39 protein-coding genes, 1 tRNA gene, 1 pseudogene and 2 CRISPR repeat arrays (1 of these 43 only partly in view) are annotated in these 57671 nt (G+C 49.5%); of the genes and pseudogenes, 24 read left to right on the top strand and 17 right to left on the bottom strand.

Features of this window, described 5'->3' with window-relative positions:
• Positions 1–21: 21 nt before the first annotated feature.
• Positions 22–1594: a CRISPR direct-repeat array (repeat unit 33 nt; unit sequence GTCGCACCCCGCTCGGGGTGCGTGGATTGAAAC).
• A gap of 1083 nt (positions 1595–2677) precedes the next feature.
• The 7 genes from cas9 to ACO4R2_RS01740 all read left to right on the top strand — a co-directional run bounded on the left by cas9 (position 2678) and on the right by ACO4R2_RS01740 (position 16043).
• Positions 2678–6958 (top strand): type II CRISPR RNA-guided endonuclease Cas9, encoded by a 4281-nt coding sequence (gene cas9 / locus ACO4R2_RS01710; protein WP_484768930.1) that lies wholly within the window; start codon positions 2678–2680, stop codon positions 6956–6958.
• On the top strand, positions 6955–7899 hold the full coding sequence (gene cas1 / locus ACO4R2_RS01715; RefSeq protein ID WP_484768931.1) for a type II CRISPR-associated endonuclease Cas1: 945 nt from the start codon (positions 6955–6957) through the stop codon (positions 7897–7899). Before cas9 ends, cas1 begins: the two co-directional genes overlap by 4 nt.
• Positions 7896–8228, top strand: coding sequence for a CRISPR-associated endonuclease Cas2 (gene cas2, locus ACO4R2_RS01720; RefSeq protein ID WP_311489766.1), 333 nt, complete (start codon positions 7896–7898; stop codon positions 8226–8228). Before cas1 ends, cas2 begins: the two co-directional genes overlap by 4 nt.
• A 103-nt stretch (positions 8229–8331) precedes the next feature.
• A CRISPR array of direct repeats spans positions 8332–9452; the repeat unit is 47 nt; unit sequence GTTGTGAACGATAATGCAAAGATACGATTCTGAAAGCAATTCACAAC.
• Between the two features lie 2183 nt (positions 9453–11635).
• Complete coding sequence (locus tag ACO4R2_RS01725; protein WP_311489765.1) at positions 11636–12121, top strand: DUF805 domain-containing protein; 486 nt, start codon at positions 11636–11638, stop codon at positions 12119–12121.
• A gap of 278 nt (positions 12122–12399) precedes the next feature.
• Entirely contained in the window at positions 12400–13641 is a 1242-nt protein-coding gene (locus tag ACO4R2_RS01730) for a D-alanyl-D-alanine carboxypeptidase/D-alanyl-D-alanine-endopeptidase (RefSeq protein WP_484768932.1), read from the top strand.
• A gap of 131 nt (positions 13642–13772) precedes the next feature.
• On the top strand, positions 13773–15038 hold the full coding sequence (gene hflX, locus ACO4R2_RS01735) for a GTPase HflX (protein WP_484768933.1): 1266 nt from the start codon (positions 13773–13775) through the stop codon (positions 15036–15038).
• 90 nt (positions 15039–15128) lie between these two features.
• The gene (locus ACO4R2_RS01740; RefSeq protein ID WP_484768934.1) at positions 15129–16043 is read left to right on the top strand and encodes a tRNA threonylcarbamoyladenosine dehydratase; all 915 of its coding nucleotides are present in this window, start codon (positions 15129–15131) and stop codon (positions 16041–16043) included.
• A gap of 175 nt (positions 16044–16218) precedes the next feature.
• Here ACO4R2_RS01740 and ACO4R2_RS01745 read toward each other — a convergent pair whose 3' ends face one another.
• Positions 16219–17862, bottom strand: a complete 1644-nt coding sequence (locus ACO4R2_RS01745) for a fumarate hydratase (protein ID WP_484768935.1) — start codon at positions 17860–17862, stop codon at positions 16219–16221.
• A gap of 236 nt (positions 17863–18098) precedes the next feature.
• Here ACO4R2_RS01745 and ACO4R2_RS01750 point away from each other — a divergent pair, with 236 nt between their 5' ends.
• Complete coding sequence (locus tag ACO4R2_RS01750; RefSeq protein WP_484768936.1) at positions 18099–21587, top strand: glycoside hydrolase family 95 protein; 3489 nt, start codon at positions 18099–18101, stop codon at positions 21585–21587.
• 475 nt (positions 21588–22062) lie between these two features.
• Entirely contained in the window at positions 22063–24195 is a 2133-nt protein-coding gene (locus ACO4R2_RS01755) for a TlpA family protein disulfide reductase (RefSeq protein ID WP_484768937.1), read from the top strand.
• 103 nt (positions 24196–24298) lie between these two features.
• Here the strand turns inward: ACO4R2_RS01755 and ACO4R2_RS01760 are convergent, their stop codons facing one another.
• Both ACO4R2_RS01760 and ACO4R2_RS01765 read right to left on the bottom strand, forming a co-directional pair.
• Entirely contained in the window at positions 24299–27469 is a 3171-nt protein-coding gene (locus ACO4R2_RS01760) for a TonB-dependent receptor (RefSeq protein ID WP_484768938.1), read from the bottom strand.
• A 244-nt stretch (positions 27470–27713) separates the two neighbouring features.
• Positions 27714–28097 (bottom strand): rhodanese-like domain-containing protein, encoded by a 384-nt coding sequence (locus ACO4R2_RS01765; RefSeq protein ID WP_484768939.1) that lies wholly within the window; start codon positions 28095–28097, stop codon positions 27714–27716.
• A gap of 447 nt (positions 28098–28544) precedes the next feature.
• Here ACO4R2_RS01765 and ACO4R2_RS01770 point away from each other — a divergent pair, with 447 nt between their 5' ends.
• The 4 genes from ACO4R2_RS01770 to ACO4R2_RS01785 are packed head-to-tail and all read left to right on the top strand — an operon-like array spanning position 28545 to position 30859.
• Positions 28545–29066 carry an RNA polymerase sigma factor gene (locus tag ACO4R2_RS01770; protein ID WP_484768940.1) on the top strand — a complete coding sequence of 174 codons (522 nt, stop codon included), beginning with the start codon at positions 28545–28547 and terminating at the stop codon, positions 29064–29066.
• Positions 29059–29487, top strand: a complete 429-nt coding sequence (locus ACO4R2_RS01775; RefSeq protein WP_484768941.1) for a hypothetical protein — start codon at positions 29059–29061, stop codon at positions 29485–29487. Before ACO4R2_RS01770 ends, ACO4R2_RS01775 begins: the two co-directional genes overlap by 8 nt.
• Before the next feature lie 4 nt (positions 29488–29491).
• Positions 29492–29938, top strand: a complete 447-nt coding sequence (locus tag ACO4R2_RS01780) for a DUF6108 family protein (protein ID WP_484768942.1) — start codon at positions 29492–29494, stop codon at positions 29936–29938.
• Positions 29939–29971: 33 nt separating this feature from the next.
• Positions 29972–30859, top strand: a complete 888-nt coding sequence (locus tag ACO4R2_RS01785) for a hypothetical protein (RefSeq protein WP_484768943.1) — start codon at positions 29972–29974, stop codon at positions 30857–30859.
• Positions 30860–31249: 390 nt separating this feature from the next.
• On the opposite strand, the pseudogene ACO4R2_RS01790 reads toward ACO4R2_RS01785, so the two are convergent.
• Positions 31250–31390: pseudogene (locus ACO4R2_RS01790) on the bottom strand (IS5 family transposase); the annotation flags it as partial.
• 243 nt (positions 31391–31633) lie between these two features.
• Here ACO4R2_RS01790 and ACO4R2_RS01795 point away from each other — a divergent pair.
• The gene (locus ACO4R2_RS01795) at positions 31634–33064 is read left to right on the top strand and encodes a hypothetical protein (protein WP_484768944.1); all 1431 of its coding nucleotides are present in this window, start codon (positions 31634–31636) and stop codon (positions 33062–33064) included.
• A 339-nt stretch (positions 33065–33403) separates the two neighbouring features.
• Here the strand turns inward: ACO4R2_RS01795 and ACO4R2_RS01800 are convergent, their stop codons facing one another.
• The 7 genes from ACO4R2_RS01800 to ACO4R2_RS01830 form a co-directional block, all read right to left on the bottom strand.
• Entirely contained in the window at positions 33404–34216 is an 813-nt protein-coding gene (locus ACO4R2_RS01800) for a hypothetical protein (protein ID WP_484768945.1), read from the bottom strand.
• Positions 34217–34236: 20 nt separating this feature from the next.
• The gene (locus ACO4R2_RS01805) at positions 34237–35652 is read right to left on the bottom strand and encodes an alkaline phosphatase (RefSeq protein WP_484768946.1); all 1416 of its coding nucleotides are present in this window, start codon (positions 35650–35652) and stop codon (positions 34237–34239) included.
• Positions 35653–35655: 3 nt separating this feature from the next.
• Complete coding sequence (locus ACO4R2_RS01810) at positions 35656–37920, bottom strand: RelA/SpoT family protein (protein ID WP_484769014.1); 2265 nt, start codon at positions 37918–37920, stop codon at positions 35656–35658.
• Between the two features lie 55 nt (positions 37921–37975).
• Positions 37976–39439, bottom strand: a complete 1464-nt coding sequence (locus tag ACO4R2_RS01815; RefSeq protein WP_484768947.1) for a lytic transglycosylase domain-containing protein — start codon at positions 39437–39439, stop codon at positions 37976–37978.
• A gap of 68 nt (positions 39440–39507) precedes the next feature.
• The gene (locus tag ACO4R2_RS01820; RefSeq protein ID WP_484768948.1) at positions 39508–40317 is read right to left on the bottom strand and encodes a DUF5683 domain-containing protein; all 810 of its coding nucleotides are present in this window, start codon (positions 40315–40317) and stop codon (positions 39508–39510) included.
• Between the two features lie 22 nt (positions 40318–40339).
• Positions 40340–41236, bottom strand: a complete 897-nt coding sequence (locus ACO4R2_RS01825; protein ID WP_311489744.1) for a ParB/RepB/Spo0J family partition protein — start codon at positions 41234–41236, stop codon at positions 40340–40342.
• A 77-nt stretch (positions 41237–41313) separates the two neighbouring features.
• Complete coding sequence (locus ACO4R2_RS01830; protein WP_315091197.1) at positions 41314–42093, bottom strand: ParA family protein; 780 nt, start codon at positions 42091–42093, stop codon at positions 41314–41316.
• Positions 42094–42243: 150 nt separating this feature from the next.
• Between ACO4R2_RS01830 and surE the strand changes: the two genes are divergently transcribed.
• The 10 genes from surE to ACO4R2_RS01880 all read left to right on the top strand — a co-directional run bounded on the left by surE (position 42244) and on the right by ACO4R2_RS01880 (position 49316).
• The gene (surE, locus tag ACO4R2_RS01835; RefSeq protein ID WP_484768949.1) at positions 42244–43011 is read left to right on the top strand and encodes a 5'/3'-nucleotidase SurE; all 768 of its coding nucleotides are present in this window, start codon (positions 42244–42246) and stop codon (positions 43009–43011) included.
• A gap of 65 nt (positions 43012–43076) precedes the next feature.
• Positions 43077–44225: a lipid-A-disaccharide synthase gene (gene lpxB / locus ACO4R2_RS01840; RefSeq protein ID WP_484768950.1), complete on the top strand. Its 1149-nt coding sequence runs from the start codon at positions 43077–43079 to the stop codon at positions 44223–44225.
• A 163-nt stretch (positions 44226–44388) separates the two neighbouring features.
• Complete coding sequence (gene pyrE / locus ACO4R2_RS01845; protein WP_484768951.1) at positions 44389–45024, top strand: orotate phosphoribosyltransferase; 636 nt, start codon at positions 44389–44391, stop codon at positions 45022–45024.
• A 206-nt stretch (positions 45025–45230) separates the two neighbouring features.
• The gene (locus tag ACO4R2_RS01850; RefSeq protein ID WP_183696239.1) at positions 45231–45701 is read left to right on the top strand and encodes a hypothetical protein; all 471 of its coding nucleotides are present in this window, start codon (positions 45231–45233) and stop codon (positions 45699–45701) included.
• On the top strand, positions 45698–46261 hold the full coding sequence (locus tag ACO4R2_RS01855) for a hypothetical protein (RefSeq protein WP_484768952.1): 564 nt from the start codon (positions 45698–45700) through the stop codon (positions 46259–46261). Before ACO4R2_RS01850 ends, ACO4R2_RS01855 begins: the two co-directional genes overlap by 4 nt.
• A 375-nt stretch (positions 46262–46636) precedes the next feature.
• On the top strand, positions 46637–47275 hold the full coding sequence (locus tag ACO4R2_RS01860) for a hypothetical protein (protein WP_484768953.1): 639 nt from the start codon (positions 46637–46639) through the stop codon (positions 47273–47275).
• Between the two features lie 210 nt (positions 47276–47485).
• Positions 47486–47570 (top strand) — tRNA-Leu (locus ACO4R2_RS01865).
• 146 nt (positions 47571–47716) lie between these two features.
• Positions 47717–48094 (top strand): hypothetical protein, encoded by a 378-nt coding sequence (locus ACO4R2_RS01870; protein WP_484768954.1) that lies wholly within the window; start codon positions 47717–47719, stop codon positions 48092–48094.
• A gap of 13 nt (positions 48095–48107) precedes the next feature.
• Positions 48108–48596, top strand: a complete 489-nt coding sequence (locus ACO4R2_RS01875) for a 3'-5' exonuclease (protein ID WP_484768955.1) — start codon at positions 48108–48110, stop codon at positions 48594–48596.
• Positions 48597–48731: 135 nt separating this feature from the next.
• Entirely contained in the window at positions 48732–49316 is a 585-nt protein-coding gene (locus tag ACO4R2_RS01880) for an isochorismatase family protein (RefSeq protein WP_484768956.1), read from the top strand.
• A 426-nt stretch (positions 49317–49742) separates the two neighbouring features.
• Here the strand turns inward: ACO4R2_RS01880 and sufB are convergent, their stop codons facing one another.
• The 6 genes from sufB to nrdG all read right to left on the bottom strand — a co-directional run.
• The gene (sufB, locus tag ACO4R2_RS01885) at positions 49743–51185 is read right to left on the bottom strand and encodes a Fe-S cluster assembly protein SufB (protein WP_315091216.1); all 1443 of its coding nucleotides are present in this window, start codon (positions 51183–51185) and stop codon (positions 49743–49745) included.
• A 23-nt stretch (positions 51186–51208) separates the two neighbouring features.
• Complete coding sequence (locus ACO4R2_RS01890) at positions 51209–51808, bottom strand: CvpA family protein (protein ID WP_484768957.1); 600 nt, start codon at positions 51806–51808, stop codon at positions 51209–51211.
• A gap of 172 nt (positions 51809–51980) precedes the next feature.
• Positions 51981–54812 (bottom strand): translation initiation factor IF-2, encoded by a 2832-nt coding sequence (infB, locus tag ACO4R2_RS01895; RefSeq protein WP_484768958.1) that lies wholly within the window; start codon positions 54810–54812, stop codon positions 51981–51983.
• Positions 54813–55015: 203 nt separating this feature from the next.
• Positions 55016–56278: a transcription termination factor NusA gene (nusA, locus tag ACO4R2_RS01900; protein ID WP_484768959.1), complete on the bottom strand. Its 1263-nt coding sequence runs from the start codon at positions 56276–56278 to the stop codon at positions 55016–55018.
• Between the two features lie 243 nt (positions 56279–56521).
• Positions 56522–56989, bottom strand: coding sequence for a ribosome assembly cofactor RimP (gene rimP, locus ACO4R2_RS01905; RefSeq protein WP_484768960.1), 468 nt, complete (start codon positions 56987–56989; stop codon positions 56522–56524).
• A gap of 281 nt (positions 56990–57270) precedes the next feature.
• Positions 57271–57671, bottom strand: the 3' portion of a protein-coding gene (gene nrdG, locus ACO4R2_RS01910; RefSeq protein ID WP_484768961.1) for an anaerobic ribonucleoside-triphosphate reductase activating protein. It continues 94 nt past the right edge of the window; 401 of the gene's 495 nt are visible here — the last part of the coding sequence; its start codon lies beyond the right edge, outside the window; the stop codon is at positions 57271–57273.

The following is a 57671-nucleotide window of genomic DNA, read 5'->3' on the forward strand; positions in this document are numbered from 1 at the left end:
TGCTGAAGCCAGGGTTGAGGGGTCGCACCCCGCTCGGGGTGCGTGGATTGAAACTACAAGGGTTTCCTTATCTGCGCCGGGCAGTTGCGTCGCACCCCGCTCGGGGTGCGTGGATTGAAACTTCCGTATTGAGTGTTATCAATGCTGTTCAGGGGTCGCACCCCGCTCGGGGTGCGTGGATTGAAACTTCCGTATTGAGTGTTATCAATGCTGTTCAGGGGTCGCACCCCGCTCGGGGTGCGTGGATTGAAACTGGGGATAAATTGCTTGCCCGCGTTAATTCAGGCGTCGCACCCCGCTCGGGGTGCGTGGATTGAAACTAAAATGTCGCTGTAAGTGCTAACGACTGCATCTGTCGCACCCCGCTCGGGGTGCGTGGATTGAAACCCTTTTATTGAGTTCGCATTTAGCCTTCCTTTTGGTCGCACCCCGCTCGGGGTGCGTGGATTGAAACACTGTCAGTAGGGAACTCCGTGGAAGTTTTGGATGTCGCACCCCGCTCGGGGTGCGTGGATTGAAACCATGGGTACGCGTCGCAATCCTTTAACCTTGATTGTCGCACCCCGCTCGGGGTGCGTGGATTGAAACACTAGTTATTTGTGAGTCTACGGTCTTTCCCTGTCGCACCCCGCTCGGGGTGCGTGGATTGAAACTTCTAACAAAAAAGCATCTGAGGAGAAATGAATTGTCGCACCCCGCTCGGGGTGCGTGGATTGAAACGTGTTGAAGAGAATTCTGCTACTTGATTTTATTAAGTCGCACCCCGCTCGGGGTGCGTGGATTGAAACAATTGCGCGCCGGCTTGCGTGGGGTCCTGAAACTTAGTCGCACCCCGCTCGAGGTGCGTGGATTGAAACTTTGCAGCCACGCAAGCCGATGCTAGACGCAGGGTCGCACCCCGCTCGGGGTGCGTGGATTGAAACACATCCAGATTTGCCGCATAATCCATTTTATTCGTCGCACCCCGCTCGGGGTGCGTGGATTGAAACTGAAAAGAACGTCCGCAAGTTGTCTCGCAGTTGTCGCACCCCGCTCGGGGTGCGTGGATTGAAACTGTTATTAACAGTCCTGTATCCTGCGCGGATCATATGTCGCACCCCGCCCGGGGTGCGTGGATTGAAACCCTCTTTAGGGCGGAGATACGGTTACGGCGGATGCGGTCGCACCCCGCCCGGGGTGCGTGGATTGAAACCCACTTGGGAGTTTAGATATTTCACCTCTGTAAGTCGCACCCCGCCCGGGGTGCGTGGATTGAAACACGAGATGAACGCCAATTTGCTTTTGCCCTTGCGGTCGCACCCCGCCCAGGGTGCGTGGATTGAAACTTAATCCGTATGGATTTGTCAAGGCAATGAATGAGTCGCACCCCACCCGGGGTGCGTGGATTGAAACGTGAGCGGTCAGACCATGACCATTCCCAATGGCGTGTCGCACCCCACCCGGGATGCGTGGATTGAAACTGCATGGGCATTTGGCACAATGAGACTGGCGGAGTCGCACCCCACCCGGGGTGCATGGATTGAAACATCCTTAAACCATCGTCTAGACCATCAAAGCCATAGTCGCACCCCACCCGGGGTGCGTGGATTGAAACTCCGTGCTAACTGGTTTGTAAGAGGTCAGCCTCAACGTCGCACCCCACCCAGGGGGCGTGGATTGAAACTTCTGAACTATATGCGATTTGGTTGCGTGGTGAAGGTCGCACCCCACCCGGGGTGCGTGGATTGAAACCAGTATCTACAACTCATTCATTGAAAAACAAGGAAGTCGCACCCCGCCCGGGGTGCGTGCATTGAAACTGAGGTTGAACAGACACTACAGAGCCAGGAAAAGGGCGCATCCCGCGACAAAGATATTCTCTTATTCAATTTAATGGGGCTTTTCATTATCGGTATTAATAAGCACAATTTCCCCTTTTTCTCTTTATTAGCAATTTTTTACACAACGTTTTAGAAATAGCGTTAACTACTTCACATTCTCAAATTCTCCTTTCTCAAATTCCATATTAATTGAAAGGTCGTGTTATAAAAATTATACACCACAATACCTATTAAGACGTTTACAATAAAGTTTAAGCTAAGTTACTTTGACAACAAGGCCGATCAAAGGAGAAGGAATTTTGTGTATGTGAGCAATAAGTTCAAGTTTATCATTCTCCTCAACTATGAGATGAAACTCAAGAATGGGAAAACAAAGATCGTAAACTTCATCACGACACAAAAATTGAACAAGAATAAGAGGTTTGAAGGGAACAGGTTTGACAGAATATAAAACTCAGCATGGCGGGGCTATCGACACCCTCATAAGGCTAAGCCTCCTCCGTTCCAAGCTATCACGTCTCTACCATGCTGAACTTTACATTGCAAATGTAAAGAGAATATTCGATAAAAGTAAATTATAGCCGTTGGACGTTATGGCAAAACCAAACTACATTTACGATAATGATACTTTCTATCAGATGGTACAAGATAGTGCATACAGACATTACCATCCTTGCAGTTTTTTGTTTTATTTCGTATGTTTGCAATAGTTATCTAAAAGAAATAAAAAAACTCCCACGTTAAACCGCGGGAGCAAGAAATCTTCGGCTTATAGCCTTGTTGTGAAAAGTCTTTCACATCGTATCTGCCGCAAAGATACAGAATAATTTAAAATACAAACATAAAAACCTTAAAAAATGGAACAAAAGACACTCGGACTTGATCTTGGTACCAACTCTATAGGCATTTCTCTACGCAATCCCGCCCTTGGAGATAATCTCAAGGAACAACTAGAATATTTCTCTTCAGACATCTTTGAAGCAGGTGTAGGAACGGACAAAAGCGGAGAATTCTCCTACGCAGCACAGCGCACGACATTTAGAAGTGCTCGCCGCCTCAAACTACATCGCCGCCGACGCCTGCAGGCCACGTTGCGCCTATTGATGGACCACAATCTGTGTCCGCTTTCAGAAGAATCCTATAAACAATGGAGCGTTTATGATAAAACACAAAATCTGAAACGTGAATATCCTATTGGAGATGAAGGTTTCAATCGCTGGATAAAACTTGACTTCAATGCAGATGGTAAACCCGACTACACCAGTCCGTACCAATTGCGCTGCGAATTGGCTACCACGCAACTCGACTTCTCTTCTCCCGAAAACAAATTCAAACTCGGGCGCGCACTCTATCATATTGCTCAACGGAGAGGTTTCAAGAGCAGCAAGGGGGAGACGATTGCTGAACAGGAGAAAAATGAGAAGTTCAGCGCTAATAGCGACGATCTCGAACAAGAAATGAAGAAATCGGAGATGAAGCGCTCAAAAGGTCTTCGAGAACTGCTTGAAACACAAGGCTTGAAGACTATCGGCCAAGCATTTGCCTACTTAGAATCGCAAGGTACGCGCATCCGCAACAATGAAGATATCCAAGCAACGCGCGATCTCTACGAAAAAGAGATTACATACATTTTTAACTTCCAGAAAGAACTCAGCATAGAGAGCGAACTCTACAAACGGCTTGTCAGCACAAAGAAGGGCGAAGGTACCATATTCTATAAGAACCCCTTGCGGTCTCAAAAGGGACTTGTTGGGAAATGTACTCTCGAGCCGAAGAAGGGACGCTGCCCCATCGGCCATCCCGAATTTGAGAAGTTCCGCGCGTGGGCGTTTATTAACAACATACGCTATCGCCGCACTATTGATAGCGATTGGCAAGAGCCTACAACAGAAATGAAAGAAAGACTCTATCGCGAGATCTTCACCGCCCGCGTCAAAGCAGATTTCCTCTTCTCTGAAATTCGTAAGTGGCTTGAAAAAGAACTTGAAGTCCAACTCCATTGGGATAACAATAAGAGCCTCCGCACCATCAACTATGCAGACAAACAGAATGTTGCAGGATGCCCCGTCACCGCTCGCCTCGTCAAACTCTTAGGTACCGATTGGGAAAGATTCCAACAAGAAGGAAGGAAAGAACACAAGACACACAGCAAACAACATCCCACAAAACACACGGTTTGCTACAGTGCCTTAGATATTTGGCACGTCTGTTTCCAAGCAGATGAGTTGGAAGATATGCAAAGTTTTGCCAAAGATTCGCTCCAATGGGACGACGAGAAGTGCAAACTATTGCTACGCGTATGGACGAGTATTCCGCAAGGCTATGCCATGCTAAGTCTCAAAGCCATCCGCAACATCAATCGTATGCTGTGCCGCGGACTAAAATATAGTGATGCTGTAATGCTCGCGAAAGTGCCTGAGATTGCTGGCATGAACGAGAACGAGATTGACACACTCATCGAAACTTTCAGCAAAGACCTCAAAACAGAAGTTGATCGCACGAAAGACATTTATATCATCACAAACTCGCTCATCGCTGATTATAAATCACTCTCCTTCGAAGATCGATTTGCAGAACACGATACAAGCTATTGCTTGCAGGAGAGTGATAAAGAAGACATCGTTCAACATATCATCAAACATTTTGGAGAAGTCACTTGGGGGCTCATGGACGCTGAAGAGCAGGAAACGCTGATGAACGAAGTGGAACAGCTCTATCAAAACTTTTTCAGCAAAACGAAGCGTAATTTCTATGATATCCCAACCTATGCTAGTACGCTCCGCACGTTCCTTTGTGAAAAGTTCCCTCATGTTGACGAACAGGCATGGGCAAGGCTCTATCATCCCTCGCAGATTGCATCCTATCATCCAGAACGCGATAAGAACTGTCCCGATTCATGGCGTTTAGGTACACCAAACATTGAAGCCATTCGCAATCCTGTTGCTCTACGCACACTCAACATACTGCGCCGAAAAATCAACGCGTTGTTAGATGCCAATATGATTGATCCCCTGGAGACTCGCGTTGTGGTAGAGACAACACGAACTCTCAACGACGCCAATATGCGCTGGGCCATCAATCGTTTCCAAAAAGAGCGCGAAGAACAAAATAAAACCATTCGTAGTATTCTTGAAAAAGAATACACAACACGCGCTATCAGTGAGACAGACATCAACACTGCTCGCTATATTCTCGAACAACGCGAAGAACATATCTATCGGACAGAAAAAACAGGAGAACTTCAGCATGGATTCAGCTTCAACATTGATGCAAAGCGTTATAAGCTCTGGTTGGAGCAAGGCGGAATCTGTTTCTATACAGGAAAAGTCATCAACCTCACCAACCTCTTCGATGATAACGCCTTTGATATCGAACACACCCTGCCACGCAGCAAATCGTTCGACAACTCAGACGCCAACCTCACCATTTGCGACGCACATTATAATAGGTACATCAAGAAGAACATTCTCCCCGCACATCTGCCCAACTTCGAGCATGACCAGACCATCAATGGTACACTCTACACCGCCATTAAGCCACGTTTGGAAATGTGGAGAAAGCGTGTTGAACGACTCAAAGTTAATGTAGATTTTTGGAAGAACCGTACACGCCGTGCACAAGACAAAGATACACGCGACTATTGTATCCGCCAACGCCACCTCTGGCAAATGGAGCTGAACTATTGGCACGAAAAACTATCCCATTTCGAGATGGAAGAAATCAAAGAAGGTTTCCGCAATAGTCAGTTAGTGGACACAGGCATCATCACACGCCATGCAGCACTTTTCCTCAAGAGCCTCTTCAAAAATGTGGAGGTACAGAAAGGAAGTGTCACAGCTGATTTCCGAAAAATACTGGGAATCCAGAGCGTTAATGAAGCAAAGAATCGCGACAAACACTCCCACCATGCCATTGATGCCACCATCCTAACAACTATACCTATTGCTGCTAAACGCGATCGTATGTTAGAAATCTTTCTTAGAATTAAAGAACTCAAGAAGATTCTTTGTTTCTCTAAGGACACAAATAAACAGCAAGAGATTATAAGTCTCAACCAAAAATTACAATATGAAATAAATAGTTGTCATTTAGGTAACGACATCGCATCTCTTCCATCGTACATTGAAAACAATATTATCATTCGACATCTTCGCAAAGAACAGACACAACAAAACAGCCGTCGCACTATTCGTATCAGAGGAAAGAAAATTTATGTAACCGATCATCATGGAAACAAACATAAAAAGTGGAGTTCTGGTGACTCTATAAGAGGAGAACTTTCAGGTCAATCATTCTATGGTGCTATTACTCAATGGAAAAAAAAGACAAATCGTAACGAAACAACTAATCAGAAGGAACAGAACATAATTGATCCAACCATCTATTATGTCATCCGAAAACCATTAGTTTTCAAAAACAATACCAGTGCTCCAGGCTTCTCTAGTTGGGAAGATCTTGAAAAACAGATTGTGAACAAAGCACTCATACCAATGATGAAAAGTCAGTTTTGCGAAGGAACTTCCTTTAAAGAAGCATGTGGACAGCCTATATATATGCTTAACAGAAAGGGAGAAAAAATAAATGTATTACGCCATATTAGATGCTACGTTCGTATTAAAAATCCTATTGCAGTAAAGCAGCACACCTTTCTATCAAATAAACCATATAAACAGACTGTTTATGCAAGTGTAGGAAGTTTATATGCAGCTGCAGAATACACAAATGGGAATAAAAGACAATTCGTCATATATTCTTTGAAAGATATTGCGCAAAACAAGAAAAAGAACAATGAAATAATTCCTAGCAAAATTCTTAATGGGACGAAAACACTAACACTTCAGCGGCTCTTACACGCTAAAGACTCAATTTTAATATATGAGGAATCTCCTGAAGAATTAAAGAAACTTTCAATGACAGAACTTTCAAAACGGCTGTATGTAATTAAAGGTTTTGAAGCTGCAATAACACGTATTAAAGCAGTTAATCATCTTTACAATATAGACGAAACAGGAGAAACTATAACTGACTATCAAAATTTGCCTATCACAATCAGATTAAGTCTTAATAAACTCAAGTTCCTTCTTCATGGTTATGATTTTAAATTTACAACAAGTGGTTTAGAATTCTTAGATAAATGATCAAGAAAACGCTCTACTTTGGAAATCCTGCTTACCTCAACCTCCGCGACAGACAGCTTGTTCTCCGTCTGCCCGAGGTTGAGCAGGCTTCCAATCTCTCTGCCACCTTCAAGCAAAAAGCGGAAAGGACCATCCCGATTGAAGACATCGGCATCGTCGTATTAGATCATCAGCGCATCACCATCACACAAGGCCTATTGGCAAAACTTCTCGACAATGAATGCGCCGTAATCACCTGCGACGAACGGCGTATGCCTACAGGACTGCTTCTTCCTCTCACTGGCAACACACTACAAAGCGAACGCTTCCGCCAGCAAATTGAATCATCTCTCCCGCTCCGCAAACAATTATGGCAACAAACCATCCAGCAGAAAATCCTAAACCAAGCCGCTGTTCTGCAACGCTGTAGCCACTACGAAACACGATGTATGAAAGTTTGGAGCGAAGAAGTAAAGAGCGGCGACACATCCAACTTAGAAGCTCGTGCTGCTGTCTACTATTGGCAACACTTCTTCCCCACTCATCCTCTTTTCGTTCGCGACAGAGAAGCAACAGATCCTAACCAACTTTTCAATTACGGCTACGCCATCCTGCGCGCAGTCATAGCCCGCGCTCTCGTAGTAAGTGGACTTCTCCCCACTCTCGGCCTTCACCACCACAACCGGTATAATGCCTACTGCTTGGCCGATGATATCATGGAACCTTATCGCCCCTTTGTCGATGAATTGGTATTTCAGTTAGTAGCTCAATACGATTTCTGGGCAGAAAACGCAATACTAACAACAGAACTCAAACGAGAGTTGCTCTCTATCCCAACGCTAGATGTCATCATCGGAGGTAAGCGCAGCCCACTGATGGTGGCAGCTGGCATCACGACAGCCTCACTCGCCAAATGCTTTGCAGGAGAACAACGCAAACTGATCTTTCCGCAATTCGCATGAAACGCTTTAGTGAATATCGCATTATGTGGGTATTAGTATTCTTCGATCTCCCTACGCTGACAAAAGAAGAAAAGAAAGCATACACCGAATTCCGCAAAAATCTCCAGCGGGATGGTTTCATAATGTTCCAATTATCCATCTATGCCCGCCACTGCTCCAGCATTGAGAATGCAAAAGTTCACATCAAACGTGTCAAATCTTTCCTCCCCGAATCTGGAAATGTTGGCATTATGAGTATCACAGACAAACAGTTTGGAGCTATCGAAATTTTCCAAGGAGCACGCTACAAAGCTCCAAACGCTCCAGGACAGCAACTCGAATTATTCTAACAAAAAAGGTCCCACCCTAATGGTGAGACCTTTTTTTGCATCATTTTTCTTTTTCTGCAACTAACACTTATTTGATTATAAATCAAACTCTTGCAAGCATCCAGTTGTGAACGATAATGCAAAGATACGATTCTGAAAGCAATTCACAACACCAGCGTCGGGGAGTTCTCCGTCGCTCGCGTTGTGAACGATAATGCAAAGATACGATTCTGAAAGCAATTCACAACCTTTTTGTAATTCTAATATTGTCATATTTAGTTGTGAACGATAATGCAAAGATACGATTCTGAAAGCAATTCACAACAGGTCGGGTACATTGAATGCACCGTTGCAAGTTGTGAACGATAATGCAAAGATACGATTCTGAAAGCAATTCACAACCGCGCGGCCGAATAGAAGAATTATCTCATGTTGTGAACGATAATGCAAAGATACGATTCTGAAAGCAATTCACAACTCCTCTGAATAATATTTCTCTTTTCATGTTGTTGTGAACGATAATGCAAAGATACGATTCTGAAAGCAATTCACAACCTCGAAGACAACCGCCTCACCTCCTTGCTTGTTGTGAACGATAATGCAAAGATACGATTCTGAAAGCAATTCACAACCGTTATCTATTTTGTCTGCAAGTGAACCAAGTTGTGAACGATAATGCAAAGATACGATTCTGAAAGCAATTCACAACGAGGTTAAAAGTTATTTGCTTGGGACAATCGTTGTGAACGATAATGCAAAGATACGATTCTGAAAGCAATTCACAACTATGATGCCTCCTGTTTTCTTTTAGGGCAAGTTGTGAACGATAATGCAAAGATACGATTCTGAAAGCAATTCACAACACAGACAAAGACATCTTGGCATAGAGCAAGTTGTGAACGATAATGCAAAGATACGATTCTGAAAGCAATTCACAACTATTGTGAGACAATCAAGACAGAGACAATGGTTGTGAACGATAATGCAAAGATACGATTCTGAAAGCAATTCACAACATGGCGCAGCCTTGGCAAGCAGTCCGAGATGTTGTGAACGATAATGCAAAGATACGATTCTGAAAGCAATTCACAACGATATGTTATCGGATAAAATCAAACAAGAGTTGTGAACGATAATGCAAAGATACGATTCTGAAAGCAATTCACAACAGCATTTCTTTTGCATGTTCAAACTCTTCGTTGTGAACGATAATGCAAAGATACGATTCTGAAGGCAATTCACAACCAAATCTTTTATGATCGTCATCGAAGGAAAGACAAAACCTACACTTACGATGAGATTTCCACAAATGGCTTAAAAATAAGACAGGCAGACTTGATATAATCACGACTGCCTGAATGTAGGGTCCAAACCTCTTACGAGGAATGATCCAGTGCAAAGATAATAACACTTCTTCAAAATCAAGTAATTATGAAGAAATTTATCGAAATTTTCAAAGAATCAAATCACTACAAGCATCTTTTAGGTAGTTTCGGGATCGGTCTGTGCTAAAGTTGTCCTGATTATGGTCTTTCTCCATACGTCCGATAATGCCAGAAAGTTGATGCCGCATGAGTTCTCTCAGTCTCCTTTGCTCCTACTCTATGAGTTTTACGAAATCTTTTGCGTCCACTTATTTTTCAAAATAAATTGTATATTTGCATGGGATTTACAGAGAATTCATTCTCTTGTACTTCCACCTGCGCCGGGGTGTTCCATGAAAAACCCGGCTTTTTTTATTCTTTTTGATAGATGAGACTCATCCATGATGAATAGTACTATGCCCCATTCTAAACAACTGCATCTGGTATTCATTTTCAAGGTGATCGATGTAAGCCCTCCGAAGAAGCGTTCGGCATTCGGTCCATCATGGGATTACTTTTCTTTAGAAATGAGAGTATTTTGTTCGTAACTTGTTATGTTGCAAAATATTGTTATCTTTGCAGCGTGTGAATGTCGAAGATTCGGCGCGATAACTTCAAGCTTTCCTTTCACACTTTCAAAGGTGGCTTCGGTCACCTTTTTATTTTTTCTAATTCAGTCCTTATTATTTCATTCGTTTGCCTCGCCTCTCCAGAAAAGAAATCATAGCCTTGTCAGTGTATATTACATAGCACTACTCACTTATGTATGATGCAGCGTGCAAACTCATACGCCAGCAGCATACAGGAAGAAGAGAAGAAGAGGAAGCAAGGGAGGAAGAATAAAACACCGACATGTGAAAATCCGCATCGCTCTCTCTGCAAAGAGAGCAATAACTTTTCAAAACACAAAAAGTCATAAAGTGCAACGGAAACTTCATGTACATCCCTACGAGGATATAAAAAAAGAAAAGCAATGATCCGTCGCCTTCCTCGTGTGTCTCGCGATAAACGCGAGACGAAGGATAACTTGATACATTGCTTTAGGGCAAAAGTAGCAATAACTTTTCAAAACACAAAAAGTTATAAAGTAAAACAGAAACTTCATGTACATCCCTACGAGGATATAAAAAAAAGAAAAGCAATGATCCGTCGCCTTCCTCGTGTGTCTCGCGATAAACACGAGACGAAGGATAACTTGATACATTGCTTTAGGGCAAAAGTAGCAATAACTTTTCAAAACACAAAAAGTTACGAATAAAATTCTCTCTTTTCTAAAGCGCTAAACAATAATGCACACAAAGATACGCCCCCGAAAGTAGCTCACAACAAAAAACCCAGCGATGAAGCTGGGAGTTGAGCGAGGGACGGTCTCTGAAGGTTAACCGCACCCCTCGCACTGCAAATATACGGAAAAATCTGTGTAATCTTCCTTTTTTGCAATTTTGATTGTCTTCAGCAGAAAAAGGCGAAAAAAACATATCTTTTATTTCATCGTCCATAGCCTTATTGCGTTTGAGAACAGAATAAGGCTGTCAGCTGATAGCCTTATTCTGTCAGCCGACACCCTTATTGTAGCGAAGCTGATGATAAGGAAAGCCGAAGCGAAGAGGATACATTCTCCTCTCTCTGCTTTGTTTTCATGCCGTCACGTCGTCACGTTGTCACACTTCCATTATAACAAACTGGAAACATGCATGGTGCGCGGGTGACAACAGCGTGACAACAAAATCAAAACACAAATCGTTGCCACACGTCTAAACTCCTGTTTATCAACCCATCAGCACTTCCGTGACAACGTGACAACAAAACAAATAGTTTCGTACGTGGAGGAAAAAAACGACAATATCCCATGCAGCATTCTGTGTCCTCTCCACGCTACACACATACAGCTCTAATGTAAATATATAGGGCGCAAAAGAGATGAAAGATAGAAAGGAGGAGAGGATGATAAAGTTTTTTTACGATTTTATTGCAGATTTTGTTAACTTTACTTGGCATAATAAAATATAGTATATATATTTGCCTATCCCAACTAAAGTTAACATCTATACAACTACTTAAATCATGCAAACAACACCGATGCTTTCGGCTCCGAAAGCAATAAAAAAGGCATTCCGCGACTACGCCGTCTTCAGTGGACGCTCGCGCCGGTCGGAATTCTGGTGGTTCGCACTATTCAACACGGTTGTGACCATGGGTTTGCAGTTTGCATTTTTCACGATCTCTGTTATCACGGGACTTGTTTGGGTAAAATTCCTTGTTTATCTCTATTCTTTGGCAACACTCATTCCGTCCTTCGCCGTCGCGGTGCGACGCTTACATGACACGGGACGGAGCGGCGGTTGGACTGTCGGGCTTTTCTTCTCGGCAATTCCAATGATACCTACTCTCCCTTTAGCCGTATGGAATGGCTATATCTGGGCAGTAGTGATTCTCTCTCTTTGCGCTCTGATCTGCTTAGCTCTCAGCATCACCATCTTGGTGTTCTGCGCCAGCGATTCGAGTACATACAGCAACAAGTATGGGCCTTCGCCCAAATATATAGACTAATATCTACAAAAGTCAATCAAAATTTAATTGTTTCGGAGGAGCGCTACATTGCGAAATGTGGCCTCCTCTTTTTCTTTCTAAGAAATGATACATTTAGGAAGGAACTGAAAGAGAGAAAAAACGGACAAAAGAGTCAGAGATACTACTTTCTTCTGTGTCAAAATAGTTGGAGACATACGCTTCTGTAGGAATCCATGTGCTCCGCATCTAAAATTCTTTAATTCCTCAAAGCTACCGTTTTTTTGGTGTATTTTTGCGTAAGACTTAACGCACAAAAAATGTTTCACAGACTTTTTCTATATCTCCCCGCCCTTCTGCTGCTGCTCGCCAGTTGCAGCAGTGGCAAAAATCAGCACAATAAAGACAAGCAGCAAAGCCCTGCCGATACCGTGGTGGACGAGGCCCTCCGCCGACAGCTGGCGGACTACATCAAGCAGAAGCCACAAGCCGACCATTTGGGGCTTTATGTCTACGACCTCACGGCCGACAAACCCGTTTTTGGCTATCGCGAACAAACCCCGATGCCACCGGCTTCGTGCATGAAACTCATCAGTGGCGTGGCGGCTATGCACCTGCTCACAGACAAATACTTCTACCGCACCACGCTCTACACGAAAGGACGCATCCTCAACGGCGTATTGCAAGGCGATGTAGTGCTACAAGGCAGTCTCGACCCGCAACTCTACGCTCCCGACCTCGCTATGTTCACCAACGCCCTGAAGCGTCGCGGCATCCAGGAGGTGGAGGGCAATGTCTTCTTCGCGCCCGTCCACGATGAAGTACCCACGCCTGAGCAACATTGGGGCCCTGGCGATGTAGTGCTCCCTCAGTACGGACTCTTCTACCAACCGCGCCCCACCATCTTGCGCGCCCTCCGCAACGCACTGCAGCGCGCCGGCATCAAAGTGGACGCCGCACGAGTGGGCATAGGCACAGTGCCCCATGGAGCGCGCCGAATCTTCCGCTTCAGCCGCCAAATGGGCCTCGTCCTCGGGCGCGCATGGCACAACAGTAGTAACACGCAGAGCAACGGCCTCCTCTATACCCTCGGCTTAGAGTCGGCGCCCAGTGCATCCGCAAATCCCGACCGCCACGACCTGCGCCAGCGCGGCGTGGACTATATACACCGCTTTGTGCGTGAGCAGCTCGATAGCACTGGAACAAATACCATCCACGACGCTTGCGGCCTCTGCTCCGAAAACCGCGTCACAGCCCAGCTCCTCGTTAAGACCCTGCGCTACGCTTACCACCATCCCGACATCTACCGCATGATGCGCGCCCACCTTCCTATCTCGGGCACCAGCGGCTCTTTCCGCCACATGATGGAACGCAGCACAGCGCGCGGTAAGATTCAGGCCAAAACCGGCACACTCACTCGCCCCTACGGTATCTCCACACTATCGGGCTTTTGCCGCGGACAAAACGGCCATCTCTTGGCTTTCGCCATTCTCAATAGCCAGATGTCTATCCTCGATGCCCGCCCCATTCAGCAACGGCTCTGCGAAATCATGATTCAGTAGGGAGAAGGGAAACAATGGAAGAAGCAGAAGGAAAAGCCCAAAGGCTTTGCCTAAAAATCCGCCCGCTCTGCCGATAGGCTTATTTGGCGTTTTTATCACAATATCGTATTTTTGCAGTCAAACCAATCATTATGTTCGAAATAGAAAAAATAGAGAACCGCGTGGAAAAGGCGGTGCTCGTTGCGCTCATCACCAAAACGCAGGACGAACGCCAAGCTAACGAATACCTCGACGAGCTGGCTTTTCTGGCCGAAACGGCTGGCGCGGAATGCGTCAAACGCTTCACGCAGAAGCTCGATGGACCCAATTCTGTCACTTATGTGGGCAAAGGAAAGCTCGAAGAGATGCGCAGCTGGATCGAGTCCGAACTCGAAGCGGAGCGGGATGTAGATATGGTGATCTTCGACGACGAACTCAGCGCGAAGCAGATCCGCAACATTGAGAACGAGCTGAAAGTGCGCGTCATCGACCGCACACAACTCATCCTCGACATCTTCGCCATGCGCGCCCAGACGGCCAACGCCAAGACGCAAGTGGAGCTGGCTCAATACAAATATATGCTGCCGCGCTTGCAGCGCATGTGGACCCACCTCGAACGTCAGGGTGGCGGCTCTGGCTCGGGCGGTGGAAAAGGTTCGGTAGGCCTTCGCGGTCCGGGTGAGACACAGCTCGAGATGGACCGCCGAATCATCCTCAACCGTATGGCACTGCTCAAAAGTCGCTTGGCGGAAATCGACAAACAAAAGCGCACGCAGCGTTCCAACCGCGGCCGCATGATTCGCGTGGCTCTTGTGGGCTATACGAACGTGGGAAAATCCACGCTCCTCAACCTCATGGCCAAGACGGAGGTGTTCGCCGAAAACAAACTCTTCGCCACGCTCGACACGACGGTCCGAAAGGTGGTTATCGACAATCTGCCGTTCCTCCTCTCCGACACCGTGGGCTTCATCCGCAAGATTCCCACCGACCTCGTTGATTCATTCAAATCCACCCTTGATGAGGTGCGCGAGGCCGACCTCCTGCTCCACGTTGTCGATATTTCGCACCCCGATTTCGAGGAGCAAATCGAGGTGGTCAACCGCACGCTGGCCGACTTGGGTTGTGCGGAGAAACCTGTCATTATCGTGTTCAACAAAGTGGACGCTTACACCTGGACGGAGAAAGAGGCTGACGATCTCACGCCGGCAGGTAGCGAGAACGTAAGCCTTGTGGAACTCCAACAAACTTGGATGAACAAGATGAGCGAGAACTGTATTTTCATCTCCGCCCGAGAGCGCCTCAACATCGACGAACTCCGCGACTTGCTCTATAATCGTGTGCGTCAGCTCCACGTTCAGAAATATCCCTACAACGATTTTCTTTTCAATCAGTACGACAGCGACGGCCGTCCGCTCTGATTCATTCTCTCATATCCCTAAAAGCCGAGCCAGTTTGCAGCACCTTCTCTCGTTTCCGTGCTGCCGCGGCTCGGCCTTTTCCCACCCATTATGCAAGAACAACATTCTCGAACCCAACTCCTCTTAGGTCGTCCGGCCATCGATACGCTCGAAGGTAGCAGCGTGGCGGTTTTCGGCGTAGGTGGCGTAGGCGGCTACGTTGTGGAAGTACTCGCCCGCAGCGGTGTGGGCGAACTCGCTCTTTTCGACAACGACCGCGTGTGTCTCTCCAATCTGAACCGACAAATCGTGGCCCTTCATTCCACTGTGGGACAATATAAAGTGGATGCGGCCGAGGCACGTATCCACGACATCAACCCGCATTGCATTGTCCATAAATATCCCACTTTTTATCTTCCCTCAAATGCCGACGACTACGACTTGAGCCAGTACGACTATGTGGTGGATTGTATCGACACGGTCACGGCAAAAATCGAACTCATCAAGCGCTGCCATCAGCTCCACGTACCTATCATTTCAAGCATGGGAGCTGCCAACAAAATGGATGCAACGGCCTTTCGCGTGACGGATATTACCAAGACAACAATGGACCCTCTGGCGAAAGTTATCCGCAAGAAACTTCGCACTCTGCGCATACCTCATCTCAAAGTGGTGTATAGCGAGGAGAAACCGCTCCGCCCGCTCATCGAGGAGATGCCCGCCGATGCAACCCAGAACACTTCCGCTGCTACTCAGACTCCTGCCACCGCCTCCCCCACTCCCTCTGCTGATGCGAAGATGCCCACCACTGCGGAGCGGCGCTCCGTCCCCGCCAGCAATGCTTTCGTACCTGCTGCTGCGGGTCTCATCGCGGGCGGCGAAGTGGTGAAGGATCTCCTCCGTTTGGCCGACACCTATCGCATCGCGCCTGCCGACATGGCCAACAGTCCTGCCGCCCAAGCTGCGGCCGAACGGGCCAAAGCCCACCGCGAACGTGTCAGCAAAATCCACAACAAAGGAGAATAAAAAAGCTGCCTGCTTCTCCGACCAGTCTGACTAATCCGACCAGTCAGACAAGTCTGACCCGTCCGACCCGTCCGAATTGTCCGACAAGTCCAATTCTTCAAAGCACCATCTATTCAAAAGAAAGCCCCGAGCATTCAGCGAATGTTCGGGGCTAAAATTATGGAGTTGTCAGAGATTACTTGCAGCTGCCGCAAGTGGGTTTGATTTGTTTGAAGAAATCATTGCCCTTATCGTCGACAAGGATAAAGGCGGGGAAATCTTCCACGCGAATCTTCCACACGGCTTCCATACCGAGTTCGGGATATTCCACACACTCGATGCTCTTTATATTATTATAGGAGAGGATAGCTGCTGGACCGCCAATCGAACCGAGGTAGAAACCGCCGTGCTTCTTGCAGGCATCGGTCACCACTTGCGTGCGGTTGCCCTTGGCAATCATCACCATCGAACCGCCCATACTCTGGAAGAGGTCTACATAGGGGTCCATGCGGTTGGCAGTTGTCGGACCCATAGATCCGCAGGCCATACCCTTCGGCGTCTTTGCCGGACCAGCGTAGAGCACAGGGTGGTTCTTCAAATAATCAGGGATACCTTCACCGGCATCAATGCGGGCTTTGATCTTAGCGTGGGCAATGTCGCGCGCCACAATGATGGTGCCACTCATGCTCAAGCGCGTGCTCACGGGATACTTAGTGAGTTCCTTGAGCACTTCTTCCATCGGTTGGTCGAGGTCGATTTTCACACCGCCACCTTCGCCGGCGTTGCGGAGTTCCTCCGGAATCCAACGCGTAGGATTATCGTCGAGTTTCTCAATCCAAATACCGTCCTTATTGATCTTACACTTAATGTTACGGTCGGCCGAGCAACTCACGCCGATGCCTACAGGCAGACTTGCGCCGTGGCGGGGCAAACGAACCACACGAATATCGTGGGCAAAATATTTACCGCCAAACTGAGCACCAAGTCCTATCTTATAGGCCTCTTCGAGCAACTGTTTCTCCAGTTCGAGGTCGCGGAAAGCGCGGCCGGTCTCGTCACCCGTAGTGGGGAGGTTATCGTAATAGTGAGTAGAAGCCAGTTTCACGGTCATCAAGTTCTTCTCCGCACTCGTACCACCGATGACGATACCGATATGGTAAGGCGGGCAGGCAGCCGTACCGAGGCTCTTCATCTTTTCAATGAGGAACGGAATGAGCGTAGGCTCGTTGAGAATGGCTTTCGTTTCCTGGAAGAGATACGTCTTATTGGCCGAACCGCCACCCTTCATCACGCAGAGGAATTTATACTCGTCGCCTTCCTCAGCTTCGATGTCGATTTGTGCGGGCAGGTTGCAGCGCGTATTCACCTCCTCAAACATAGAGAGCGGCGCATTCTGTGAGTAGCGGAGATTCTCCTCCGTATAAGTTTTATAGACACCGTGTGCGATAGCCTCAGCATCGTCGAAATCAGTCCAAACGCGCTGTCCCTTTTCTCCGTGAACGATGGCCGTACCCGTATCTTGGCAGATGGGGAGCTGACCCTTCGCTGCAATTTCTGCATTGCGCAGGAACGTGAGTGCCACGTATTTGTCGTTGTCAGAAGCCTCCGGGTCGCTCAGAATCTTGGCCACTTGTGCGTTGTGGGCGGGGCGGAGCAGGAAAGCCACATCGCGGAAGGCCTGATTGGTCATGCGTGTCAGGGCTTCGGGTGTTACTTTCAGGATTGTCTTACCTTCGAACTCGCTGGTGCTGACGCCTTCTTTCGTCAGCAGATAGTACTCCGTGTCGTCCTTGCCGAGCTGGAACATAGGAGCATACTTGAATTCCGGTGTTTGTGCCATAATGCTATGAGTTATTTAATGATTATGTTGCTGCGAAATTAAGTATTATAATTCAAATAGGAAAGATGGCGCGGAGAAAAGAGGCAGAAACGCACAAGTGTACACACAGTAAAGACAATCCGGCAGAAACGACACATCTGTAAAGGCTTTTCCTTATTGTATTTCTGCTTTTTATGAAAATTTTGTATCTTCGCCACCATAATTCATTTAACAAATTACTAAACACCAACAAATCTATGAGAAAATTGTTACTCTTGCTGCTTGTTTTGCTGGGCGTCAGCTCGCTGCAAGCGCAGGTTTTGCCGTCGTTCTCTACGGCCGACAATCCAGTTTGGTACCACGTTCAGTTTAAGACGGGTTCCAACTGCTTGGCAGACCAAGGGCGCGGCAACGCACTCAAAACTGCGACAAAAGCAAATGTCGATGCGCAGAAATGGGCCTTTATTGGCACGAAGGACAACTTTGTGTTGCTCTCCAAGAAAGGCAACTACGTTAATTTCAATAGCTCAAACTTCACCACCTCCGCTACTGGTGTTGCGCTGAAGATGGTGGAGAGCACCAACGCTGCGGCTTCCGACTGTTGGGAGATACAGCGCAAGACTTCGTCACAAAGTATGAACCAATGGGGCGGTACGTCGGCTGGCGTGAACCTCGGAGAGTGGACCGCCGGCGACAACAACAATCCCGTTCGTTTTGTGGCTACTGAGGCCAAACTGCCTGTGTTTAGCACCGAAACATCCTCTACTTTCTATTTCGTAAAGTTCTGCCAAGGTGGCGGCTTTTTGGCCGACCAGGGTGCAGGCAACAGCGTTCAGACAGCAGCTGCCGACCCCATACCAACGCAGAAGTGGAAACTCGTGGGCACTCAAAGCAATTTCCAACTCGTCAACGAGGCCGGGCTCTACGCCTACGTGGACGGAACAGGCAATGCCGCACGCATCAAAACGCGCACCACGCCCGATGCCAACGGCTTCTCTCTGGCCACAACAGGTGTGGCAGCATTTAGCCCCAACTGGGAGATCCACGCCAACGGTATCAGTGGCAACAACGCTTTCAATCAATGGGGCGGTGCGCAACTGGGACACGAGATTGGTTTGTGGGCGGCTAACGACGTGAACAACCCCGTGGAGTTTGTCCTACCTAAGGACATGACCTACGCTGACTACAAGATGGAGGGCATCGACCCTGCATCTGTAAGCGGATTGTCCAAACTCACGCTTTGGTACACACAGCCCGCTACGCTCGGCGGAACATCGAACAATTGGATGGAATATTCCTTGCCCATCGGCAATGGCCAGTTGGGCGCGAGCCTCTTCAATGGCGCTTATAAGGACGAAGTACAATTCAATGAGAAAACCCTCTGGAGTGGTTCGAGCACGGACAACGGCAGTTCCTACGGGGCATACCAGAACTTCGGCTCCCTCTTTGCCGAAGATTTGAGCGGAGATTTCGATTTCGGCTCAGATAAGAAAGTGAAAAACTATTATCGTGCGCTCGACTTGACCCGCGCCATTGGTTCAACACACTTCACCAATGCTGACGGCAGCAAGACTTATGACCGCACCTATCTTGCCAGCTTCCCCGACCGCGTTATTGCTGTGCGCTACGCTTGCAACAAACCGGGAAGCCTCTCCCTGCGCTTCACGCTCAAACCGGGCGTAAAAGCCAACCTCTCCTATGCCGACGGCGAAGGAACGTTCAGCGGCAAACTCACCACGGTGACGTTCAACGCTCGCATGAAGGTGGTGCCCGTTGGCGGTACGATGACCACGGATGCCAACGGCGTGGAGGTGCGCAATGCTGATGAGATTTGCGTGTATCTTGCTGCTGGTACTGATTTCGATGCTTACAAGACTACGTATATCAGTAACACCGCTGCTCTTCCCAGCACGATGAAAGAGCGCGTGGACGCTGCCGCACAGAAAGGTATGGCAGCCATCTTGACGGATCATGTGGCCGACTATCGCAACTACTTCGACCGTGTGGATTTCTCCCTCGAAGGTTCGGAGAATGCTATACCTACCAACAAACTGGTGGATGCTTACTCAGCTGACAATACTGGCGTGAAGGGTTCTTCCCTCATGCTCGAACAGCTCTACTTTGCTTACGGCCGCTACCTCGAGATCGCTTCTTCACGCGGTGTGGATCTGCCCAGCAACTTGCAGGGTATCTGGAACAACAGCAATACTCCGCCTTGGGCTTCGGATATTCACTCCAATATCAACGTGCAGATGAACTACTGGCCGGCAGAACCTACTAACTTGAGCGAAATGCACCTGCCGTTCCTCAATTATATCACCAACATGGCTATGAATCATGGTCAGTGGCAGAAGTATGCCAAGGATGCCGGCCAAACGAAGGGTTGGACTTGCTATACTGAGAACAATATCTTCGGCGGTGTAGGTGGTTTCATGCATAATTATGTCATCGCCAACGCTTGGTATGCCACTCACCTCTGGCAGCACTATCGCTACACGCTCGACCGCGACTTCTTGCTCAGCGCCTTCCCCACAATGTGGAGTGCTTCGCAATTCTGGATTGAGCGCATGAAGCTGGCTGCCGATGGCACTTACGAATGCCCCAGCGAATACTCTCCCGAACAAGGTCCTACGGAAAATGCCGTAGCTCATGCGCAGCAACTCGTGGTTGAGCTCTTGCAGAACACCAAAGACGCTGCCGACATTCTGGGCAGCGATGCTAATCTCTCCGCTGCTGATAAAGCAAAACTGGAAGACCGCTTGGAGAAGGCCGATAAAGGTCTCGCCATCGAAAAATATACGGGCAAATGGGGTTCTCCTCACCACGGCGTGAGCAACGGTCAAGACCTTCTGCGCGAATGGAAATATAGCTCCTACACGCGCGGCGAAGATGGCCACCGCCACCAGAGCCATCTGATGTGTCTCTATCCTTTCAATCAGGTGACACCTGGTAGCCCTTACTTCAAGGCTGCTGTCAATTCTCTGAAACTCCGTTCCGATGAATCAACAGGATGGTCTATGGGCTGGCGCATCAACCTCTGGGCGCGCGCTCAAGACGGCGACCATGCTCGCGTGATACTCCACCGCGCTCTGCGCCACGCTACGTCGTTCGGCACAAACCAGTACGCTGGCGGTATCTACTACAATCTCTACGACGCACACGCTCCGTTCCAGATCGATGGTAACTTCGGTGCTTGTGCAGGTATTGCAGAGATGCTCATGCAGAGCGCAACGGACACCATCGTAGTGCTACCCGCTCTCCCCTCTGTTTGGAAGGCTGGTCATATCAAGGGTCTCAAAGCCATTGGTAACTACACGGTAGATATTGCATGGAAGGCAGGTAAGGCCACTCGCATCACGGTGACGAATGTGAAGGGACAAGCCGGAACCGTGAAGTATCCCGGCATCGGTCAAGCCAACTGCTACATCGACGGCACAAAGCAGCCCGCTGGCGCAAACAGCAACACCGCTGCTATCCCTGCTCGTCAGGGTGCCGTAGTAGTGTTCGACATCGACGGCAGCTATCAGCCCACGGGCGTCAGGCAAGTCACAGAAAATGCGCCGCTCTTCACGGTCGAAGGCCGCACGGTGACCCTCAAAGGTACTGACGTTGAAAGCGTGAGCGTTTACGACCTCCAAGGTCGCAAGTTTGTGCAGACCGCTAACCGCACATTCACTATCCCCGCCGCAGCAGGCAACACCGTTGTTCTCCAACTGGGCAACCATTCCTATAAGGTGGCTCTCTAAGAGCATCCCACCTCTTAACGCAAAGAGCGAACCCGCCCCGCAGCAGGTTCGCTCTTTTTCTATGACAAATATCCACACGCCATTCCCCATTATGGTTGCTCCACAAAACGCCATCAAGCAGTGCGTGGATATCCTTATTGCGTTTGAAAATACAATAAGGCTGTCAGCTGGTTTCCTTATTGTGTCAGCTGGCTTCCTTATTGTATTTACGAGGGTTATAAAGGAGGCATAACAACGATGCCTACTTCCTCACTTTCACCCTTACTCCTCCATCCTTACTGCTCTTTCTTCCTCTCCAGAGGCGTGAGTTCCGCCTTCAAACCAAGGAGAAAGGAGCAGAAAGGCAAAGGATTTGGGGCGTTCTCTTGGTGGAAAACAGAATTATGACGTATTTTTGCAACCACACGATAAGAGCCTTGAACAACGAAAGGGGTTCGGGGCTTTATTTTTTAATCGGTAGTATTTCCTAAATACAATGAAACAGCTTTTTATCACCCTTCTACTCCTGACTTGCACGATGGCAAGCTGGAGCAAGACCTTCAAAACCATCAAAACGCCCAAGGTGACGGCTTGCGCAATCCCATTCAAAGAAAAAATCACTGTGCAAGAAGTGGTCTTGACAGATACGGCCACTACGCTTCACCTTTGCATCGAATCGCCCGCGGGAGATCCGTTCATTCTCAACAAGAGCAGTTATCTGAAAGATGAGAGCGGCCACCGATATGCCTTGCGCTCGGCTGAGGGCGTCGTGCTCGACCAACCGATTTCTTCTCCTAAAAATGGTCCGACTCAATTCGCCCTGCATTTTGCCCCTATGCCGCAAGGCGTCAAAGTGTTCGACTTCATCGGGGGAGACGACTTCTATTCGTTTATGCTCCTCGGCATCCACGACAAGAACACCCCACTCACCACGCCCAGGCTCGAAGCACTCACCGAGAGCCATCCCTATGTGTTGCCAACGGAGTGGTTCAAGAACGATTCCATCACCATTCGCGGTCGCATCAAGGACTATGATGCCGCAAAATTTGGTTTCAACCACTTAGAATGTTACTACGAAAACATTTTTGAGAAGGAGCAGGGAATTCTCATGCTCAATATTGCGCCTGATGGGACTTTCGAGAAAAAATTCTCGGCGTGCTATCCCGTGAGAGAGGCTTTCTTCGCGGGCAATTCCAATATAGCGTTCAGCGAGATACCTTTCTTTGCCCGCCCTGGTGAGACCATCGATGTGACGGTGCAAAAGAACGCGCGCGGACAATATGAGTGCCAGTACAACAACGGGAGTTGCAAAGAGATGGAACGATGGCTCAAAGCGAAACTCCCTTTCAATGGCATCATGAATGCCCTGCGCTATTTCAATGGGCCGTTTAGCCAAGCGCAACCCCTTGCGGAAACGCTCTGGAAAAATGCGCTAACGCTACTGGCACTTACGAGCGAGCGCGACAAGTTCACTCCGATGGAAGAGCAGTTGGCCTTGGCTGATTTGCAAGTGAGCTTTGCCAGCGCATTGATTGAATATGCCATGAACCGTGAGGATGATTTTTCAAAAAAAGCAGAAGCCAACGGACAGAAGGAACTCACTGGAGCGGACAAAGCCGAAATGGATGCGCTGAACGATCCCAGCAATTTCAAACTCTTATCGCGCATACCTTTCGACAATCCTTTGCTGACAGCCAGTAGCTACTTCCCCACTCTCATCAACCGCCTGCGCTTCGCCCCTCCCGTATTTTCAGGGCAGTTTGCGTCCCTTGGAAAGATGGACAGCGTCAAGATAACAGCCGATATTCAGCAGAAAATTCTCAACAACAAGCGCGCGGCCCTGAAAAAACTAATGGGTTGCAACGACAGCAACCTGATGCTGCAAATCTGCATCTACAAAGACATTCAGGAAAACTTCAAAGAGTGGCACAACAATGAGGCGCTCATCCCTGGAATACTGGCCGACACGAGCCTCACAGAACAAGAACGCTTGGCCGAGGCGGAAAGTCTGCCCGCGCTCAACAATATGCTATCGCCCTACTTGGAAGTTCTTTCCTCCCCCTTCATCCGTCAACAAGCCGATCTCTTCTGTTCGGCAGCCATGATGGAACAAGACATCGCTACGCCTCTCCCCGCCAACAACGCAGCGGCCGAAAGGATCCGCCAACTATCGGCGCGCTTCCCGGGCCGCTATCTCCTCATCGATTTCTGGGGAATGGGCTGCTCTCCCTGCCGTGCCGCTATCCAGAAGAGTAAGGATTTGCGCGCCAGCATTGCGCAACGCAAGGATGTGAAGCTCATCTTCATCGCTGCAGAGAACACGCCGCAGGGCAGTGAGGCATATAGGAAATATGTGAAAGAATGGCTCGCCGATGAGGAGTGTATCTGTCTTTCGCCAGCAGAATACAACCAACTGTGCGAACTCTTCCGCTTCAACGCCATTCCGCACTACGAGACCATCACCCCTGAAGGTTACCGCGTCAGAGAAGACCTCAGCATCAACGGCTTCCACAATTTCGACGATGAGTTTGCGCGCCTCCAACAACAAGCCCAATCCGCTCAACCTGCCGCTATCGGTGTGCCAGCCGAAGCTGTAGAGGGAATGATTATCAACTTCGACGGGAAATAGGATAACTCAAAAAAGACAACAAGAAAAGGCTTCACCCCGAACGGAGGTGAAGCCTTTTTGTGAGCGGTCTCTAAAGAGTCCGCGTAGAGAATAGAGGTCTCGCTTAGAAGCTTACGCGGAAGCCGAGCTGCATGTGCCAGCGGCTGAGGATATCGTTCTTTGTGAGACGTGGGTTGTTATACTGGTAAACCGGCGTATAGTTGCCATCAGCACCCTTCGTCATCTTAGAAACCATCAGCGGGCTTACGTTGTAGACGTTGCTATACTGAGCGCCCCACTTCTTGTTGAGGCAGTTAGCGAAGTTCATGATATCGAAGGTGAACTCAAAGTTGCAGATGTTCTTCCAGTAAATCTTCTGACCGAAGTGGAGATCAATCTGGTGTTCCCATTCAGTCATGTTAGAATTACGTTCAGCATACTGTCCGCGGTGGTTCTTAGCGTAGCTGTCGCCTTCGATCCATTTTTCAAAAGCTGCACGGTTTTGATCAGCATCCATAATCACCTGACCCTTCACAACCGTCTGCGTGAAGTTCATCAGCGCGAGTTCGTCCTTCGTTGGGATGTAGAGGAGGTTGTTACCCTTCTGTCCGTCGCCGTTGAAGTCTTCGCTCTCGTTCATTGAGAGACTGTAGCGGCCACCATTAGAGCCGTTGTAAACGATACCGATCTGCGTGCTGGTCCAGCCGTTGAGGTATTTGGGAGAAGTCCAGCCCACACGTACCATCACGCGGTGAGGAATGTCGAACTTAGAATAGCCAAGCTCACCCTTACCGTTGGTGTCGCGAGAATAGTTGTACTTCCAGTTAGAATAAGCAACAGAGCTTGTACCATCGTTCACACTCTTAGAGTGGCCAAAGGTGTAGCTTGCTGCGAGGTCAAGGCCGAAGTTGAAAGTCTTTTCAAAGAGTGCGCTGAGGGCGTAGCTGTAGCCGCGGTTCGTATTCTTCAGATTGATGATGCTGTAGTAGTCAGACTTTTCACTGTTGTAGTAAGGAGCAGCAGAGTTCTCTTTGCCAGGCACAGCATAGGTCTTTGCCACTTGATTGATGGCAAGGTTCTCGAAGAAGACGTTGTTCATCGTCTTGCTATAGATGGCCTCGAGCGTCATCTTCACGTCGCCGGGCAGCGTGTGTTCGAGAGCGAGGTTAGAGCGGAAAACTTGTGGGTACTTAAACTTCTTGCTCACTACAGCAATGTCGGGCTTCTGGCTCGTAGCGCTGGCGTTGACCACATTGTTGAGAACCTGCTGGTAGTTGTTCATACCGGGCACGCTCTTAGAGATGGTGGTAGATTTCATTTCTACACCATTACTATTGAAGGCGTTGCTGAGCCATACGAAAGGCACACGACCGGTGAAGATACCCGTACCGCCGCGCAGGAGCGTCTTGTGGTCGTCGGTGAGGTACCAGTTGAAGCCGAGACGCGGACTAACCATGAGTTTCGTGCTAGGAACGATACCTACTTGAGCATCCAGATTCTTGCTCTTGGCGTATTGGTTGAAAGTTTCGTTAGCTGTTGGTTTGTTGAAAACAGCGGGCAAATCGATACGCAAACCATAAGTCACATTGAAGTTGGAAGTAGCGTTCCATTTGTCTTGCGCATAGAAACCAAACTGGCCTGCCTTGATGGCTGGAGAATACTTCGTGTCACCGCCGGTGAGAGATGGGTCGGTGTACTTATAGTTGAATCTGTTGGGCTTATCGTTGAGGAAATCGTTCAAGTTATCGAAAGTCCAAGAACCATTAGCAGCCTGAATGAAGAGGTTAGAAACCCTGTAGATTTCGTTGTGCGTACCGAAAGTCAGCGTATGGCTACCCAAGTACCAGCTGAGGTTGTCCTCCAACGTGTAGATGTTCTGGTCCAGTCCGTTGGCTGCAGAGCTATATTCTGTACCGATATTGAGGCCTATGCGAGTTGAATTGTCCGCACTGTACACGTTCTGAATCAATACCGTTGGGCCTTGGTAGGGTGACTCGCGGTGGTCGCGCACGAAGCTTGCACTGGCGCGCAACTCATTGTAGAAGCTATCACTGATGCGGTTTGTCCATTCTGCAACAATGTCGTTGGTCTTGTTGTTATAGCGGTAGCCCGAATTAGCGAAAAAATAGCTGGTAGCACCAACAGCATAGCCGTCTTTGTAGCTATTATTGTGCTGATAGCGCAGTGTGAGGTGGTTGGTCTCGTTGATATTCCAGTCGATGCGGCTCGTAATGCCGAGGCTGTGGCTCTCAACGTTGCGTGGGCCGAAACTATCACGAATGCCCGTCAGCGCATAGTAGCGGTCCACTACCTGCTGTGCCACATCCGTTGAGATGTATTTCTCGCTATAGCCGGGGTAGATGTTGTTGGGATAACTCTTTCTCTTGTTTTCTACAGAAGCGAAGAAGAAGAGTTTGTTCTTGATGATTGGACCGCCGAGCGTTCCACCGAAGGTGCGCTCAAACTGGTCGGTGAGGGGCACCTTGGCATAGTCGCGCACAGCACTGTACTTGCCATACATGCTCTGGTTGTTGAAGTAGGAGTACGCACTTCCGTGGAAATCGTTCGTACCCGACTTTGTCACCACATTGATACCGCCACCCGTGAAGCCGCCTTGGCGAACATCATAAGGAGCGATAACCACCTGGAGTTCCTGAACGGCATCCATGGAGATGGGGTTTGCACCCGTTTGTCCGCCGTTGGTACCATCGGCACTCAAACCAAACACGTCGTTGGCCACAACACCATCGATCTGGAAACTGTTGTAGCGATTGTTAGAACCTACGAAGGAGATACCGCCACTCTTGGATGAAACGGCCATCGGCGTGTTCTTCACAATGCTTGCCACAGAACGATCAATCGTTGGGATGTTCTGCATTTTTTGCAGCGTGAAGTTCTCGCCTGCTCCCGTACGTGTCTTGCGGTTGGCCACTACCGTTGCTTCGCCCAAGTCAGTAGATTTTGGTGACAATGAAGCATCGAGCGGGAACATATTGCCGAGCTCGAGATTGATGTTCTCAAACTTCTCTGCATTGTAACCCAGGTAGTGGATAGCTACGGTGTAAGGGCCGCCCGGACGCATACCCTGAATGGTATAACGGCCATTGGCGTTGGTCACTGCGCTGTAGGTCGTTCCTGAAGGGACGTGAGTGGCCTTTACCACTACTCCTGCAACTGGTTGGTTGGACTCATTCAGGATTTGACCGCCCAATGAGGACGTAGTCACCTGTGCCTGAACGCAAACTGCAACTGCAGGCGTCAAGGCTGCCAACAATACTCTTTGATAGTATTCCATAAGAAATAAAAAAGATTTAGAATGTCCTTTAAAACTTAGAGGGGAAAGGAATTAAGCCTCTCTTGCAGCGGGTTGCTCGAACCTGCCACTTTTCCACGCCGCGAAGTTACGCGTTTTTGTCAGAAATTAAATTCTTTTTGGGCTTTTAACAGAGAAAAAAGAGAATAAAGATGCTATTCTTGCCCATCAGACAAGTTGGAAACTTACAAATTGTCTGATGCAGTTTGCAGTTTTAAGGGTTTTTTCACTCTTCTGTGACTTTTTGCGCATCCTGCCATTCGATGATGCCGCCTTGGAGGTTGACAACGGTGAACTTTGCTTTGTTTAGGATTTCGGCACCGCGCATACTGCGTTTGCCCGAACGACAATAGATGCCCACGATGCGTTTGTGCGAGAGAGCCGCTTGTGCTTTTTCGAGAAAGTCGGGTTGCTGCACATCAATGTTCGTGGCGCCTGGAATGTGGCCTTGAGCAAACTCTTCAGCCGTACGAACATCCAAGAGCTGAATATTGCCGGTTTGCAGCAGTTTTTCAAACTCATTGGCATTCACGCTCTTGATGCCTGGAACGGATACGCTGCAAGATGCGAGAGAGAGGAGCAGCCCTGTGGCTGCAAGGAGAATTTTCATAAATAACTACCGTTTTTTGCGCCACCTATCAGCCTTGCCAATGGTGCGCGTGGATTTATCGAAGCAAAGATACGGGCTTTTCCGAAATATTGCCAACTTTCGAGGAGGAAAAGCCAAGGGAACGGCTTTTCTTTCTGAAAACTCAGCTCATATACTCCTGCTAATCAACCCCTTAAACCACCCCGTAAATACAATAAGGATGTCAGCCGACACAATAAGGCTATCAGCTGACACAATAAGGAAGCCAGCCGACAGCCTTATTGCATTTTTTTGCCCTGTTGGACCAGTCGGACGGGTCGGGCCAGGTCGGAGTTGTCCGACCTGGCCGATTTTCAAGTAAGCGGCCTCTGAGCTGCCTCTCTTTTATTGAATAAAAGAAAAAAATCTTACTTTTGATGTTACAAAACCGAAAGTCCTGCGTTAGCACAATGTAAACAAACCACTCGAATGGCTCAGAAGTTCCTAAATAGCGACGGCTCGAAAGAGGAAGTACTCCTCCCAGCATTTCAGCGCCTCCAGCGAGGGCTGCGACGCTTGGCCTCCTCCATGGTGGGGGAGAGCGTGGCCGAAGATGCTTTGCAGGATGCTTTCATCCGCCTCTGGACCCGCCGCACAACGTTGCGTTCCGAAGATGAGGCCGGCCGACTGCTCACCACGACGGTGAAACATCTCAGCATCGACCACCTGCGCCAGCTGCAGCGGGAAGCCAGCGTGAGTCTGGCCGAGGCCGACGGAGCTGAAGAGGATGCGCCCGATGTGGAAAGCCGCTTCCAAGCTGTGGAACGCATCGTGGCCTCCGAACTCTCCCCACTCCAGCGCGACATCCTTCGCCGCCACGATTATGAAGGCCAGGACTACGACGCCATTGCCCAGAGCTTGCAGATGCAACCGGCAGCCGTCAGGATGCAACTCTCACGCGCTCGACGCACCATTCGAGAAATTTACAGAAGAGATTATGAAGATGAATAGTAAAAACTTGGACGAACTCATCAACCGCTATTTCGACGCGGAAACAACGGTTGAGGAAGAGCGCGAACTGCAACGACTCATCACTGGGCCTTTTGCCTCCGATGCGCGCTATGATGAAGTGCGCGCCGTGATGGGCTTCACCGCCGTGGGGCGTAAGCTGCGCCGCAAGTCGCACCGCGCCATCCGTTGGTGGCAGGCAGCCGCAGCCGCCGTGGTGGTACTCATGCTCGGAGGTGTCTATACCATTCAGCAGGCTCACCCAGATGATGTTTGCATCGCCTATGTCAATGGGCGCAAGGTGACGAACCCCGACGAGGTGGTCAAACTGATGCAGCAAGAGATGCAGGCCGTGAGCAGCCCCACAGATGCGCCCACGCCGGAGAGCCAACTCAAGGATATGTTTAACACGCTAAACCAATAAAGTCATGCAACGCATTCTGATGATTCTTATAGCTCTGATGAGCGTGGTGCTTCCCGCCCAGGCCCAAGCAGGACTAAATATTGCCTCCATCTTTGAAGGTAGCTACTCCACCCGCCAAGATGCCACTTCGGTGCAGTTCTCGGGCAGCAGGCTCAAGGCTTTCAATCTGAGCCTCTCGCGCAGCCTTTCGCTCACTCCCTCGGCGGCCGACACCCGACAAATAGAAGCTGCCGTGCTTCGCGATGCGGCGCATGCTGTGTCAAAAGAAGAGGTGAGGAAGAGTGGTCATGTCTACTACGGTTTCTACAAACTCTCATCCGTGGGTGCTGAAAACCGCTACATCTTCTATCGGAACAACTCCTATCAAACGAGCTCTGACGGACGTCTCACCCTCATCTATTTGCAGGGACGAGCCACGGCGGCCGAACTCAAACGGATGTTTGGTAAATAAAACAAAGAAAAATAACAATAAAACCTTACGAATATGAAACTCAAAGCTTTCCTTGCCCTAACACTCATGGGCACACTGTCTGCAACAGCACAAGTGACAACCGACACAGTGACCACCGTGGAAAACGCACGCCGCGTGGTGGTGACGGAGCGGGACTCAGTGGTCAACATCGACATCTTTGGCAATGGCACAGACCCCACATTCCGCTACTCCTACTCTAAATCGGTAGGGAAAAACTCCGAATCGGTGGTCCGTCAAAGCGCGGACGACTGGGACTTTAACATCCTCTTTGGCAAGAAGAAAAAGGAACAGGAAGAGTCCAACAAATGGCAAAAAGAATTAGGCATCTTAGGTCTGGCAATGGGCTGGGTGGCCACTCCAGGAATGCCCGACGGACTCAAAGCTAAGATGAGCAAATCTGCCGAGTTCTACCTCGACATTCTCAACGTGAACTTTCAGCGTCACCACCATGCTTTGGCCATTCACACAGGTTTCTATACCGCTTCCTTGCACCACGAAGGCAAGCAACTGCGCTACGGCAAGAATGCCTCCCATGGCCTCGCACCCGAAGCCTACCCCGCTGGTTCAGATCCTAAATTCTCTCGCCTCTTCCTCACGACCAACTACCTGGGTTTCAGCTATCGCTATACGTTCCGCCACGACTGGTTCGTGGGTCTGCGCACCAACCTCCACTATGCTTGGAGAGCTAAGGTTCGCTCCGAATATTCGCTCAATGGGCGCGACTTTATGGAGAAAATGAAGAACATTCGCACCAATCGCGTCTCGGCCGATATCATCGGACAAGTGGGTAAAGACTTCGTGAGTCTCTATGTGAAGTACAATCCCTGCCGCATCCTCCAAGATGCCACTGGCTCTGACGACTCTCGCCGCATAGCCATCGGCCTCTCCCTCGGTTTCTGATAATCAGCCGCTACCATAAAATCAAACAATAAATACACTCATTTTTCAAAAGGCTTCGCCTCTCCCCGACGGCGAAGCCTTTTTCGTTACATTCTTCTATAAATTTTGCTGATGTGTCCTCAAAAAAACTCCGCAAACCTTATTGTTTAGATCTTGCGAATAGAAGCAATCTGAGACCACAGCAAAACCTTCATTTATAGAAAAATTTCCATTTAGTTGTGTTTTAGAAGCATATTCCAGCGTATATATTGGTATAATTGATGCAGTCAAACGATTATTATCATCTATAATTGTGTCCCATTTCCTTTTATTTGAGAGCATTGGACACAATTATCCCTGGCATTCGAAATAAGTTGTAGGCAACAGCCTCCATAATATGCTGTGCATGTGTTTAGTGTAGGCGATTTCAATAATACCACGGATTGGATTCCAATCGATAATTTTATCTATCTGAGAAAGGAAGGTCTGCTTGACCTTACGCTGACAGACTAATAGGTCGGCAAAGCTGAGAGAGGAGAGTTGCTGTTTCATACTATAAAGGTACGAAATAAATAATGATATAAGCAAGTTCCTAAACTAAGAGTTTTGCAGAGGTCTCATGTTATGATTTCTCAACAAGATAGATGAGAAACCCTATAAATCATAACAAATTACTATTGCAAATTTCACTATTTTTAGGTATTGCACATTATTTGATAAATACATACCTTTGCAGCCACAAATTAAGGGTAATATTTTTGATTAATTATAAACATTTAAAAGAATAATAAAACAATGAAAATTTTAAAGAATTTCATCGGCCTCGCTGCAATAGCTCTCTGCCTCGGCTTCGCTTCTTGCAGCAGCGATAATGATGCGCCTTCTTATAGTAAGGTGGCAGTTGACAATTCTCAGCTCAAAACCCTTCTCGAAAGCAAAGGATATACATTCGACGAGAACGGCAAGTTGCTCCTTGACGACAAAGCAACCAGCACTACTTCACTCGACCTTTCAGGTACACAGGTTGATACCGCTGCCCTGAAAGAACTTTCTGTTTTCCCTAATTTGAAAGAGTTGAACCTTAGTAACAATGGCTATGGTCCACTTTTCCATATCGCTTCACTTCCTTCACGGATTACAGGTCTTGACTTGCAAGGCAATGACATCTATGACTTCGACGGCTTGGTAACAGCCAAGGTTGAGAATGATGAGGTGAAAGCTACTATCCTTCATGAGTTTACAAAACTTTATCTCCCTGCTTCCTGCAAGTATAATGTAGAGGACTTGATGCCTTTCTATACTCAGAATAAGGCAGAGAACAAGACTGTTGACATGCAAATGGTAAATGATAAGGGCTCTTTGGAGAAGTATAACACTTTGAGAGAGATTCCTGATACATATTTTGCTGCTTATTTGAAGAATTTGTTTGCAAGCATCTTTGTGGATGATACACATATTGATATTAGCAAGCCATTGGCTACTACTGAAGTGAATGTAATGATTGCATTGGAGACAACACTTCAGTACAAAGACATCGCTCAGATTCAGTCTATAAGCGGTATAGAATACTTTATCAACAACCCTTATTATCCAGACTTTTCTGTATTAATGCGTTACGCAAAGAATACAGAGCCATATACCGTTGCATATATTGCTCCACGTGGCAATATTAAAGGACTCCATTTATTAAACACCAACACGCTTAATGGAATAGACTTGTCTGGAGCAACTAACTTGGTTTCAATACAATTGAGCAATAACAAATCTTTGAAAACCTTAGATTTATCAAAGACTTTGATTGCAAATCAAAACTTTGAAGAATGGGATACAACATTAAAGAATGGTCTTTATATTTTGAATTGCCAAAATTTGGAAGATTTAGTGTTGCCTACTCCAACTACTCCAAATAAAAGATATATTAGTAATCTGCAATTAATGCAGTTGCCAAATCTTAAAACTGTAAACTTACAAGATTTTGATGGTTTTGAATTCTTGGTTTTGATAGGCTTAGACAACTGTAAGATTACATACCCTGCAAACATGCTGTATGCTTATGGCAAAGAGAATTTGGAAACATCAACAATACCAGTAGAACTTGCTGTTTCCGAAAATGTATTCAACATGGAAGAAACCAAAGCATTTATAACAAAATATAGAGCGCATCTTCGAGACACATATACATCATATAGAAAATTTGGTGCTTATAAATGGAGTAAATATCTTTAAATCTTTTAATAATTAATTTTATTGGTGTCCGATAAAACTTTTAGTGCATTCATATCTTTTTAATTCAGAATAATAAAAAAACGGGCTGATTGTTTTGTACATTCAGCCCTTCTTATTTCCTTTGTAGTTGTCAATAAAAAAAATGAAATAAGATGAGCAAAAGTACACATTTTGTCGGAGAAACAAGTCACTGTAACGAAAATAGCCAATGAAAAAATCTGCTGACACCATTAAGTGTGTCAGCAGATTTTTTTGTAGCACTATTGGAGATATTAGAACAGATCCGACGCTCTTGAGAGTTGTGCTTTTCTACCTCCACAATTCGTTGTGGACGAAAGCCTACTCGACGTGGACAAGAGCTATGGTGCGAACTTCCGCATTGTCTTTGGTCGATACTCGTGGCTGGAGTTCCAGTTCAGGGCCGCCGCCGGGAAGACCTTTTCCTTTACCCAGAAAATGTTTGTTGCCATGTTCGGGAACGCGGATTCTTTCGGGCGGCATACCCGTGAGAGATATTTCGCGGATTTTGAAACCATTTTGGAGAGAGCCTTCTTTGAGTCCGAGGGCAGTTTCGAGGCGCGTGGCTTCTTGTATGGAAACGCTCATCTGCTCGCAGAGGTTGCCTAAGATGTCCGTAATGGCTTCTCTGTCGGTGATAAAGGTGGTTTCACGCCCGATATATTGGTAGACGTCCCAGCTAATGGGGCTGACATTGTAGGCCATTGGGGAGTTCCGCAAGGCTTGGGTGCGTGCTGCTACCGAGGAACTGGGTTGCTGTGGAAGGACGATGCGCGGATGCGCACCCACTGCACTGCTGTCGCCCCGCGCTGTGTCGGTGGGAGCAAGAGGGGGGTGGCGGAACAGTTCCTTTTCTCTTGCTAAGGCGTGGCGCTGTGTGGTAGCTTTGTCCTTCTCGCTCGATGCGGCAGTATGGACGAATTCTGTGTTCCATCGGGCGGAACTGCTATCAGCATAAGCAGAGCGGGCTGTACCACTCAGGTTGCCAAAGAGCCATAGGAGCAGGAAACCGACAAGCATTCTTGCCTGAACACTTACTGGCAGAAAAGATGAAAGCCGCCCCTCAGAAGTCGTCATAGTTTTCTCGCGACGGCGAGAAAATATGAGCGAAAAGAGAGGAGCGGCTTTCATCATCGTTGGTTGCAGTTATGTGTCTATTCCCAGCCTGCTGCGCGCATAATTTTGAGAGGTATCTCGGTGTTGTCGATTTGTCCTGCAAACTGTTCAGCACCTACCCCGACAGCGTAGACTCCTACGAAGCCATTGGAGTGGCCGTTGCTCTGCCAACCGATGAGACTGTGTTCGTCCATGATTTGGCTCGCAGTGTAGGACACAGGGTCTACGGAATTGTAGAGACTCTTCTTGTTCTCCGAAGAGTTATCGACCAGTTGTTCGTAAGCCTTGTGGAGGCGTTCGGTTTGTGCTTCCGTCAGTTCGAGACCGTCCCAGAAACCAAAGTTTTCTTTGAGATCCTGGCGCACCACTTCCCAACTGAACGCGCTGCCCTTTTCGCGGCGCAAAGCAGCCAGGTGGCGCGGATAAGCAAAGAAGGTTGTTTTCTGGTGGAGGAGCTTTTCAAGATGAAGGGCATATTTTCCTCTGCCGAGGGACAAACCACCTGTTTCGTGGTCGGCGGTGACAACGATGAGCGTAGAGTCGGGCTTTTTCTTGTAGAACTCGTAAGCAATCTGAACACAGCTGTCCATGTCGATGAGTTCATGGATGAATCCGGCACCATCATTAGAGTGGCAGGCCATATCAATCATGCCGCCCTCAATCATCAGGAAAAAGCCATTGCGTTCCTTTTGGCGTTCGGTGAGAAAACGGATGCCCGCCTGCGTGATTTGCTCCAGCGAGAGATTTTCTGGTTTGCGGTCGAGTTTGTAAGGGATGGCGTAATCGTTCTGCTTACTGTCGCGGAGCGGCTGAAGGAGAATCAGCTTCTTCTGTCGGTTGGCCTGCTGGAGAAACTCATCATAGCCGCGCACAATTTTATACCCATTGTCGGCAGCCTGCTGATAGAGATCCTTATCACCGTTCTCCGATTGATGTTTCAAGATGTCGGAGCCCGCGAAGAAGTCGAAACCAGAAAGAGTGAGCTGCCGTCCGATTTCATGGTAAGCATGACGCTCAGGCACATGGGCATAGAAAACGGCCGGCGTGGCGTGGTTGACCCCCACTGAAGTGGAGATGCCCACAGCTGCCCCGTGTTGCTGCGCGTGCCAAGCCACACTGTTGACAGGCGTGGTGAGGTCGGGCAGCACTCCGACAGCGGCATTCTTTGTCTTAACGCCCGAAGCTAAGGCCGTGCCCGCTGCGGCCGAGTCGGTAACACCGCTGGAGGCAGAATAAGTAGAGACGAGCCCCAGATAAGGAAATTGCGTGAAGCAGAGCGGTTTCATTCCGATACGTCCCTCGCGGGCAGCCAGGAAGGTTTCGGCGGCATTGACCTGATTAACGCCCATGCCATCGCCAATGAAATAGAATACATACTTAGCCTTGGGCTGCGCCATTGCCACAAGGGTTAGCACAGTCAAGCATAGTGTGGAGAGAAAACGTTTGGGAGTCATTTGTTAGTTCTTTTTATCTTCACGATAGGCACTCTCAATGTAGTGGAGGCGGAGAAGGGTATCACAGATACGTTTCACGTCGTCAGTGTCGTGGAGGAGGAATTCGATTGTTCCGTCGAAGATACCATCGTTGGTGTCGAGGGAGATGTGCTTGATCACCAAGTTCTGCTCACTGTTGTGGAGTACATCGGCAATGGCATAGAGCACGCCGTGGTCGTCAACACCTTTAACATGGATACAGACGGGGAAATAGAGAGTTTTGTGGGTATCCCACTTGAGCGCAATGATATTATTGCCATAGCGCGTTTTGAGTTTTGCAGCCGTGGGGCAACTGCGTTTGTGGATTTCGAGCGTATTCTGGGGGGTGATATAGCCTAAGACGTCGTCGCCGGGAATAGGGTGGCAACACGGCGCTATGGTGCATTTCTGCAATGTGTCCTCGTTGAGCACAAGCGTTTGCTTGCGATTGAGGCCGCGCACAAAGTCCTCTACATCCGTGGAGTTGACCTCCGCTTGCTTCTTAGGTCCGATGAACGGCACATAGCGTCGCCAGCCCGTTTTGCGTACTTTCCCAGTGAGGGCATCCACATCGGGCTGTCCCAGCTCAATTTTGTTGCCCCCTAATGCCAGTGCCAATTCATCGCGGTCGGCCAATTCGTGGAAACGGCGCAGGATGTCGATATTGGTACTTGTGGCTTCAATATCTTGCTCCTTAAAGAAAGCTGCAAGGCGTTCCTCACCGATGCGCATCTTCTCGCGGTTCTCACGACGCAAGATGGCTTGAATCTTTCCGCGCGCCTTAGCCGTAGTGGCAAAATTGAGCCATTCGGCCTTCACTTGCTGCTCGCGGGAGGTGAGAATCTCCACCTGGTCGCCGCTCTTGAGGCGGTAGCTCAGCGGCACGAGCTTATGGTTGACCTTCACCGCAAAGCAGTGAGTGCCGAGGAAGGAGTGGATATGGAAAGCGAAGTCGAGAGCCGTGGCGTTGTTGGGCATGGTCTTGATTTCACCTTTCGGCGTGAAGACGAGGATTTCTTTAGAGAAGAGGTTGAGCTTAATGGTGTCGAGCAGATCAAGCGTGTCGGGCTGCGGGTCGTCGAGGATTTCTTTGATGGAGTCGAGCCATTTGTCGAGTTCATTCTCGTCGTAGTCGGCATCCTTATCTTTGTATTTCCAATGTGCCGCAAAGCCCTGCTCGGCAATATCGTTCATGCGGTCGGAACGGATTTGCACTTCAATCCATTTACCTTGGGCCGACATAAACGTGTTGTGGAGAGCTTGATAGCCATTGGCCTTGGGCGATGAGAGCCAGTCGCGGAAGCGCGTAGGATGGGGACGATAGATTTTCGTTAGGCCCGCATAGATGCTGAAGCACTCGTCGATTTCTTTCTTGCGATCGAGCGGAACGTAGACTATGCGAATGGCCAGAATATCATAGATTTCGTTGAACGCCACGTGCTTGTTCTGCATCTTGTTCCAGATGGAATAAGGCGTCTTTATGCGCTGCTGAATCTGATACTTGAAGCCCATGCCGTCGAGCAGTTCGCGGATGGGCGGCACAAAGTTGTCGAAGATTGAAGTGCGGTCGGCCTGTGTGGACGCCAGCATGTCCTCAATCATTTTATACTCCTCCGGGTGTTCATAACGGAAACTCAGGTCCTCCAGCTCTGTCTTGATCTTGTTGAGACCTAAGCGGTCGGCCAACGGGGCGTAGATATAGAGCGTTTCGCCCGCAATCTTATACTGCTTTGAGGGCAGCATGGACGAAAGGGTGCGCATATTGTGGAGGCGGTCACTGATTTTGATGAGGATTACGCGTATGTCGTCGCTCATCGTGAGCAGGAGCTTCTTGAAAGTCTCGGCTTGTAGCGAAGCGCGGTCGCCGAAGATGCCACCAGAGATCTTGGTGAGTCCCTCCACGATATTGGCCACTTTCGGACCAAAGAGGTTGGAGAGGTCTTCGTTAGTATAATCGGTGTCCTCTTCCACATCGTGGAGCAGGGCTGCACAGATCGAAGTGGAGCCTAAGCCTATCTCTTCGCAGGCTATTTGCGCAACGGCGATGGGATGGAGTATGTATGGCTCTCCCGAACGTCGGCGCACACCTTTGTGGGCCTGCTTGGCAAAATTGAAAGCCTTGGTGATGACATCCACTTTCTTGCGGTGGTTGGTGGCCAGATAGGTATCGAGCAACTTTTGGAAGGCTGCACTGATCATTTCCTCATCTTTCAACTCCTGAGGTGTAAGTTTTTTCGTCGTGTCGGTCATCATGATTGTGAAATTAAGGGGGTGGAGAAATGGCTCGAAGTGGTTGTGCCGTTGCTTATTTCACTTTGAGTTTTTGTCCGGGTTTGATTTTCGAACCAGAGATCTTGTTCTTTTTCTTGAGCTTCTCTACTGTGGTGTTGTTGCGCTTAGCGATGTCGGAGAGTGTGTCACCTTTCTTGACCGTTGTAGAGGAGTTTTTCTCGGTTTTCTTTGTTCTCTTGGTATCTGCCGTCTTGCTGTGGCGTCCTTTACGCTTGTCGCTCTTGCTGTTGCTGCGATTGTCGTCGCTCTCATCAGTCTGGCTGTGGCGCGTATTGCGCGTGTGGCGGCGTGCCTCCGCTCTGCTTTCGCGGCTGTTGGAGGACGTTGTCTCCTGTCGGTCTGCACGGCTGGAGCGACTGCGTGTGGTGCGCGGTGCCTCTGTTTCGTCCACTTCCACTTCGGCACGCTGCGTCAAGAGTTCATCCGCGCGGTAGTTGTAGACACTATCGCGCAAGTCGATAAACCGTTCTGTGGCGTCCTGAGGTAAGGTGAGCGAGGAGAGGGCAGAGAGTCCCGGAATAATATCTGTTTTGTACTGCGGATTGAGTGCGCGAACAACTTCGATGTCTACTTTGCAAAGTTCGGCCACCTGCTGCATGTGGAGCGTGCGGTCAACGAGCACCGTGTCCGTCAGTATCGGATAGCGACTCTTCATCGGTGCGATGTTGTGGTCGCAGTAGTAGTTCATCACGTAGTTAGCAGCTATGAATGCGGGCACATAGCCGCGTGTTTCATTGGGCAGGTAGGGATAAATTTTCCAATAGTCGCGTTCTCCGCCCGTTCGGCGAATGGCTTTGCTCACTTGCTGAGGCCCTGCATTGTAGGCCGCGAGGACAAGGTTCCAATCGCCATAAATATTATAGAGGTCTTTGAGATACTTGGCGGCAGCCCAACTGGCTTTGTAGGGGTCCATGCGCTCATCAACGAGACTGTTTATCTTCAGATCGTAGCGGCGGGCTGTAGTGATCATAAACTGCCAGAGGCCGGCGGCTCCAGCATGGCTGATGGCCGTTGGGTCGAGACCTGATTCAACAACGGGCAGATATTTCAGTTCGAGCGGTAGTCCGTAGGCATCGAGTGCTTCCTCGAAGATGGGGATATAATAGTTGCCTGCACCGAGCATATAGCTCACCTTGTTGCGCAACTCCTCTGTGTAGCGGTCGATGAACTTCTGCACGATTTGGTTGTAGGGCATCTCCATTTTGTTGGGCAAGCGTTGCAATCGATCGCGATACACTTCCGGAGCGTATGTCACATTGTAGTTTGAGGTGGTTGCGGTGGTGTCAACGTAGAGATACTTTTTGGCCAACCATTTCTGAAGTTGGACACTCTCGTTGCTATTCATACCTTCAGGTATGTCGAAGACTTCATCACGGTTGGTAATGGAGTCGTGAACTGTGATTTCGCTTTGTGCTGCGAGGCCTGCGGGAAGAACCGTCAGAGCCAATGTGAGAAATATCTTGTTGATTTTGTTCATACTGTTCTTTAGCGTGTGCCCCACGATGCTAAGGGGGCTGTGACCCAACGTAAAGATGTTCGTTGGGGTTAGAAATTAAAACTACAACCGATGCCGTAGGAAGTTTGGTGAATCAGAGGTGTCGACTGCTGGATAACGGCTGGCTGGAGCTGCATACTCAAGTCGGGCGAAATGTCGAACACAGAGAGCTGAGCATCTACATAGGCGTCGATTACGCTCAAGATATAAACGCCCACGAAGGCAAAGGCACTCATGTCGCGATAACGGCGATAGCGGTTTTTGCGGTTTTTGAAGATGGTTTTGAAGCGTTCTTCCTTCCCCGTGATATCGTAGTTGGGAGGAAGCATATTCAGATACGACTTTGTGTTTGGGTCGTCGTCCATAATGTCCAGATAGGCTTGCGAATAGTCGCGGTACATCTGCTGGTTCCACATGAGGGCATAAGTACAACCCAAGAAACCACCGTAGAAGATAGGCAGTTTCCAGTATTTGCGATTATAGATCTGTCCCGCACCTGGGCACACAAGTGCCAACCAGAGGGCGCGCTTAGGATCGGGAACAAAGGCAGCGTTGGCGGCCTTTTTGAGATTCTCCTTCGTAACGCTTTCCGCCATCTTTCGCAGGCGTGCCGTGTCGGCTGGCAGCTTTCCCTCTTGTGCCTTCTTGATCGTGTCGGTCAGCATCTCAATGGTTTCTCCCTTCAGCATTTCTGCCTCAATGGCTTTCTGCTGCTTCTTGGCTTTTTTGCTGATAGTTTTCACGGACGAGACCTTTGTGGAGTCGTCCACAATAAGACGTGCTTGCGCCGCTCCCTTCGCAGGTGCAAGGAAAGCGGCGACTAAAATAATGAGGATGTATTGCGATAGCGTTTTCGTCATTGTTGTAGGAGTGGCCAAAGGCCTAACTTCTCATCTTGTCGAACATAGCGATGATTTTCTCCAATTCTTCTTCGTTGCCGAAGTTGATAGTGATTTTGCCTTTGCCTTGCTGTGAACAAGTCATCTGCACCTTGGTTTGGAAGAAGTCGCTGAGCCGACCTTTTAGTTCGTTGTATTCTTCAGGCAAGCGGTTCTTGCGGTTGCTCAACTGGTGCCGACCGCTCTTCACAGTCTCGCCAGCGTTGAGGGCCTTTACCATTTCTTCCACTTGTCGAACGCTGTAGCCCCGTTCCTGCACTTCTTTGAAAAGTTTCAGCATCACGCTGGGCTCTTGCGCACCGAGAATGGCGCGGGCATGGCCTTGGTCGATGGATTTGTTGCGCAGAGCCAGCTGCACAGGGGCGGGAAGTTTGAGGAGACGCAAGGCGTTGGCCACCGTGGCCCGCCTCTTACCCACTTTCTCGCTCAGTTCCTCCTGCGTGAGGTGGTACTGCTCGATGAGCTTTTGGTAAGCCAACGCCACCTCAATGGCGTTGAGGTCTTCGCGCTGGATGTTCTCCACCAGCGCCATTTGCATCATATTTTCATCGTTGGCGGTGCGGACGTAGGCGGGAATTGTTGTGAGACCTGCCAATTTTGAGGCGCGCCAACGTCGCTCACCGGCAATAATCTCATAGCTCTCGTCGTCCATCTGTCGCAGTGTGATGGGCTGGACGATGCCCAACTGGCGGATGCTTTCTGCCAACTCCTCCAGCGCGTCTTCGTCAAACTCATGGCGGGGCTGGTTGGGGTTGGGGACAATCCTGTCAACGGGGATTTCGTTGATAGACGAACTGCCGCTGGTGTGTATTTCGTCGGCCGTATCAATCAAGGCGTCGAGGCCTCGACCCAATGCGGGGAATTTCTTGTGTACTGGCATTGTTTTTTTCTTTTGTTCTATTCTCGGACGGGCCTAAAGAAGCGAACCACTCCGATAAGCCTTTCTCTGAGGATGCTTTACTTCTCGCTCGTTTGTTTCTCTCGCTCTATGAGTTCGCGGGCCAGCGACAAATGGTTCTTTGAACCAGTGGATTCCGCATCGTAGAGAATGGCGGGCAAACCATGGCTGGGCGCTTCGGAGAGCTTCACGTTGCGCTGAATAACGGTCTTAAACACCAGTTCCTGGAAGTGGCGCTTCACTTCGTCGTAGATCTGGTTGGCCAAACGCAGGCGACTGTCGTACATCGTTAGCAGGAAGCCCTCTATCTCTAATCTGGGATTGAGCTTCTTCTTGATGATGCGGATTGTGTTCAGCAATTTGCTGATTCCCTCCAAGGCAAAGTATTCGCACTGCACGGGAATGATAACAGAGTCCGCAGCCGTAAGACTGTTGACCGTGATCAGTCCTAACGAAGGACTACAATCGATGAGAATATAATCGTAGAGGTCTTTGACGGGTTTGAGAAGCTCGGAGATAATGTACTCGCGTTTTTTGAAGTTGAGCATCTCCACTTCAGCCCCTACCAAATTGATATGGGAAGGAACCACATCCAAACCCTCAATTTCGGTTGTGTAAATGGCTTCGCGTATGTCGCCGCGATTCACAATACACTCGTAGATAGACGTGTCAATCTCGTTGAGGTTAACACCTAATCCGGAAGAGGCGTTGGCTTGCGGGTCAGCGTCGATGAGGAGAACTTTCTTTTCGAGCGTTGCCAGAGAGGCAGCCAGATTCATCGAAGAGGTGGTCTTTCCAACACCGCCTTTTTGGTTCGCTATTGCGATGATTTTTCCCATGGGTTCCAATTCGTTATTTAGGTCGCAAAAATAACAAATAATCGTGGAACACTCATGGATAATAGCCTTTTTTAGTATTTTTGCAACGTTTTTTTGTGGAACGATAACCTTTCGCCCGTCGGTTCGCTTACGGGATTTGTTTCTTTTTTTATGACAGAAAATAGACCCTATATTCTTATCTCCAACGATGATGGCTACCAAGCTGGTGGCATTAACTTTTTGATCGACACGCTCAAGTCCGTGGCCGATCTATTGGTCGTAGCTCCCGACGGCCCGCGGTCGGGATTCAGCACTGCCATCACATCGGCCCACCCCATTCATGCCGTCCTCATTCGCAAGGAACCGGGCCTAACGGTTTATGCTTGTTCTGGCACGCCAACGGACTGTGTCAAACTGGCTCTTAATCGCTACATCGAACGCCGCCCAGATCTCGTTATAGGTGGTATAAATCATGGTGACAATTCCAGTGTAAACGCTCATTATTCGGGCACAATGGGCGTGGTGCAGGAAGCTGCCATGCAGGGCCTCCCTGCTGTGGCTTTCTCGCTTTGTGATATGAGTGCGAAAGCTGATTTCACGCCTTTGCGCCCTTATCTGATCGACATCACGATGAAGGCTCTCATGGCGGGTCTGCCAGAATTCACTTGTTTGAATGTAAACTTCCCCAAATGTCCTAAATTTGAGGGCATTCGCATCTGTAGGATGGCGCGAAGTCGTTGGGAAAAAGATATCAAAGATTTAGACAATGCTGGGCGCAGTGGCAACTGGTATTGGCTCGTAGGCGACTGCCAAGAATTAGAGCCTAATGCCACCGATACTGACCGCTGGGCGCTCTCCCACGGCTATGTAGCTATTACGCCGACAACCCTCGACAATACAGCTACACGCTTGATGCCGATGCTGAAAAGTCTGTTCTAACTTCCCTCGGACGGGTCGGACCAGTCGGACTTGTCGGACCTGTCCGAGAAAACAAGCAATCCCTTATGCGCTACTTCCTTATTGCTGGTGAGGCCAGCGGAGATTTACACGCGGCCCATTTGATGAAAGCTCTGCAGGCTGAAGATCCCGAAGCCGAGTTCCAATATTATGGTGGAAACAATATGCAGGCCGTTGCGCCGGGATGCTTGCGCCACTACGAAGACTTGGCTTATATGGGCTTTATTCCTGTGTTGCTCCACGCTCGCACTATCCTGTGCGGGATGCGGCAGTGCAAGGATCAGATTAGAGCTTATCGGCCGGATGTGGTTATTTTGGTGGACTATCCGGGCTTTAATCTCTCCATCGCGCGCTTTGTTCACGCGGAGCAAATCTGCCCTGTCTTCTATTATATCTCCCCCAAAATCTGGGCTTGGAAGGAGCGGCGCATCAAGAACATTCGTCGCGATGTCGACCGCCTTTATTCTATTCTGCCGTTTGAGGTAGACTATTTCAAACGGAAACACAACTATCCCATCACTTATGTAGGCAATCCCACCATGGATGAGGTGGATGCTTTTGTCCGTCAGCACGGACTGCCTGCTCCCAACGGACGCACCCTCGCTTTACTGCCTGGCAGTAGACGGCAGGAGGTGTCGGACAATCTCTCGCGTATGCTCTTGGCGGCTGCTCCCGTACTTGCGGAGCGCGATATGCTGGCTGAGATTGCCGTTGCTCCGGCTTTGCCGCTCGATTTCTATGAGCGCATCATCAGTGCGTCGGGCGTGGAGCGCAGCAGGGTGAAACTGGTGGAGAATCAGACTTATGCGTTGCTGTCGCGCTCAACGGCGGCTCTCGTCACCTCTGGGACCGCCACGCTCGAAACGGCTCTGTTCCGCGTTCCACAAGTGGTGTGCTACTACATCACGTTGGGGCCGCTCTTCCGCCTGCTGCGTCGCCTTTTTTTGAAAGTTCCTTTCGTCTCTTTGGTCAATCTCGTGGGCGGCGAAGAGATTGTGCCCGAACTCATAGCCGATGAAATGAACGTGAGGAATGTTCGCTGCCAACTGGAGTCTATCCTCCCCAACGGCCGCTGCCGCGAAGCGCAGTTGCAGGGCTATGAGCGAATGGCCAAGATTCTCGGGCAACCCGGCGCTCCCGAACACGCTGCTCAGGACATGGTCAAGGCGCTGAGAGAAAAGAGAAACGCCCAATAGTCCGCCTCATCTGTCTTCGCTGAAAAAGTTTCTCCCAACTCATCCGACTGATCCTCTTCGGTGGAGAGACCGCAAAAGAGAATCGCCACCGCTGGCTGATTTTCTGCTCTCCTAAGAAAAATTGTGTAACTTTGCCTCAACATCACTAATAACACTATCCGTTATGCAAAAACTCGCACATCTTTTTGCTCAAAAACTGCTTCAAGTTGAAGCTATCAAACTGCAACCCGAAGCTCCCTTCACTTGGGCCAGCGGCTGGCTCTCTCCGTTCTATTGCGACAACCGCAAAGTGCTCGCCTTCCCTGACGTGCGCTCATTCGTGAAACTCGAATTGTGCCGCCTCATCCTCGAAACTTATCCTGAAGCTGAGGCTGTGGCTGGCGTGGCTACGGGGGCTATCGCGCAAGGTGCACTGGTGGCCGACGAACTGGGACTCCCTTTCAGCTATGTCCGTTCAAAACCCAAAGACCATGGGATGCAGAATCTCATTGAGGGACAAGTGGATCCTGGTGCTAAAGTTGTCGTGGTGGAGGACTTGATTTCCACGGGCGGCAGTAGTTTGAAGGCTGTGCAGGCTTTGCGCGACCACGGTTGCGAGGTGCTCGGCATGGTGGCCAGCTATACCTACGGTTTCGAAGTGGCTCGCAAGGCGTTTGAGGAGGCTAATGTCGAACTCACCACGCTGACCAACTACGAAGCAGTGGTGGAAACGGCTCTCCAAACGGGATATATCAGCGAGCAGCAAGTTCCCCTGCTCCACGATTGGCGCAAAGACCCCGCCAACTGGGGCAAGAAATAAATGGCAGCCTCATTCTTTCGTCGGGAAACATTGAGGTGTCCGCCCCTCTCAAGAGGTAGGCTCAGCCCGATGAGTGAGTAATTCTTTATCATCATATAGCCCCTTCCGCGCGCTCTTATGGAGTGGCGGAAGGGGCTTATTGTGTCCGTTTCCTTATTCCTCGTATCTTTTTATTATCTTTGCCGCCCAACAAACACAATAAGAATATGGGATTAAGCAAATATGAAAGCGAAGTGAAACATGTGGCGCAGCCGCAGCAGCAACTATACGAACGTTTCAGCAACCTACGCAATCTGGAGGGCATCAAAGAGCGTCTCTCCGATCCCGCCGTACAAGAGCGCATGGCGGCAGAGTTGCCCGCCGACAAGTTGGAGCAGGCTCGCCAGCAGTTTCAGAACGTGGAATTTACAGAGGACGCCATCTTGCTCACAACGCCTGTGGGAAAAATCACCTTCCGCGTGGTGGAGCGCGAAGAACCCAAACTCGTCAAGATGGGGAGCGAAGGCAGCCCCATCCCCTTGACCATCTGGATTCAGATGCTCCCAACGGATGCTTACTCCAGCAAACTCCGCGTCACCGTTGGGGCGGAAGTCAATATGTTTATGAAAGGCATGGTGGCAAAACCTCTCCAGCAGGCTGCCGATGGATTGGCCAACATCTTGAGCGTACTGCCATGATGCGCCATTGGAGTTGGGCGGTGACGCTTGCAATCCTCTTTTTACTCTCGGCGTGTTCGTCCACGCCGGAGTATGCTCGCGTACGCGCTTTCTATCGTTGTGCCAACGTGGCAGGAGCTCCGGCTCTGATGCACGCCTTAGCTCCCAACAGCGGTGTGTTCTGCACCATCCGTTTCTCGGGAAGTATGAGTTATGTGGACTATATGAACACCGCGGGGGAGCGGTCGCGCCAGAATCTCTCGGCAGCTGACAAATCCTACGGTATGCCGCAGTTTATCGCCGGCTTTATCGTGGGTCAGCTTCCCACGGCAACGCTCTCTGGCAAAGGACTGGTGGCCTACGACTTGGTATGCCCCAACTGCTACGCTTCTTCCTTCATCCAACGCTCTTTGGAATTCTCCACACAGGATGCCACACTCGTCCATTGCAGTAGGTGCCGACGCATCTACAGCCTTGCCAACGAAGGCGCCGTGGTGGAAAATGCGCAGAGCGAAAAGGATAAGAAACTCTATCAATACCACATCCAATACGGCAATAATGCGATGGTCATCACCAACTGACAAAGCATAACAATCAGTAAAGGCTCATCCCCCCTTATAGATAAGAGGATACAACATTGTTGCAGGTATCTTTTTATCACTTATACTTCTTAAAAAAACAATAGCTTTAGCTAAATAGAAGCCTAGAAGAGAATATACATTTTGCTATTAAATAAGGCCTTTTAATTGTATATTCTCTTTTTTCTGAAATTACAAACAAAAAAAAGTATTATATATTTGCAATATACATATATAATATCTATTTTTGCAAAAACCAAGTTAACAATATACAGAGTTTTTTGAATTATGTATAAGTCCATAAGTTTTCAATAATGAAAGTTCATCTTAACTCTCGAAGTTTATGAATATATAATTCTTTATCTAAATCCTTACATTATGAAAAAGATATTTTTTTTAATTGTACTTCCTTTAGTGATAGTATTATTCAGCGGTTGCAAGGAAGACTCTTTCGATTTGAATGATTACACTGAGAGTAAGCATTATGTTAATTCATACGTGCTGCCCAACACCATGGTTGTAGAACCTGCTGAGACTGAAAAGGGTACGCCTGAAGGTTTGAAAGTACGCTTTAATGGGGTTGTTCTGACTCATTTCGCCGGTACGTATGATCCCGGCTTTCTTCAGATTGCAAAAGTTAATGGTGATACAGCATACAATAAGGGGACAACACACTTCCGACAGGAAGCATTGGGAACACCCATTCGCAGTATCAATGTCGTAGCACTTGACAATATGGACGCAGCACATCCTGCTGGTAGTTCGCTCAATGATGTACTGACAGTGAAAAGCGTTCCACTCAATGACTATTTTAAGCACCATTATGACAGAAAGTTTTTTCGTACGAATCAAGAGCAGATTCTAAAGTTATCCGCAAATCAAGTGTTAGAAAAGATGTGGGATGATTCGTTCTTACATTTCTATTATACAGCAAATCCTGCTCTTGTGCTTCCACCTGTAGAAGTCACCATTGAACTGCAAAATGGAACAACCTTAAAGACAAGGAGCAATCAATGAATGTAGTTTTTCATTCATTGAGCTGATATAAAAGAGGAAAGTAGCCACAACGAAACAGTGGGCTACTTTCTTTTTTCTGATAATTTTCAAACAGCAGCGTAAAGAGAACTCCTTTTCCTCTTATTTATCATATAAAGATACGGTTATCTCAATTTACCTCCCGAAAATTTGTCAGTTTCCGAATCATAGCTTATCTTTGCACCCAGTTCTGCCCGAATGGTGGAATGGTAGACACGAGGGACTTAAAATCCCTTGGTCAGTAATGGCTGTGCGGGTTCGAGTCCCGCTTCGGGCACGGAAAGTTCCCAATCACCTCGTGTGGGGCGGTTGGGACTTTTTAGTATTTGTTGGCAGAATGGTGGCTCAGAACTTTCGGTAAGTGCCTTGCCTTCGTCCCTCCGATAGGGCTGCTCAACGCTCCAAACATGGAATTCAACGATTATGGGAAGAAACAAATTTTCAGCAAAGGAAATAAAGGCTATCAGTAAGTTGTTGCGCAGAAAGAATGCTGGCAACCGCTATCAGCAGAAGCTCATACGCCATCAGTTGCGTGTGGACTACGAATTTAATATTTCCGATTTCAACGAGCCGGGCAAGGCGTTTGGCGAGGAGGATTTGCAGGCTGCCGTGGACCGCGGGGCAATCCAGGTGCTCGACGATGCTACCATCGAGGCGATGAAGGCGAAACGCGCGCGCGACAAGGCACAAAGAGAGACCGAGCAAATGCAGGATGCTGTGGACACAGGAGAAGCCACCGACTGGCAAGAGGCGATGCGCGAATGGCAGGCCTGGGAGGACGGACAGAAAACGGAAGAATAACGACAACGACCGTATGGAAAACTTCGCAGCTATTGATTTCGAAACGGCCAACAACCAGCGCACCAGCGTGTGTAGCGTGGGCGTTGTCATCTATAGGAATGGCGTTAAGGTGGACCAGTTCTATTCGCTCATCAAGCCCGAACCCGAAGTTTATAACTACTTCTGCACACAGGTGCATGGTCTCACAGCCATCGACACGCAGAGCGCGCCACTCTTCCCCGAGGTATGGGCCGAGATTGCGCCCCGCATAGAGGGCTTGCCCCTCGTGGCGCACAACAAAGCCTTCGACGAAAGTTGCCTGAAAGCCGTGTTCCGCTGCTATCAGATGGACTACCCCGATTATCCTTTCTATTGCACCCTCGCGCGCTCCCGACAAGTGTGGCCCGAAGGCTCTCACACCCTCGATCTCATCGCAGCTCGCTGTGGCTACGACCTTCAAAACCACCATCACGCCTTGGCCGATGCTGAAGCCTGTGCTGCCATAGCGCGGAAGATACTTTGAGAGATTCCTTTCCTTTACTTTATACGGCGACACCTTGTGTCGTCTTTTTTTATGCATTACTTCGAACCCTTGGGGCGTTTAAGTGAATATATCCCACTATATTTGCAGGCGAAAAAAATCCTTACATAATAAGAAATGGAAGAACCTATCACACTGGTGGTCGTGGACTGCCAATACGATTTCTGCCATCCCGCGGGCACGCTCTACGTGAAAGGGGCGGAAACAGCGGTGGAAAATATCCTCCACTTTATCTCAACGGCGAACAACATCGCGGAAGTGATTTTCACCGTTGACTGGCACCAAGCCAAAGACGATTCGTTTGCTCCGCAAGGCGGGCCGTGGCCGCCCCATTGCGTACGTTTCTCACAAGGCGCGCAGATCGACCCACGCCTCGTGCAAGCCTGCTTGGAGCGCGACATACCTTTTCAGGTGATACGCAAGGGGGAGGTGAAGGAAACCGAGGAGTATGGGGCTTTTCAATATATCTTGGAACTCGCCCATGGCAAATACCGCCTGGCCACTATGACCGACGAGGTGATTACGACCAACAGGCCCATGGCCATTTGCGGCGTGGCGGGCGACTTCTGTGTGCTGGAAACGCTGAAAAACCTCGTGAAGCGCATTTTCTCTGTCCGCGTCTTTGCCCAAGGTATTGCTTCCATCGATGGCGGTAAACGCCTGGACGACTATGTACGCCAAGAGAACTTGGAGTACTGCTGAGGAAAGTTTTTAGTCCACGAATGGACACGAATAAGGCGAAGAAGCACGAATTTTTACTTATTGCTGAGCTTAGTTGATCGTTTCTCAAAACAACTAAAACAGCTGAAAATATCCTTATTGTGCGAGCGGATACAATAAAGGCGTCAGCTGACAGAATAAGACTGTCAGCTGACGCAATAAGGATATTTTCGAAGGGATTTTTTAGCCCACGAAAGAACACGAAGAAGGCGAAAGGACACGAATTTTATATCTTTTAGCTCATTAAGCTCTCGGACAAGTCGGACAACTCTGACCAGTCCGAAAACCACTACCTAAGCTAAGTAATAAGAAAAAAATTCGTGTCCCTTCGCCTTATTCGTGTTCTTTCGTGGGCTAAAAAAATCCCTTTCGTGGACAGAAGAAAGCAGGGAGCAGAGTACTCCCCCACTACCCCACGCTGCCTTCGAGACTCACACTAAGGAGCTTCTGGGCCTCAACGGCAAACTCCATCGGGAGCTTATTGATGACATCCTTGGCATAGCCATTGACGATGAGGTCGACGGCGTTTTCGGTGGGGATGCCGCGTTGGTTGCAGTAGAAGAGCTGGTCTTCACTGATTTTCGAGGTCGTGGCTTCGTGCTCCACAATGGCGTTGTTGTGGTGAACGTCGATGTAAGGGAACGTGTGTGCACCGCATTTATCGCCCAACAGGAGTGAATCGCACGAACTATAGTTGCGCGCACCCTCCGCATGAGGACCGCATTTCACAAGTCCGCGATAAGAATTCTGGCTGTGGCCTGCGGAGATACCTTTGGAAACGATGGTGGAGCGCGTGTTGCGTCCGAGGTGCACCATCTTTGTTCCGGTGTCAGCTTCCTGGTAGTTGTTGGTCACGGCCACGCTGTAGAATTCGGCTTGGCTGTTGTCCCCCATCAAGATGCAGGAGGGATATTTCCATGTGATGGCCGAACCGGTCTCCACCTGCGTCCAAGAGAGTTTTGAGTTCTCCCCGCGGAGCTGTCCGCGCTTTGTGACGAGGTTGTAAACGCCTCCCTTGCCCTCGGCATCGCCCGGATACCAGTTTTGAACGGTGGAATATTTCACTTCCGCGTCTTTATTGACCACAATCTCAACGATGGCAGCATGGAGCTGGTTTTCGTCGCGCATCGGAGCGGTACATCCCTCCAGATAGCTGACATAGCCGCCGTCATCGCATACGATGAGCGTGCGCTCAAACTGTCCTGTGTTGCGGGCGTTGATGCGGAAATAAGTGGAGAGTTCCATCGGGCAACGCACGCCTTTGGGGATGTAGACGAAAGAACCATCGGAGAAAACAGCACTGTTGAGGGCGGCAAAGAAGTTGTCGCGATAGGGCACGACAGAGCCGAGATATTTGCGGACGAGTTCGGGATTTTCACGAATGGCCTCAGAGATACTGCTGAAGATGACCCCTTTCTCTGAGAGGCGTTCCTTGAAGGTGGTTTTGACGGAAACGGAGTCCATCACAGCATCTACGGCCACGCCGCTCAATGCCATACGTTCTTCGAGGGGGATACCCAACTTGTCGAACGTGCGCATCAGTTCGGGGTCGATTTCCGTCTTGCCGTTCGGTTTTTTCTTTGTTGGGTCGGCGTAGTAAGAGATGGCTTGGTAGTCGATCTCAGGGAGATTGACGTGTCCCCAAGTGGGTTGCTTGAGTGTGAGCCAGTAGCGATAGGCCTTCAAGCGGAAGTTGAGCATCCACTCTGGTTCCTCCTTTCGGCGGGATATTTCGCGGATGACCTCTTCATTGAGGCCGCTATCGATGATATCAGTCTTAACGTCCGTGGTGAAGCCGTATTCGTATTTTTTCTCGGCTACACTGCGGACGAATTCATTTTGTTCTGCCATAATGATTGAGTTTTCGGCCAGCGTTAATGCTTCTTCGGCTTATCGCTGGTAGTTTTCTTTCGATGAGTGGGCTTTTGCTTGTGGCTAACATCCACCCAAACGGTGTCGCCTACCGTTTGCTGAGCGCGCAGACTATCGGAATCGACGGTCGATGAGGATGCCTCCGTAGAAGCATGGTCGAACGCCCAGCCGAGGAAGCCTTTGCAGGGAGCATAGAGGTAGGATGTTGATGTCTTGCTCTCGTCGAGAATGCGGAGACCTCCCATCACGTTGAGGACGCAGCTAAGGAGAATGAGATATTTCACTACGCTGACGCCCACGCCGAGAAGACTGTTGGGAAGCCCGAGGCACATACCTTTGAGTGCCTTTGTCACGACCTTTGCCACAAAGCCGAGGGCGATGGGCACGATGATCCAAAGGATGAAGAAAGCCACGACGCTGGTCATCATGTTGGTCTGACTACCGTCGACAGTGAGGTATTCGCCCAACGTGGAGTAGAACGTGGCGGCCACAAACAGGCCGAGCAAGAATCCGACGGCACTGGCGAGCTGCTTCACAAAGCCGTCGTGCCAACCGTCGTAGATGGCCCACAAAAGGACTATAAGTAAGAAAATGTCCAACATTGCTGTTCCTATATATATTATATGTGTAGAAAAAACGGATGAAAGGATTGGGAGAGAATCCTTTCCAACCTTTCATCCGTCAGTATATCAAAAACTGTGCCTTTGGAGTGTTGGCCGGCCGCTCCCTTCTCGCGGAGAAGGGTTTGCGGCAAGTCAGCAGTCCGCGTGCTGTTTACTTCAGTTTCTGCTTGATTTCGATTTCTTCGTAGGTCTCGATGATATCGCCCTCCTTGATGTCGTTGCAGTTGGCAAGGCTGATACCGCACTCGAAGTTCGTGCTCACTTCCTTCACATCGTCCTTAAAGCGTTTCAGGGCGTTGATAGCGCCGGTGAACACTACGATACCGTCGCGAATGAGGCGGGCCTTATCGGTGCGCTTCACCTTACCGTCGGAGACATAAGCACCGGCTACAGTACCCACCTTGGAGATGTGGTAAACCTGGCGCACGTCGATGGTAGAAGTAACCTGTTCTTTGACAATCGGCTTCAACATACCTTCCATAGCCTGGCGCACATCGTCGATAGCGTCGTAGATGACGGAGTATTGACGAATTTCGACACCTTCCTTATCGGCCAACTTGCGGGCTGCCTGACTCGGACGAACCTGGAAGCCTACGATGACAGCTTCTGAGGCTGCCGCCAGCGTCACGTCGTTCTCGCTGATCTGTCCCACGCTCTTGTGGATGACATTGACCTGAATGGTCGGCGTGCTGAGCTTGATAAACGAGTCGGAGAGTGCTTCGACAGAACCGTCCACGTCGCCCTTGACGATGATATTGAGCTCTTGGTAGTCGCCCTGCTTGAGACGGCGGCCGATTTCATCGAGCGTCAGCATCTTCTGCGTACGGAGGTCCTGCTCACGCTGGAGCTGTTCGCGCTTAGATGCAATCTCGCGCGCTTCTTGCTCAGAGGACATCACGTGGAACTGGTCGCCGGCCTGCGGTGCGCCATTGAAACCGAGGAGCGTAGCGGCCATAGCGGGGGCCACCTCCTGGATGCGCCCTCCGCGCTCATTGAAGAGCGCTTTCACGCGGCCGAAGCTCGTTCCGGCCAGTACGATGTCGCCCTGACGGAGCGTTCCGTTGCTCACGAGGACTGTGGCAGTGTAGCCGCGGCCCTTGTCGAGGGTGGATTCAATAATCGTACCCATGGCGTTGCGGTTCGGGTTGGCCTTGAGTTCAAGCATATCGGCTTCGAGGAGTACTTTCTCGAGCAATTCCTTAACGCCGATGCCCTTCTTGGCACTGATGTCTTGACTTTGGTACTTACCGCCCCACTCTTCCACGAGGAAGTTCATCGCTGCCAGGCTTTCCTTGATCTTATCGGGGTTTGCAGCAGGCTTGTCGATTTTGTTGATGGCGAAAACGATAGGCACATTGGCCGCCATAGCGTGGTTGATGGCCTCTTTCGTTTGCGGCATGATGTCGTCATCGGCTGCAATGATGATGATAGCAATGTCGGTGACCTGTGCACCGCGGGCACGCATGGCCGTGAAGGCTTCGTGACCCGGCGTATCCAAGAAGGTGATGTTTCGGCCGCTATCGAGCGTCACGTTGTAGGCTCCGACGTGCTGCGTGATACCACCCGCCTCACCGGCAATAACGTTGGCGTTGCGGATGTAGTCGAGCAATGATGTCTTACCGTGGTCTACGTGACCCATCACCGTGACAATCGGTGCGCGGGGCTTGAGATCTTCTTCAGCATCTTCCACCTCGGCCACAGCATCCTGCACCTCTGCACTGATGTATTCGGTCTTGTAGCCAAATTCCTCGGCTACAATATCGATGGTCTCTGCTTCGAGACGCTGGTTGATGCTGACCATCATACCGATGTTCATACACGTAGCGATGACTTTCGTTACGGGAACATCCATCATCGTTGCGAGCTCGTTGGCTGTCACAAACTCGGTGAGCTTGAGCACCTTGCTCTCTGCTTTTTCTTCCCGACGTAGCTCTTCTTCCTGGGCACGCACTTGTTCGCGTTTCTCCTTGCGGTATTTTGCACCTTTGTTCGTCTTGGACTTATTAGTGAGGCGTGCAAGCGTATCGCGTACCTGCTTTGCTACATCTTCGTCGCTAACTTCTTGCTTCACCGGAGCTTTACCGCGGCGATTGTTCTTCTTGCCGCCACCCTGGTTGTTGCCGTTGTTCTTAGCGTTGTTATTGTTGTTGCGATTACGGTTTCCACCGCCACCTTGCTGATTGGCAGCCGCGTTAATATCCACGCGCTGTCCACCACCGATGCGGTTGCGTTTTTTCTTTTCTCCGTTAGCGTTTTGCTGCTTGTTTTCGCGCTCCTTGCGGCGTTCTTCTTTCGTTTTCTTCTTGGGACGCGTGGAGGCATTGATAGCTGCCAGGTCGATAGTGCCGAGCACCTTCGGGCCTTGTAGTTCAGGCGTTGACTTGAGTTCGAATACGCCGTCCTTCACTTGGCCTATTTCGCGAGCACGTTCTTCCACGCTGGCTTTCTGCTTCTTCTGTGGCTCGGCTTTCGCCTCAGCTTTGGGAGCAGGAGTTGCAGGAGCCTCAGCAGGTTTCTTCTCGGGTTGTTCTGCTTTGGGCTGTGGTTTTTCGGCCTTAGGAGCTGGAGCAGCCTCAGGCTTTTTCTTCTCGGCAGGCTTCTCGGCCTTGGGAGCTTCTTTCTTGGGCTGTTCGGCAGGTGTAGCGGCTTTCGGTTCGAGGTCAATCTTTCCTACGACTTTCGGCCCTACCTGTGGGATTTCGGTTTTGATTTCTACCGCCTTCTTGCGTTCTTCCTTGGCTTTCTCCTTTTTGCGCTGTTCCTGTCGCTTCTCTTCTTGTCGAGTTTGGCGCAGTTTTTCAGCTTCGTTGCGGAGGTGCTCATCGGTTTGAAACTCCTTTTTCACCAAGGAGTACTGTTCGTCCGTCAGCTTCGTATTGGGGTTTACTTCCTCGAGCTTGTGACCTTTCTTTTCCAGAAAGTCGACGACGGTTTGCATTCCGACGTTGAATTCTTTGATAACTTTATTTAATCTGATAGCCATGCTTGTTTGTTAAAATGAGGTGCGGCTTTGCCGCGGGATGTGCTAATGTGCTGCTATTGATGGTTTGTTTTTGTGCTGTGCCGATGCTTAGTAATGTGTTTATGCCTTTGTTCCGAACAAGCCCGCAGGCCCTTACCACATCAGCACATTGGGTTCGTTTGCCGAACCTTACATCAGCACATTTTTTGACGGTCTCACGCTCGTTATTCTTCGAACTCGGCGCGAAGGACGCGGAGCACGTCGTCGACGGTCTCTTCCTCCAAGTCGGCCTTTTCGATGAGCATTTCGCGAGGAGCATTGAGCACGTCCTTAGCTGTGCGCAGACCGATGCCCTTGATAGAGTCGATGATCCACTGCTCTATTTCGTCGTTGAACTCGTCGAGGTAGATATCGTCCTCCTCGGGTTCGTTGCTGTCCGACTCGCGGAAGACGTCAATGGTGTATTCTGTCAGCATGGAAGCCAACTTGATGTTCATACCGCCCTTACCGATGGCCAGGCTCACCTCTTCGGGATTGAGATAGACCTCTGCTTTCTTGTTTATCTCATCCAGGATGATGCGATTGACTTGTGCAGGACTGAGTGCGCGCTGGATAAAGAGGGCGGTGTTCGTGGTGTAGTTGATCACGTCGATGTTCTCGTTGTGAAGTTCGCGCACGATACCGTGGATGCGGCTACCCTTCACGCCGACGCAAGCACCAACGGGGTCGATGCGGTCGTCGTAGCTCTCAGCGGCAATCTTTGCGCGTTCGCCCGGAATGCGGGCAATGCGGCGCAGACTGATAAGGCCATCGGCAATCTCGGGGATTTCGGCCTCGAGCAGACGCTGCAAGAATGCAGGACTGGTACGGCTCAGGAAGATTTTCGGGTTTCCGTTGGCATTGTCCACGCGGTCGATGACGGCGCGCACGGTGTCTCCCTTATGGAAGAAGTCGCGGGGAATCTGCTGGCTCTTGGGCAGCAGCAGTTCGTTGTTCTCATCGTCAACGAGGAGCGTCTCGTTCTTCCAAGTCTGATAGACCTCGGCAGAGATAATCTCGCCCACGCGATCCTTGTATTTGTTGTAGAGCGCGTCGTGTTCGAGTTCGAGCACTTTGCTCGCCAGCGTCTGGCGGAGCGTCAGGATGGCGCGGCGGCCAAACTTAGCAAACTCGATGGGCTCACTCACTTCTTCGCCCACTTCGTAGTCTTCGTCGATTTCGTGGGCTGCGCTGAGCGCAATCTGTTTGTTGTCGTCGGTCACTTCGCCGTCGGCCACGACTTCGCGATTACGATAGATTTCGCAGTCGCCTTTGTCGGGGTTGACAATCACGTCGAAGTTTTCATCAGAGCCGAAAATCTTGGCGATGACATTGCGGAAGCTCTCTTCGAGAACGCTCACGAGTGTCGTGCGGTCGATATTTTTCGTCTCCTTGAATTCAGAGAATGTGTCGATGAGACTGATTGTCTCAACTTTCTTAGTTGCCATATATTGTTTTGTTTTGTTTTTTCTGAGAGAGAGGGAGTCTTTTCTTGGTGGGCTCAGACTGGTCCGACGGGTCCGACGGGTCGGAGGTCCTATTGAGAGGGTTGGCTCTCGGACTGGTCCGACGGGTCCGATTTGTCCGACTGGTCCGACTTGTCGGAGGTCCTCTTGAGAGGACTGGAGCTCTTAAGAAAACTGATCCTCTTGATACCAAGAGACTAACAAGCCGCTTGGGGACCTGTTAGTCTACTTGAAATCGATCAGGAGGCGGGTCTCCTTGATGTCGGAGTATGGGAATGTATAGTCCACATCCATCATCTTGGGGCGCTTCTCGCCTTCCAGTTTCTTTTTCTCCTGAACCGTGAGCACGCAGCTTTCGGGTGTCACTTCTTTGAGTAGGCCGGAAAGTTTCTTTCCTTCACGCGTCAGCACTTCCACGCGGTCGCCTTGATGAATTTCATACTGTCGGAGCACCTTGAAAGGCTGACCGATGCCGGCACTGCCCACTTCCAGTTCGAAATCCGCTTCCTCGCGATCGAGATGAGCTTCGATAAATTTGCTCAGCTCTACACAGTCTTCAATCCATACGCCGTCCTGGTGGTCAATTTCTACCACAATACGATCGTCAGTACTGACAGTGAGGTCGGTCAGAAAGTAGTCCTTACCGTCCAACCATTCGTCAACCAGCGATTTTACTAACTTTTTGTCTATCATGTAATAGGGTTGTTGTCCTTAAAAAGAAGTGAGGAACTTTTGTTAAGTCCCTCACTACGACACCGCAAAATTACACATTTATAATATAGTCTGCAAATTTTTCGCAAAAAAAGTGTTTTTTCTGGCAAAAAGCAAGTCCCGACCCACTCAAAAGCGGTGCGTCGGTAGCCTTATTGTGTTGGCTGACGCAATAAGGCTGTCAGCTGACTTCCTTATTGTATCAGCTGACAGCCTTATGGGACAAATCGGACTGGTTAGACTGGTCAGACTGGTCCGACCAGTCAGAGACCGAGAGAATAAGGCACGGCTTCGCCTCGTTCCAGAGATTTTTTCACATCCAGAATGCGCTGGTTGCTACTTCCGCGAAACGGGAGGTCGGTATCGCGCAGGGCCTCAACATATCGGCCGTCCACGAGAACATCCAAAAGGCGCAGGAGGGAGAGTTGGGCCTCGTTGCGAATGAGCTGCTCGAAGGTGTAGCCTGTGTAGCACCAAATGGTTTTATCCGTACGGCTGCGGATGGCTTCGGCCAACTCGCGGAAGCCTTGGGGCTGAAACATCGGGTCGCCGCCGGTGAATGTGACGTTGGCAAAAGGATCGCTTTCTATTTCGGCCATGATTTGCTCCGTCGTCGTCGGCGTGCCGCGGTGAATATCCCACGATTGCGGATTGTGGCAACCAG

Source organism: Alloprevotella sp., assembly GCF_057240785.1.

Excerpts from the sequence above, each read along its gene's own strand:
- ACO4R2_RS01780 (WP_484768942.1), top strand. The coding sequence starts at position 29,492 with ATGCAACGCATTCTGATGATTCTTATAGCTCTGATGAGCGTGGTGCTT.
- ACO4R2_RS01850 (WP_183696239.1), top strand. The coding sequence starts at position 45,231 with ATGGGATTAAGCAAATATGAAAGCGAAGTGAAACATGTGGCGCAGCCG.
- ACO4R2_RS01855 (WP_484768952.1), top strand. The coding sequence starts at position 45,698 with ATGATGCGCCATTGGAGTTGGGCGGTGACGCTTGCAATCCTCTTTTTA.
- cas2 (WP_311489766.1), top strand. The coding sequence starts at position 7,896 with ATGAAACGCTTTAGTGAATATCGCATTATGTGGGTATTAGTATTCTTC.
- ACO4R2_RS01730 (WP_484768932.1), top strand. The coding sequence starts at position 12,400 with ATGTTTCACAGACTTTTTCTATATCTCCCCGCCCTTCTGCTGCTGCTC.
- ACO4R2_RS01875 (WP_484768955.1), top strand. The coding sequence starts at position 48,108 with ATGGAAAACTTCGCAGCTATTGATTTCGAAACGGCCAACAACCAGCGC.
- ACO4R2_RS01770 (WP_484768940.1), top strand. The coding sequence starts at position 28,545 with ATGGCTCAGAAGTTCCTAAATAGCGACGGCTCGAAAGAGGAAGTACTC.
- rimP (WP_484768960.1), bottom strand. The coding sequence starts at position 56,989 with ATGATAGACAAAAAGTTAGTAAAATCGCTGGTTGACGAATGGTTGGAC.
- ACO4R2_RS01725 (WP_311489765.1), top strand. The coding sequence starts at position 11,636 with ATGCAAACAACACCGATGCTTTCGGCTCCGAAAGCAATAAAAAAGGCA.
- ACO4R2_RS01810 (WP_484769014.1), bottom strand. The coding sequence starts at position 37,920 with ATGACCGACACGACGAAAAAACTTACACCTCAGGAGTTGAAAGATGAG.
- ACO4R2_RS01775 (WP_484768941.1), top strand. The coding sequence starts at position 29,059 with ATGAATAGTAAAAACTTGGACGAACTCATCAACCGCTATTTCGACGCG.
- ACO4R2_RS01825 (WP_311489744.1), bottom strand. The coding sequence starts at position 41,236 with ATGCCAGTACACAAGAAATTCCCCGCATTGGGTCGAGGCCTCGACGCC.
- ACO4R2_RS01785 (WP_484768943.1), top strand. The coding sequence starts at position 29,972 with ATGAAACTCAAAGCTTTCCTTGCCCTAACACTCATGGGCACACTGTCT.
- surE (WP_484768949.1), top strand. The coding sequence starts at position 42,244 with ATGACAGAAAATAGACCCTATATTCTTATCTCCAACGATGATGGCTAC.
- pyrE (WP_484768951.1), top strand. The coding sequence starts at position 44,389 with ATGCAAAAACTCGCACATCTTTTTGCTCAAAAACTGCTTCAAGTTGAA.
- ACO4R2_RS01800 (WP_484768945.1), bottom strand. The coding sequence starts at position 34,216 with ATGATGAAAGCCGCTCCTCTCTTTTCGCTCATATTTTCTCGCCGTCGC.
- sufB (WP_315091216.1), bottom strand. The coding sequence starts at position 51,185 with ATGGCAGAACAAAATGAATTCGTCCGCAGTGTAGCCGAGAAAAAATAC.
- cas1 (WP_484768931.1), top strand. The coding sequence starts at position 6,955 with ATGATCAAGAAAACGCTCTACTTTGGAAATCCTGCTTACCTCAACCTC.
- ACO4R2_RS01805 (WP_484768946.1), bottom strand. The coding sequence starts at position 35,652 with ATGACTCCCAAACGTTTTCTCTCCACACTATGCTTGACTGTGCTAACC.
- ACO4R2_RS01815 (WP_484768947.1), bottom strand. The coding sequence starts at position 39,439 with ATGAACAAAATCAACAAGATATTTCTCACATTGGCTCTGACGGTTCTT.
- ACO4R2_RS01820 (WP_484768948.1), bottom strand. The coding sequence starts at position 40,317 with ATGACGAAAACGCTATCGCAATACATCCTCATTATTTTAGTCGCCGCT.
- ACO4R2_RS01890 (WP_484768957.1), bottom strand. The coding sequence starts at position 51,808 with ATGTTGGACATTTTCTTACTTATAGTCCTTTTGTGGGCCATCTACGAC.
- ACO4R2_RS01740 (WP_484768934.1), top strand. The coding sequence starts at position 15,129 with ATGCAAGAACAACATTCTCGAACCCAACTCCTCTTAGGTCGTCCGGCC.
- ACO4R2_RS01745 (WP_484768935.1), bottom strand. The coding sequence starts at position 17,862 with ATGGCACAAACACCGGAATTCAAGTATGCTCCTATGTTCCAGCTCGGC.
- ACO4R2_RS01760 (WP_484768938.1), bottom strand. The coding sequence starts at position 27,469 with ATGGAATACTATCAAAGAGTATTGTTGGCAGCCTTGACGCCTGCAGTT.
- infB (WP_484768958.1), bottom strand. The coding sequence starts at position 54,812 with ATGGCTATCAGATTAAATAAAGTTATCAAAGAATTCAACGTCGGAATG.
- hflX (WP_484768933.1), top strand. The coding sequence starts at position 13,773 with ATGTTCGAAATAGAAAAAATAGAGAACCGCGTGGAAAAGGCGGTGCTC.
- ACO4R2_RS01750 (WP_484768936.1), top strand. The coding sequence starts at position 18,099 with ATGAGAAAATTGTTACTCTTGCTGCTTGTTTTGCTGGGCGTCAGCTCG.
- ACO4R2_RS01870 (WP_484768954.1), top strand. The coding sequence starts at position 47,717 with ATGGGAAGAAACAAATTTTCAGCAAAGGAAATAAAGGCTATCAGTAAG.
- ACO4R2_RS01880 (WP_484768956.1), top strand. The coding sequence starts at position 48,732 with ATGGAAGAACCTATCACACTGGTGGTCGTGGACTGCCAATACGATTTC.
- ACO4R2_RS01860 (WP_484768953.1), top strand. The coding sequence starts at position 46,637 with ATGAAAAAGATATTTTTTTTAATTGTACTTCCTTTAGTGATAGTATTA.
- lpxB (WP_484768950.1), top strand. The coding sequence starts at position 43,077 with ATGCGCTACTTCCTTATTGCTGGTGAGGCCAGCGGAGATTTACACGCG.
- ACO4R2_RS01765 (WP_484768939.1), bottom strand. The coding sequence starts at position 28,097 with ATGAAAATTCTCCTTGCAGCCACAGGGCTGCTCCTCTCTCTCGCATCT.
- ACO4R2_RS01795 (WP_484768944.1), top strand. The coding sequence starts at position 31,634 with ATGAAAATTTTAAAGAATTTCATCGGCCTCGCTGCAATAGCTCTCTGC.
- cas9 (WP_484768930.1), top strand. The coding sequence starts at position 2,678 with ATGGAACAAAAGACACTCGGACTTGATCTTGGTACCAACTCTATAGGC.
- ACO4R2_RS01755 (WP_484768937.1), top strand. The coding sequence starts at position 22,063 with ATGAAACAGCTTTTTATCACCCTTCTACTCCTGACTTGCACGATGGCA.
- ACO4R2_RS01830 (WP_315091197.1), bottom strand. The coding sequence starts at position 42,093 with ATGGGAAAAATCATCGCAATAGCGAACCAAAAAGGCGGTGTTGGAAAG.
- nusA (WP_484768959.1), bottom strand. The coding sequence starts at position 56,278 with ATGGCAACTAAGAAAGTTGAGACAATCAGTCTCATCGACACATTCTCT.